Annotated in this window: 49 protein-coding genes and 1 pseudogene (1 of these 50 cut by a window edge); 30 read left to right on the top strand and 20 right to left on the bottom strand. The window is 69.4% G+C overall.

Annotation, left to right across the window (positions count from 1 at the left end; genetic code table 11):
- Positions 1–511: pseudogene (locus ACJQWL_RS11620) on the top strand (hypothetical protein); the annotation flags it as partial.
- A gap of 10 nt (positions 512–521) precedes the next feature.
- Here the strand turns inward: ACJQWL_RS11620 and ACJQWL_RS11625 are convergent.
- A complete protein-coding gene (locus tag ACJQWL_RS11625; RefSeq protein ID WP_330968708.1) occupies positions 522–2627 on the bottom strand; it encodes a glycosyltransferase in 2106 nt (701 codons plus the stop codon).
- Positions 2628–2755: 128 nt separating this feature from the next.
- Between ACJQWL_RS11625 and mrcB the strand changes: the two genes are divergently transcribed.
- Genes mrcB through tsaB form a run of 4 tightly spaced genes read left to right on the top strand, consistent with a single transcriptional unit; the run spans position 2756 to position 8603 of the window.
- The gene (gene mrcB / locus ACJQWL_RS11630; RefSeq protein WP_330968709.1) at positions 2756–5149 is read left to right on the top strand and encodes a penicillin-binding protein 1B; all 2394 of its coding nucleotides are present in this window, start codon (positions 2756–2758) and stop codon (positions 5147–5149) included.
- Between the two features lie 26 nt (positions 5150–5175).
- Entirely contained in the window at positions 5176–5685 is a 510-nt protein-coding gene (locus ACJQWL_RS11635) for a hypothetical protein (protein ID WP_330968710.1), read from the top strand.
- A 5-nt stretch (positions 5686–5690) separates the two neighbouring features.
- On the top strand, positions 5691–7859 hold the full coding sequence (locus ACJQWL_RS11640) for an ATP-dependent DNA helicase (RefSeq protein ID WP_330968711.1): 2169 nt from the start codon (positions 5691–5693) through the stop codon (positions 7857–7859).
- Positions 7860–7907: 48 nt separating this feature from the next.
- Positions 7908–8603 carry a tRNA (adenosine(37)-N6)-threonylcarbamoyltransferase complex dimerization subunit type 1 TsaB gene (gene tsaB, locus ACJQWL_RS11645; RefSeq protein WP_330968712.1) on the top strand — a complete coding sequence of 232 codons (696 nt, stop codon included), beginning with the start codon at positions 7908–7910 and terminating at the stop codon, positions 8601–8603.
- 160 nt (positions 8604–8763) lie between these two features.
- On the opposite strand, the gene ACJQWL_RS11650 is transcribed toward tsaB, so the two are convergent.
- Complete coding sequence (locus tag ACJQWL_RS11650; RefSeq protein WP_330968713.1) at positions 8764–9639, bottom strand: energy transducer TonB; 876 nt, start codon at positions 9637–9639, stop codon at positions 8764–8766.
- Positions 9636–10595: a glutathione synthase gene (gshB, locus tag ACJQWL_RS11655; RefSeq protein ID WP_330968714.1), complete on the bottom strand. Its 960-nt coding sequence runs from the start codon at positions 10593–10595 to the stop codon at positions 9636–9638. The genes ACJQWL_RS11650 and gshB overlap by 4 nt, the downstream gene beginning before the upstream one ends.
- A gap of 182 nt (positions 10596–10777) precedes the next feature.
- On the opposite strand from gshB, the gene pilG reads away from it, so the two are divergent.
- The 7 genes from pilG to ACJQWL_RS11690 all read left to right on the top strand — a co-directional run bounded on the left by pilG (position 10778) and on the right by ACJQWL_RS11690 (position 22670).
- The gene (gene pilG, locus ACJQWL_RS11660; RefSeq protein WP_330968715.1) at positions 10778–11176 is read left to right on the top strand and encodes a twitching motility response regulator PilG; all 399 of its coding nucleotides are present in this window, start codon (positions 10778–10780) and stop codon (positions 11174–11176) included.
- A 19-nt stretch (positions 11177–11195) separates the two neighbouring features.
- On the top strand, positions 11196–11561 hold the full coding sequence (locus ACJQWL_RS11665; protein WP_330968716.1) for a response regulator: 366 nt from the start codon (positions 11196–11198) through the stop codon (positions 11559–11561).
- Between the two features lies 1 nt (position 11562).
- A complete protein-coding gene (locus tag ACJQWL_RS11670) occupies positions 11563–12114 on the top strand; it encodes a chemotaxis protein CheW (protein WP_330968717.1) in 552 nt (183 codons plus the stop codon).
- Positions 12115–12182: 68 nt separating this feature from the next.
- Positions 12183–14204, top strand: coding sequence for a methyl-accepting chemotaxis protein (locus ACJQWL_RS11675; protein ID WP_330968718.1), 2022 nt, complete (start codon positions 12183–12185; stop codon positions 14202–14204).
- Positions 14205–14380: 176 nt separating this feature from the next.
- The gene (locus tag ACJQWL_RS11680; protein WP_330968719.1) at positions 14381–20728 is read left to right on the top strand and encodes an Hpt domain-containing protein; all 6348 of its coding nucleotides are present in this window, start codon (positions 14381–14383) and stop codon (positions 20726–20728) included.
- Complete coding sequence (locus tag ACJQWL_RS11685) at positions 20718–22055, top strand: chemotaxis protein CheB (RefSeq protein ID WP_330968720.1); 1338 nt, start codon at positions 20718–20720, stop codon at positions 22053–22055. Before ACJQWL_RS11680 ends, ACJQWL_RS11685 begins: the two co-directional genes overlap by 11 nt.
- A 153-nt stretch (positions 22056–22208) precedes the next feature.
- Entirely contained in the window at positions 22209–22670 is a 462-nt protein-coding gene (locus ACJQWL_RS11690) for a chemotaxis protein CheW (RefSeq protein ID WP_330968776.1), read from the top strand.
- 174 nt (positions 22671–22844) lie between these two features.
- On the opposite strand, the gene ACJQWL_RS11695 is transcribed toward ACJQWL_RS11690, so the two are convergent.
- The gene (locus ACJQWL_RS11695; protein ID WP_330968721.1) at positions 22845–23585 is read right to left on the bottom strand and encodes a 16S rRNA (uracil(1498)-N(3))-methyltransferase; all 741 of its coding nucleotides are present in this window, start codon (positions 23583–23585) and stop codon (positions 22845–22847) included.
- Positions 23576–24961 carry an adenosylmethionine--8-amino-7-oxononanoate transaminase gene (gene bioA, locus ACJQWL_RS11700; protein ID WP_411300915.1) on the bottom strand — a complete coding sequence of 462 codons (1386 nt, stop codon included), beginning with the start codon at positions 24959–24961 and terminating at the stop codon, positions 23576–23578. Before bioA ends, ACJQWL_RS11695 begins: the two co-directional genes overlap by 10 nt.
- A gap of 80 nt (positions 24962–25041) precedes the next feature.
- Here bioA and nudE point away from each other — a divergent pair, with 80 nt between their 5' ends.
- From nudE to ACJQWL_RS11770, 14 genes are all read left to right on the top strand, one after another.
- Positions 25042–25590 carry an ADP compounds hydrolase NudE gene (gene nudE, locus ACJQWL_RS11705; RefSeq protein WP_330968723.1) on the top strand — a complete coding sequence of 183 codons (549 nt, stop codon included), beginning with the start codon at positions 25042–25044 and terminating at the stop codon, positions 25588–25590.
- The gene (gene cysQ, locus ACJQWL_RS11710; RefSeq protein ID WP_330968724.1) at positions 25587–26402 is read left to right on the top strand and encodes a 3'(2'),5'-bisphosphate nucleotidase CysQ; all 816 of its coding nucleotides are present in this window, start codon (positions 25587–25589) and stop codon (positions 26400–26402) included. The genes nudE and cysQ overlap by 4 nt, the downstream gene beginning before the upstream one ends.
- Before the next feature lie 143 nt (positions 26403–26545).
- Positions 26546–27352 (top strand): nucleoside triphosphate pyrophosphohydrolase, encoded by an 807-nt coding sequence (gene mazG / locus ACJQWL_RS11715; protein WP_411300916.1) that lies wholly within the window; start codon positions 26546–26548, stop codon positions 27350–27352.
- A gap of 298 nt (positions 27353–27650) precedes the next feature.
- Positions 27651–28361 (top strand): response regulator transcription factor, encoded by a 711-nt coding sequence (locus ACJQWL_RS11720; RefSeq protein ID WP_330968725.1) that lies wholly within the window; start codon positions 27651–27653, stop codon positions 28359–28361.
- 15 nt (positions 28362–28376) lie between these two features.
- A complete protein-coding gene (locus tag ACJQWL_RS11725) occupies positions 28377–29660 on the top strand; it encodes a sensor histidine kinase (protein WP_330968726.1) in 1284 nt (427 codons plus the stop codon).
- Positions 29661–29771: 111 nt separating this feature from the next.
- Positions 29772–30800, top strand: coding sequence for an isoaspartyl peptidase/L-asparaginase family protein (locus tag ACJQWL_RS11730; RefSeq protein WP_330968727.1), 1029 nt, complete (start codon positions 29772–29774; stop codon positions 30798–30800).
- A 196-nt stretch (positions 30801–30996) separates the two neighbouring features.
- Complete coding sequence (locus ACJQWL_RS11735; RefSeq protein ID WP_330968728.1) at positions 30997–31383, top strand: diacylglycerol kinase; 387 nt, start codon at positions 30997–30999, stop codon at positions 31381–31383.
- Positions 31384–31417: 34 nt separating this feature from the next.
- Complete coding sequence (locus tag ACJQWL_RS11740; protein ID WP_330968777.1) at positions 31418–32143, top strand: TerC family protein; 726 nt, start codon at positions 31418–31420, stop codon at positions 32141–32143.
- A gap of 89 nt (positions 32144–32232) precedes the next feature.
- Positions 32233–32853 (top strand): LemA family protein, encoded by a 621-nt coding sequence (locus ACJQWL_RS11745; RefSeq protein WP_330968729.1) that lies wholly within the window; start codon positions 32233–32235, stop codon positions 32851–32853.
- Positions 32854–32919: 66 nt separating this feature from the next.
- Complete coding sequence (locus ACJQWL_RS11750) at positions 32920–33777, top strand: TPM domain-containing protein (RefSeq protein ID WP_330968778.1); 858 nt, start codon at positions 32920–32922, stop codon at positions 33775–33777.
- Positions 33778–33790: 13 nt separating this feature from the next.
- Positions 33791–34276, top strand: a complete 486-nt coding sequence (locus ACJQWL_RS11755; RefSeq protein ID WP_330968779.1) for a TPM domain-containing protein — start codon at positions 33791–33793, stop codon at positions 34274–34276.
- Between the two features lie 109 nt (positions 34277–34385).
- The gene (gene lgt, locus ACJQWL_RS11760; protein ID WP_330968730.1) at positions 34386–35282 is read left to right on the top strand and encodes a prolipoprotein diacylglyceryl transferase; all 897 of its coding nucleotides are present in this window, start codon (positions 34386–34388) and stop codon (positions 35280–35282) included.
- A 1-nt stretch (position 35283) separates the two neighbouring features.
- Positions 35284–36078, top strand: a complete 795-nt coding sequence (locus ACJQWL_RS11765; protein WP_330968731.1) for a thymidylate synthase — start codon at positions 35284–35286, stop codon at positions 36076–36078.
- 2 nt (positions 36079–36080) lie between these two features.
- A complete protein-coding gene (locus tag ACJQWL_RS11770) occupies positions 36081–36605 on the top strand; it encodes a dihydrofolate reductase (protein WP_411300917.1) in 525 nt (174 codons plus the stop codon).
- Here the strand turns inward: ACJQWL_RS11770 and ACJQWL_RS11775 are convergent.
- The 9 genes from ACJQWL_RS11775 to ACJQWL_RS11815 form a co-directional block, all read right to left on the bottom strand.
- Positions 36575–37534 (bottom strand): symmetrical bis(5'-nucleosyl)-tetraphosphatase, encoded by a 960-nt coding sequence (locus ACJQWL_RS11775; RefSeq protein ID WP_330968732.1) that lies wholly within the window; start codon positions 37532–37534, stop codon positions 36575–36577. The two genes, ACJQWL_RS11770 and ACJQWL_RS11775, sit on opposite strands and share 31 nt — an antisense overlap.
- 10 nt (positions 37535–37544) lie before the next feature.
- Positions 37545–37928, bottom strand: coding sequence for a Co2+/Mg2+ efflux facilitator ApaG/CorD (apaG, locus tag ACJQWL_RS11780; protein ID WP_330968733.1), 384 nt, complete (start codon positions 37926–37928; stop codon positions 37545–37547).
- Positions 37929–38067: 139 nt separating this feature from the next.
- Entirely contained in the window at positions 38068–38892 is an 825-nt protein-coding gene (gene rsmA / locus ACJQWL_RS11785; RefSeq protein WP_330968734.1) for a 16S rRNA (adenine(1518)-N(6)/adenine(1519)-N(6))-dimethyltransferase RsmA, read from the bottom strand.
- Between the two features lie 50 nt (positions 38893–38942).
- On the bottom strand, positions 38943–39953 hold the full coding sequence (pdxA, locus tag ACJQWL_RS11790; protein WP_330968735.1) for a 4-hydroxythreonine-4-phosphate dehydrogenase PdxA: 1011 nt from the start codon (positions 39951–39953) through the stop codon (positions 38943–38945).
- Between the two features lies 1 nt (position 39954).
- The gene (locus tag ACJQWL_RS11795; protein WP_330968736.1) at positions 39955–41304 is read right to left on the bottom strand and encodes a peptidylprolyl isomerase; all 1350 of its coding nucleotides are present in this window, start codon (positions 41302–41304) and stop codon (positions 39955–39957) included.
- The gene (gene lptD / locus ACJQWL_RS11800) at positions 41301–43646 is read right to left on the bottom strand and encodes an LPS assembly protein LptD (protein ID WP_330968737.1); all 2346 of its coding nucleotides are present in this window, start codon (positions 43644–43646) and stop codon (positions 41301–41303) included. Before lptD ends, ACJQWL_RS11795 begins: the two co-directional genes overlap by 4 nt.
- A gap of 177 nt (positions 43647–43823) precedes the next feature.
- Positions 43824–44753, bottom strand: coding sequence for a histone deacetylase family protein (locus ACJQWL_RS11805; RefSeq protein WP_330968738.1), 930 nt, complete (start codon positions 44751–44753; stop codon positions 43824–43826).
- Entirely contained in the window at positions 44750–45304 is a 555-nt protein-coding gene (locus ACJQWL_RS11810) for a cob(I)yrinic acid a,c-diamide adenosyltransferase (RefSeq protein WP_330968739.1), read from the bottom strand. Before ACJQWL_RS11810 ends, ACJQWL_RS11805 begins: the two co-directional genes overlap by 4 nt.
- A gap of 25 nt (positions 45305–45329) precedes the next feature.
- Entirely contained in the window at positions 45330–45902 is a 573-nt protein-coding gene (locus ACJQWL_RS11815; RefSeq protein ID WP_330968740.1) for a DUF6580 family putative transport protein, read from the bottom strand.
- Between the two features lie 45 nt (positions 45903–45947).
- On the opposite strand from ACJQWL_RS11815, the gene ubiH reads away from it, so the two are divergent.
- Together ubiH and ACJQWL_RS11825 are read left to right on the top strand one after the other, a co-directional pair.
- Positions 45948–47258, top strand: a complete 1311-nt coding sequence (gene ubiH / locus ACJQWL_RS11820; protein WP_330968741.1) for a 2-octaprenyl-6-methoxyphenyl hydroxylase — start codon at positions 45948–45950, stop codon at positions 47256–47258.
- On the top strand, positions 47255–48481 hold the full coding sequence (locus tag ACJQWL_RS11825) for an FAD-dependent monooxygenase (protein ID WP_330968742.1): 1227 nt from the start codon (positions 47255–47257) through the stop codon (positions 48479–48481). The genes ubiH and ACJQWL_RS11825 overlap by 4 nt, the downstream gene beginning before the upstream one ends.
- Before the next feature lie 127 nt (positions 48482–48608).
- Here ACJQWL_RS11825 and ACJQWL_RS11830 read toward each other — a convergent pair whose 3' ends face one another.
- The 4 genes from ACJQWL_RS11830 to ACJQWL_RS11845 form a co-directional block, all read right to left on the bottom strand.
- A complete protein-coding gene (locus tag ACJQWL_RS11830) occupies positions 48609–49370 on the bottom strand; it encodes an EF-hand domain-containing protein (protein ID WP_330968743.1) in 762 nt (253 codons plus the stop codon).
- Positions 49371–49503: 133 nt separating this feature from the next.
- Positions 49504–50580, bottom strand: a complete 1077-nt coding sequence (gene rlmM / locus ACJQWL_RS11835; RefSeq protein WP_330968744.1) for a 23S rRNA (cytidine(2498)-2'-O)-methyltransferase RlmM — start codon at positions 50578–50580, stop codon at positions 49504–49506.
- A 50-nt stretch (positions 50581–50630) separates the two neighbouring features.
- Positions 50631–51206, bottom strand: a complete 576-nt coding sequence (locus ACJQWL_RS11840; RefSeq protein ID WP_330968745.1) for a nucleoside deaminase — start codon at positions 51204–51206, stop codon at positions 50631–50633.
- The gene (locus ACJQWL_RS11845) at positions 51206–52954 is read right to left on the bottom strand and encodes a glutamine--tRNA ligase/YqeY domain fusion protein (RefSeq protein WP_330968746.1); all 1749 of its coding nucleotides are present in this window, start codon (positions 52952–52954) and stop codon (positions 51206–51208) included. Before ACJQWL_RS11845 ends, ACJQWL_RS11840 begins: the two co-directional genes overlap by 1 nt.
- Positions 52955–53058: 104 nt before the next feature.
- On the opposite strand from ACJQWL_RS11845, the gene ACJQWL_RS11850 reads away from it, so the two are divergent.
- Complete coding sequence (locus ACJQWL_RS11850) at positions 53059–53328, top strand: putative signal transducing protein (RefSeq protein ID WP_330968747.1); 270 nt, start codon at positions 53059–53061, stop codon at positions 53326–53328.
- An 81-nt stretch (positions 53329–53409) separates the two neighbouring features.
- On the top strand, positions 53410–54066 hold the full coding sequence (gene msrA / locus ACJQWL_RS11855) for a peptide-methionine (S)-S-oxide reductase MsrA (RefSeq protein ID WP_330968748.1): 657 nt from the start codon (positions 53410–53412) through the stop codon (positions 54064–54066).
- Between the two features lie 8 nt (positions 54067–54074).
- On the opposite strand, the gene oxyR is transcribed toward msrA, so the two are convergent.
- Positions 54075–54998 (bottom strand): DNA-binding transcriptional regulator OxyR, encoded by a 924-nt coding sequence (gene oxyR / locus ACJQWL_RS11860; RefSeq protein WP_330968749.1) that lies wholly within the window; start codon positions 54996–54998, stop codon positions 54075–54077.
- Between the two features lie 157 nt (positions 54999–55155).
- Positions 55156–56629, bottom strand: the 3' portion of a protein-coding gene (ahpF, locus tag ACJQWL_RS11865) for an alkyl hydroperoxide reductase subunit F (protein WP_330968750.1). It continues 155 nt past the right edge of the window; only the last 1474 of its 1629 coding nucleotides appear in the window; its start codon lies off the right edge, out of view; the stop codon is at positions 55156–55158.

The raw sequence follows: 56629 nt of genomic DNA on the forward strand, positions 1-56629 counted from the left end.
GGCGGGCGCACGTGCCAGCCAGGCGCGCCTGGGCGATGACGGTGCCACCGCGACGGCCGCTGGCCGCGGGCGGGTGAGTTCGCTGCTCGAGCAGGCCGCGCAGGCGCGCGAGCGCGGCGACCTGCTGACACCCCCGGGCGAAAGTGCATTCGACAAGATTGCCGCCGCCCGCGCACTCGCGCCGCGCGATGCCGGGGTCCGGCGAGCGGCGGAAGAGCTGCTGCCCGCGGCGCGGCGGTGTTTCGAGAATGCGCTCCGCGAGAACCGCCTCATCGCCGCCGGTGCCTGCCTGGAGGCGCGTGAAGCGCTCGGCGAGGAGCGCGACACCGCCCTGGCCGCGCGCCGACGGTTGGCCCAGCGCTGGCTGGCCGTGGGCGAGGAGCGACTGGGCGCCAGCGAGATATCGGCCGCGCAGCGAGCGCTGGACCAGGCCCGCGCACTGGACCCGGATACGGATGGTCTGGCGGCGTTCTCGCAGAGGGTGGAAGCCGCATCCGCGGCGCTCGACTGAGCGGGCCCGCTCAGTCCCCGGGAGCGAGCAGCACCCGTCGCACCACCTCGCGCGCGGCATCGAAGGAGAAATGGCGCTGGACGTTGCCGCGCCCGTTGGCTGACAGCCGGTTCCACAGGCCGGCATCGCCATGCAGCCGCAGCACGGCGTCGGCGAAGGCTTCCGGCCCGTCGGCCACCAGCACATCCTCGCCGTCATTCAGGTACATGGCCTCCACCGCGCAGGGCGTGGCGACCACGGGCTGGCCGTGCGCCATGCTGAGGTTCACTTTTCCCTTGACCCCCGCGCCGTAGCGCAGCGGCGCCACCGCCACCCGGACCGCGTCCATGAATGGAGCGAGGTCGGGCACGTGGCCGTGGATGCGGATCCCGGCCTGCCCGTCGAGTGCCCTCACCGGCTCGGGCGCGTCATCGCCGACCACGTGGAACACCAGCTGCGGGCAGGCGGCGTGGACCAGCGGCCAGACCGCACCGGCGAACCACATCACCGCATCGACGTTCGGCGGATGCCGGAAGCCCCCCACGAAGACCACGTCCTGGCGCGCGTCGAAACCCGGGCCGGGCGGTGGCAGGCGGTGCACGTTGGACAGCACGTCCACGCTGGCACCGGGCGCCAGCTGCGCCAGCAACGCGCGCTCGACCTCGCTGACCACCAGCGTCGCATCGCTGCGCCGGACCATGTCCAGCTCCAGTTCCCGCGTACGCTTCGCGGTACGAAGCAGCCCGGCATCCCCGGACAGCTCGGCCGCACGCTGCTCGCGCAGGAAGTGCAGGTCGACGCTGTCGAAGACGACCCGCGCCTGGGGGGCATGGCGTCGCAGCAGGGGAAGGAACTCGCGAAGCACGTAGTGCCGGCTGACGATCACCGTGTCGAAGCGGGGGCCATGGGCCCTCATCCACGCCGGTATCGAATCGACGTGCGGCGTATGCCAGGCCTCCACCCCCATGCACTGCAACGCAGCTGTGGCGTCGCCTGCATGCTTTCGGTCCGCGGGCAGGAACACGACGTGAGCCTCTTCTTCCTGCAGCAGGCCGATCAGGTTCACCAGTCGGAGTGATCCGGAGTCGCGGTCCGGTCGCGGGGTCAATGCGTCGATCACCAGCACCACCCGGCTGTACAGGTGGTCGGTTGCAGCCAGTGGCGCGGCATCGTGGCCGGGCTGCCGGGCCAGGCGCTCGGTCCAGCGTGCGCGAAAGACGTCCCGGTTGTGGACCTGATGGACCTTGACGCCCCGGCGCGTGTCGGTGCCTGCCGTCGCGCCTTCGACATGCACGACCTTCGCCGCGGGCTGGACCAGTACCTGCAGCTGGCGCTCCCGTAGCCGGAAGCACAGGTCGGTGTCCTCATAGAACGCCGGCGAATAGCGCCGATCGAATCCGCCCATATCCAGGAACAGTGAGCGCGACAGGGCCACCGCCGCGCCGGAACAGTAGTCCACCCGCCGTACGAACGAGGTCGGGGGTTCCAGATTGGAGCGGTGGCGACCGATCTTCTCGGCCGACCCGTCGCATCGGACGACGCCACCCGCTTCCTGCAGCCGCCCGTCCGGGTACAGCAGTTGCGCCCCCACCAGCCCGGTGCCGGGGTGGGTCTGGAACGTGCCCAGGAGCGCATCGAGCCATCCGGGCTGCGGGACGGTGTCGTTGTTGAGGAAGACCAGGTAATCGCCCCGGGCCAGCGCGGCGCCGTCGTTGCAGGCGGCGATGAAGCCACCGTTGGCTGCCCGGCGGTGGTAGCGCAGCCCGGCCAACTGGGGGAGCGCTGTCGGGGTCTCGTCGGTGGAGCCGTCGTCGACCACGATGATCTCCACCGCAGCGACCGGCGGGTGTGCGGCCAGTGCGCGCAGACAGCCGAGGGTGTGGGCGAATTGCCCGTACACCGGGATGACGATGCTGGCCACCGGCGCGTCGCTGGAGGGCACCTTGAACGGGGTGAACGGGCCGCCATCGGGCTGGAAGAGCACCGGCCGCCGCGCCACGGGCACGCGGTGGAGCTGGCGCAGCACCCGCTGCCAGGTCGCGCGCAGGCCGCGCTGGCGGAGGCTGGCCATGCCGCGCCGGGCCAGCCCCGTCGCCCGGTCGGCCAGGAAACGCAGGTCGGTCCAGCTCATTCCCATCCGGCCTTCGGCATTGCTGAAGAAACTCCCAATCGTGGAGGTCGGCGTGCGCCGCCGGGGGCCGGGCGATCGCGTGGGCTGCGCTAGACTCGCCGCACGAGGGCGCAGCCCCGCCATTGTCCCATGCCGTGGCCCGAACCGATTACGACGACGACTTCGATTCCGACGACTCCCCGCAGGGCGATCCGCCCCAATGGCGCCGCCGGCTGGTCACCTGGACCCTGGCGGCGATAGGCCTGGGCCTGGGTTTCCTGATTCCGTACACGCTGTACCTCAACCACGAGGTCAGCGAACGCTTCGACCAGCTCCGCTGGCAGCTGCCGACCCGCGTGTATGCCCGCCCGTTGGTGGTGGCACCGGGCCTGGCCATGGGGCCGGACACGCTGAGGACCGAACTGGATGCGGCGGGCTACCGGGAAGGCGACGGTATCCGTCCGGGCAGCTACGCCCGCGATGGTGGGCGCTGGCGCATCTCCAGCCGCGGGTTCGACGACATCGACGGTGCGGTGCCGGCCCGCCGGCTGGAGGTCGTGGTCTCAGGCGGGCGCGTGTCCAGCGTCCGCGAGGCGGGGGGCAAGCGCGAGCTTAAGTCCGCGCGACTGGACCCGGCGCGCATCGCCACCCTCTACGGACAGAAGCAGGAAGAACGGCGCCTGGTGAACATCCAGGAGGTCCCCGACCTGCTGGTCACCGGCCTGCAGGCGGTGGAGGACCGCGACTTCGCCCACCACCATGGCATCGACCTGTCGGGCATGGTCCGCGCCGCGTGGGTCAACTTCCGCGCCGGCGAAGCCCGCCAGGGTGCCAGCACCCTGACCCAGCAGCTGGCGCGCAGTGGTTTGCTGGGGATCGGGCGTGAGCAGACCTGGTCGCGCAAGTTCAACGAAATCCTCTACGCGATGGTGATCGAGGCGCGCTACGACAAGGACGTTATCCTCGAGGCCTACCTCAACCAGGTGTACCTGGGCCAGCGCGGGGCGCAGGCGATCCATGGCGTGGCTGCAGGCGCGGAATTCTGGTTCGGCCGCGACCTGGCCGATCTCACCCCCGAACAGATCGCGCTGCTGGTGGGCATCGTGCGCGGGCCGTCCTACTACGACCCGCGCCGCCACCCGGAGCGCGCACGCGCGCGGCGTGACTTCGCGCTGGGTGAGATGCACGAAACAGGCCTGCTGGACGACGAACAGTACCGGGGCGCGCTGGCCGCGCCGCTGGGCGTGACCGAGAAAGCCGGCAGCGTCGCCGCCAACCGCTTCCCGGCCTATGTCGACCTGATCCGCCGCCAGCTGGCCCGCGAGTACCCGGCCGACGCACTGGCCGGCGCTGGCCTGCGGGTGATGAGCGCGATGGTGCCCTCGGCGCAGGCGCAGGCGGAGGGTGCGGTGATCCGTACGCTGGCAAGCCTGGACAGCGACAAGCGTCCGGCGCTGGAGGCGGGCGTGGTGGTGACCGACGTGCACAACGGCGACGTGGTCGCGGTGGTGGGCAGCCGCAAAGTGGCCGAGCACGGGTTCAACCGTGCGGTCGAGGCCCAGCGCCCGGTCGGTTCGCTGCTCAAGCCGTTCGTGAGCCTGCTGGCACTGGCCCAGCCCGAGCGCTTCTCGCTGGCGAGCTGGGTGGACGACTCGCCCGTTACGGTGACCCTGGGTCGCGGCCGGACCTGGAGCCCGAAGAACTCCGACAACCGCAGCCACGGCAGCGTGCGCCTGATCGACGTGCTGGCGCAGTCCTACAACCAGGCCACCGTGCGCCTGGGCATGCAGGTCGAGCCCGAGCGCATCGCCGGCCTGGTCCGCACCCTGGCCGGGATCGATGCCGAGCCCAACCCGGCACTGATCCTGGGCTCGCTGGACCAGAGCCCCTATGCGATGGCGCAGCTGTACCAGTTCCTGGCGTCGGGCGGCGAGATCCAGCCGCTGCATGCGGTGCGCGGGGTGGTCGACGCCGACGGCCGAACCCTCAACCGTTACGACAAGGCGCCGGCGCCGGCGCAGGAGGGCGACGCCATTGCAGCGCGCCTGATCACCATCGCGCTGCAGCACGCGGTCACCAACGGCACCGCCCGGCGGCTGGTCGCCGACGGCCTGGGCCGGCTTTCGCCCGCCGGCAAGACCGGTACCAGCAACGACGGGCGCGACAGCTGGTTTGCCGGCTGGACGGGCGACCACCTGGCAGTGGTGTGGGTGGGCAACGACCAGAACGAATCCACCGGCCTGTACGGTGCCAGCGGCGCCATGCGGGTGTGGTCGGCGATGTTCGCCCGGCTGCCCAGCGCAGCGCTCGAGGTGGGCGACGAGGGCATCGAGTGGCACTGGGTGGTGGGCGCGCACGCGCGCGATGCACAGTGTCCGGGTGCACGTCGCTTCGCATTCGTGGCCGGCTTTGCGCCCCCCTACGCGCCATGCCCGGCCCCGGCCCCGCCGCCGGTGCCGCAATCGGAGTCCGGCGGCTGGCGCGACTGGTTCGGCCTTGGCGAGCGTGATGCGGAGCCGCCATCGCAGTCGCGGGAGGATGAACGCTGATGCGGCGGGGTCACAGGTACCCGGTCGTGGCCATCGTGGGCTCCCTGCTGGCTGCCTGCGCTACCGTCGCCCCGGAACCGGTTGCGCCCGCATTCGACACCGCGGCCGCGGTCCGCGCGGTACGGGCGGCGGGCACCGTCCTCGACGCCGAGCTTTCGGTGCAACCGCTGCGCGACCCCCAGGTCGAGGACCTGCGCCAGGATGCGGACGCACTCGAGACCCGGGGCATGTTCCAGGGGGCCGCCGACGCGCTCGACCGCGCGCTGGCGATCACCCCCGATGATCCGGCCCTGCTCCAGGACCGCGCAGAAGTCGCCCTGCTGCTTGGTGACACGTCCGCCGCCGCGCGCCTGGCCACGCGCGCGTATCAGCTGGGTTCGCAGGTCGGGCCGCTCTGCCGGCGCCACTGGGAGACCCTCGCGCAGGTCCGCCTGGCGACGCCTTCCGCAGCCGACGGAATGCCCGCGTCGGCCTCGGTGGAGCAGGCACGCGAGCGCCGCGAAGCCTGCACCGTCGCCCCGCCGCCGCGGTTTTGACCGGCGTGGATGGCGGGCGGCTCGCGGCGGCGTCGCGTGCCGCCCTGGAGGAGGGCGGTGACCTGGCGCGTACGATCGCCGGGTTTGCACCGCGTCCAGCGCAACAGGACCTCGCGGTTGCGATCGCCGAAGCGTTCGAGGCACGCCAGGCGCTGCTGGCCGAGGCCGGAACCGGCACCGGCAAGACCTTCGCCTACCTGGTGCCGGCGATCCTGTCGGGCCTGCGCACCATCGTGTCCACCGGCACGCGCGCGCTGCAGGACCAGCTCTACCACCGCGACCTGCCGCGGGTGCGCGACGCGCTTGGCGTCGGCCTGAAGACCGCGCTGCTGAAGGGCCGCTCCAACTACCTCTGCCACTACCGCCTCGGGCAGGCGAAGGGCGAGCCGAGGTTTGGCAGCCGCGAGATGGCCGCGCAGTTCCAGCGCATCGTCGCCTGGGCCGGGCGCACGCGGATGGGTGACCTGGCCGAGCTGGAGGCGCTCCCGGACGATTCGCCGCTGCTGCCGATGGTCACCTCGACCGCCGACAACTGCCTGGGCAGCGAGTGCCCGTTCTTCTCGGACTGCTTCGTGGTGCAGGCGCGCCAGCGCGCCCAGGCCGCCGACGTGGTGGTGGTCAACCACCACCTGCTGCTGGCCGATCTGGCGCTCAAGCAGGAGGGCTTCGGCGAAATCCTCCCGGGCGCGCAGGTGTTCGTGGTGGACGAAGCCCACCAGTTGCCAGAGCTGGCCTCGCAGTTCTTCGGCGAGGCGATCAGTGCGCGGCCGTTGGTCGAGCTGGCACGCGACACGCTGGCCGAATGCAAGCTCGCGCCCTCGGCGCTGGCGGTGCTGCAGGAGCCGGCGCGCACGCTCGAGCACGCCGTGCGCGCGCTGCGGGCGGCCATGGACGAACTGCCCGTGCGCGGTACGCGCCAACGCGCGTCCGAAGACCTCGAGGTGGAGGCGGCCCTTGGCGCGCTCACGCTTGCACTGCGCACCCTCCACGCTGCGCTGCTGCCCCTGCGCGAGATGTCGCCCGGTTTCGACAGTTGCGTGGCACGGGCGAAAGAGTTTGAGAACCGGCTGCTGCGGTGGCGGGTCGGGACGGAGCGATCGGAGACGCCGGCGGCGTTGCCCGCTCAGGGCGATCCAGCGGGTGCAGGCAGTCCCATGGAAGACCGAGGGGCGCCGGGCGATGCCCCGGCGGCAGAAGGGGTGGCAACGCGCGACGGGCACGGCGCCCCGGACGTCCCATCGGGGGAAGACTCGACGACGACCGGCACCGCAGACGAAAGCGGCGACAGCGTGCTCTGGTATGAGCTCACCGCCCGCGGGTTCCGGCTGAGCCGCACGCCGCTGGACGTCTCCGGCCCCCTTGCCCAGCATCGCGTGCGTTCCCAGGCCGCCTGGGTGTTCACTTCGGCGACGCTGGCGATTGGCGGGCGCTTCGAGCACTACGCGAGCAAGCTCGGCCTGCGATTGGACGGCGAGGGACAGGCACGCACCCTGCTCGCGCCAAGTCCCTTCGACTGGTCCCGGCAAGCCTTGTGCTACCAGCCGCCGCGCCTGCCCGAGCCCGCGTCCCGGGACTACACCGCAGCGGTGATCGATGCGGTCCTGCCGGTGCTTGAGGCCTCCAGCGGGCGCGCCTTCGTGCTGTTCGCCTCGCACCGTGCGCTGCGCGAGGCCGCCGCCGAGTTGCGCGAGCGCGGGTCCTGGCCGTTGTTCGTGCAGGGCGAGGCGCCGCGCTCGATCCTGCTGGAACGGTTCCGCGCTTCGGGCAACGGGGTGCTGCTGGGCACCGCCAGCTTCCGTGAAGGCGTGGACGTGGCCGGCGACGCGCTCAGCGTGGTGGTGATCGACAAGCTGCCCTTTGCCGCGCCCGACGACCCGGTGTTCGAAGCGCGACTGGACGCGATCCGCCGGGGCGGTGGCAACCCCTTCCGCGACGAGCAGCTGCCGCAGGCGGTGATCGCACTCAAGCAGGGCGCCGGCCGGTTGATCCGCACCGAAACCGATCGTGGCGTGCTGGTGCTGTGCGACCCGCGCCTGGGCAGCAAGAGCTATGGGCGCGTGTTCATGGACTCGCTGCCGCCCCTGCCGCGGACCCGCCGGATCGAAGACGTCGCGGAGTTCTTTGCGCCAGAATCGCGGTCCTACATGGAATTGGAAGGCACCCATGGCCGGTGAAGTCGCGCGCTGCAAGGTGACCTGTCGCTGCATGCAGGAGCACGGCGGATGAAGCTGCTGGCGTTCGAGCTGGCGACCGAGGCGTGCTCGGTTGCCCTGTGGTCGGATGGCGAGGTGGCCGAGCGCTTCGAGATCGCGCCGCGCCGGCACGCCGAACTGGCGCTGCCCTGGGCCGACGAATTGCTCGCCGATGCGGGGATCGCGCGGTCCCAGCTGGATGCGGTCGCGGTCGGTCGCGGCCCGGGCGCCTTCACCGGCGTGCGGCTGGCGATTGCCATCGGACAGGGCATCGCCCTGGCGCTGGACCGGCCGCTGGTCCCGGTGTCCACGCTGGCGGTGCTGGCGATGCGGTCCACCGGGCCACGCGTGCTCGCCTCGATTGATGCGCGGATGGGCGAGGTTTACCTGGGTGCGTTCGAGCGCGATGCCGGGGGATCGCATGCCCTCGCGGACGAGGTGCTGGCCCCTCCCGGCACCATGGCGCTTCCCGAAGGGGACTGGCACGGCGTGGGCACCGGTTTTTCCGCCGTCGAGGGGGCGCTGGCGCACCGGCTGCAAGGAGGTGGCGCGGCCCGCCTGCTTTCGGTGGATGCCACCCAGTTGCCCCATGCGGCGGACCTTGCGCGCCTGGCGGCGGTCGCGTTCGACCGCGGTGGTGCGGTCGCCCCCGACGCGGTGGAGCCGGCCTACCTGCGCAACAACGTCGCGCTGACCCTGGCCGAGCAACGGGCGCGCAAGAAGTAGCGCGGGGGGCCCGGGCGTGGCAGCGCCGGCAGCGTGCTTCGGCAGCGGCAACGACGCGATCCGCGAACCGGCTCGGCTGGCAGGCGTCGTCGTGTCACGCGGCGCACCGGCAGGTCGATCCTGCGTGGCGGGGATCCATGGCGGGGCGCCCGCGCCGGGTTCAGTCGTCGACGAGCTCGCCCCCCGCCAGGAAGTTCCAGGTGCGGGTGACGTGCAGGATGTCCGGGTCTTCCTCGGTGCGGGGCAGCGGCGGGTACGGCTCGGCCAGCCGTGCGATGCGCATGGCGGACTCATCCAGCAGCGCGATGCCGCTTGAGCGGACGATGTCGGCGCGGTCGACGCTTCCATCGCGCCTGATCGCGACGCTGATGACCACCTGGCCCGCCAGCCGGCGTCGGCGTGCCTCGTCGGGGTAGTTGAGGTTGCCGATGCGTTCGACGCGATCCACCCACGCCCGCAGGTAGGTCGCCCAGGCGTATTCCTGCGTGCTGGCGGAGACGAACTTGCGCGACGGCCTCTTGGCGTATCGCTCCGAGCGCATGTGGATTTCCGCGGCCAGCCGTGCCATGGCCATGTCGCGCTCGACCTTCTCGCGGCCGCGGGGGAGCGGCGTGTCGTCGGCCTCGGGCGTCGACCGCGGCGTCGCCACCGGCGACTCGCCGCGGGCGCTGCTGACCACGCGGGCTTCCGGCGGGGGTTGGGGCGAAGGCGACTGCGCGCGCACCGGGCGCGGCGCGACGCCGGGCTGCACCTGCGGCGCGGCCCCGGACACCACCTCGCTGGGGCGCGTCGAGCGGTCGTGGTCGCCTCCCCCCTGGTTGCTGGCTTGGGCCAGAAAATCGGCCTGGGCCTGGGTCAGGGGGCTGCGGGTCTGGGTCAGGATCACATCCAGGGTCGGCATCACCGGTGCGGCGCTCTCGACCGCGAAACCGACGCCCAATAGCAACATCCCGTGCAACAGCAGCGACAGCACCAGGGTCGCGCCCAGTCGCTGGTTCTCCATTGCAGCCGATCCGGGCGCTGCCACCGCGTTCATCGCGGCGTGGTCACCCGTTCGATCGCATCGAACAGCTCGCCGGCGATGTTCAGACCGAACTGCGCATCCAGTTCGCGGATGCAGGTGGGGCTGGTGACGTTGACCTCGGTGAGGTAGTCGCCAATGACATCAAGCCCCACGAACAGCATGCCCCGGCGCTTCATCTCCGGCCCGACCTGGGCGGCGATCCAGCGGTCGCGTTCGCCCAGCGGCCGGCCCTCGCCACGGCCGCCCACGGCCAGGTTGCCGCGGAATTCGTCGCCCTGCGGGATGCGCGCCAGGCAATAGTCGACCGGCTCGCCGTCCACCAGCAGGATGCGCTTGTCGCCCTGGGCGATTTCCGGCAGGTAGCGCTGGCCCATCGCCAGCGAACGGCCGCCGTCGGTCAACGTCTCCAGGATCACGTTGAGGTTGGGCTCCCCGGCGCGCGCGCGGAAGATCGAGCGCCCCCCCATGCCGTCCAGTGGCTTGAGCACCGCTTCGCCGTGCTCGTTCACGAAGGCCTTGAGCGACGCGGCGTCCCGGCTGACCAGGCTGGGGGCGCAGCACTGCGGGAACAGCAGCGCGGCCAGCTTCTCGTTGTAATCGCGCAGGCCCTGCGGATCGTTGACGACCATCGCGCCGGCGGACTGGGCGATGCCGAGGATCTGGGTGTCGTGGATGTACTCGGCGTCGACCGGGGGATCGGTGCGCATCAGCACCACGTGGCCGGGTCCCAGCGGCTGTTCCCGCACCTCGCCCAATTCGAACCAGGCGCGAGGGTCCTCTCGTACCGACAGCGGCGACATCCGGGCCACCGCGCGTCCGTCGTGCAGCGCCAGTCCGCCGGGAGCGACGTACCAGAGCCGATGGCCGCGGCGCTGTGCCTCCAGCAGCATGGCGAAGGTCGAATCCTTGGCGATCCGGATCGACCCGATCGGGTCCATCACGACAACGACATCCAGCGGCTTGGGCACGGGCGAAGGCAAGGGTGTAGGTGGGGTCGATGGTAGCAGGGGCGCCGACGCGGCCGGGTCCGAAGTGCCGCGTTCAGACTGGATGTGACGGGAACTGCGGCTTGACAGTCTGCCCCGGGCTTGGAATAAAGGTAGCCTCGCGACATACCGGACACACGGCGTGCGCACACGGGGACTACTGAATGGGTGACGAGGGCCGCAACGGCAACCTCGATGGATTGCGGGTCATGGTGATCGATGACTCCAAGACCATCCGTCGAACTGCCGAGACACTGCTCAAGCGCGAAGGCTGCGACGTGGTCACGGCCACGGACGGGTTCGAAGCCTTGGCCAAGATCGCCGACCAGCAGCCACAGATCATCTTCGTGGACATCATGATGCCGCGCCTGGATGGCTATCAGACCTGTGCGCTGATCAAGAACAACCAGGCATTCAAGGGCACGCCGGTGATCATGCTGTCGTCGAAGGACGGGCTCTTCGACAAGGCGCGCGGGCGCATCGTCGGGTCCGAGCAGTACCTCACCAAGCCATTCACGCGCGAGGAACTCCTCGACGCGATCCGCACGCACGTCAACGCCTGACCGGGGGGTAGGGCATTCAATGGCACGCATTCTCTTGATCGAGGACTCGCCGACCGATACGGCGGTGCTCACCCAGCTGCTGGAGCGCAACGGCCACCAGGTACTGTCCTCGGGCAGCGCCGAGGATGGCATCGAGGTCTGCCGGCGTGAAAAGCCCGACCTGGTGCTGATGGACGTTGTCCTGCCCGGCATGAACGGTTTCCAGGCCACCCGGGCGCTTTCCCGCGATGCGGTGACCAAGGAGATCCCGGTTCTGATCGTCAGCACCAAGGGCATGGACACCGACAAGGCCTGGGGCCTGCGCCAGGGTGCCAAGGACTACATCGTCAAGCCGCCGCGCGAAGACGAATTGATCGCGCGTATCAACGGCCTGTTGGACGCCTGAGGTGGCGGGACTCTCGCCGTTCGATGCGCTGGCCGATTACGAGCGGCGCAGCCTCGCCCACGTTGCCGGCCTTCCGGAGCAGCTCGAAGCGCCGGGCCTGTGGCGCGGGGTCGGTTATCGCATTGGCGAGCGCCGGATGGCCTCGCCGTTCGACGAGGTGCGCGAGATCCTCACCCTGCCCCAGGTGACGCCGGTCCCGGGGGCGCAGCCGTGGATGCTCGGTCTGGCCAACGTCCGCGGCAACCTTCTGCCCATCGTCGACCTCAAGCAGTTCCTGGAAGGCGAGCGCACGGTGCTCCACGAGAGCCAGCGGATCCTTCTGGTGCGCCAGCCCGGCGGCGATGTCGCCGTGCTGATCGATGAGCTTTACGGACAACGCAGCTTCCACGACCAGCAGCAGATCCCGGACGACCGGCTCGCCGACGAACAGATCGCCGTCGGCCGCTACACCCACTTCATCGACCGGGCATACCGCCTGGACGAACAGCCGTGGGGCATCTTCAGCCTCGAGCGGCTGACCCGCACGCCCGAATTCCGCCAGGCCGCCGGCTAGGCCCTGCGCACACCGCCGCACACTTCCCCAATTGCCGCAGCACGCACCACACCAGAGGTCGTCGAACCATGAGCACTGACATCAACTCCGTCGCCGGCAAGGCCCGCAACCTTGGCGTTAAGACCTGGCTGCTGCTGCTGGGCATCGCGGTGACTGTGTTCGTCCTCAATGCCGGTTACGCGACCTACAAGGCGGCACGGCTGGGCGGCGCCAGTTCCTCGGCGTCCGACCTGCAGGTGTTGAGCCAGCAGCTTGCCAACCAGGGCCGCGAGGCGGTGGGCGGCGACGCGCAGGCGTTCGACGCATTCAAGGAGACGAAGGGGGCGATCGACGAGGACATCGCCACGCTCAACAACAACTTCGGCAACGAGGTGGGCGTGGCCGGTCCGATCGCGACCGTGACCGAAACCTGGGCGCCTTTGGGTGCCAGCGCTGAACAGATGATCGCCAGCGAGCCCGCGGTGCTCGGCCTTGCCGGCAACGCCAACAGCTTCGCCGAGCAGGTCCCGCAGTTGCAGGCCAACCTCGACGAGCTGGTGCGGGCAATGTCCTCCAGCGGCTCGTCTTCATCGCAGGTGTACCTGGCGCTTCGCCAGGTCGTGCTGTCGGGCACCATGGCCCGTCGCATCACCGTCATCCAGGCCGGTGGCCCGGGCGCGGCGGCGGCAGGCGATGCCCTGGCGCGCGACGCGGCAGTGTTCGACAACGTGATGACCGGCCTGCGCGAGGGGGACGAGACGCTGGGCGTGAGCCCGCTCAGCAATGCCGGCGCCCTGGCTGCGCTGGGCCAGGCCGAAGCGCTGTGGACGGACATGAAGGGCGACCTCGACGCGATCCTCTCGACCTCGCAGAACCTGTTCCGCGCGCAGGCGGCGGCCGACTCGATCACCGCAGGTTCCGACCAGCTGCTTGATGACAGCCGCCGGCTGTTCGATGCGTTCACCGCATTCGGCTCGCTGCGCGACACCAGCCTCCTGGGCAACCTGTGGATCTCGATCATCTCGGGTGCACTGGCCCTGGTCGCGCTGTTGGGCGTGCTGTACTCGGTCAACCGCCAGCAGAAGAAGCGCTACGACACCACCAAGGAACTCAACGACCGCAACCAGGAGGCGATCATGCGCCTGCTGGACGAAATGGGTTCGCTCGCCGAAGGCGACCTGACGGTAAAGGCGACGGTCACCGAGGACATGACCGGCGCGATCGCCGACTCGATCAACTTCGCCGTCGAGCAGCTGCGCAGCCTGGTGCAGACGATTACCGACACCTCGGTGCAGGTGGCGTCCAGCGCGCAGGAGACCCAGGCCACCGCCATGCACCTGGCCGAAGCCGCCGAACACCAGGCGCAGGAGATCTCCTCCGCGTCGGGGCGAATCAGCGAAATCGCGGCCAGCATCGACCAGGTCTCCAAGAACTCCGCCGAGTCGGCCGAGGTGGCGCAGCGCTCGGTGCAGATCGCGACCAAGGGTGCCGGCGTGGTGCGCCAGACCATCCAGGGCATGGACAGCATCCGCGACCAGATCCAGGAAACCTCCAAGCGCATCAAGCGGCTGGGCGAGTCGTCGCAGGAGATCGGCTCGATCGTCGAGCTGATCAACGACATCTCCGAGCAGACCAACATCCTGGCGCTGAATGCGGCCATCCAGGCGGCCTCCGCCGGCGAGGCGGGCCGCGGGTTCGCGGTCGTGGCCGACGAAGTGCAGCGACTGGCAGAGCGCGCGTCCAACGCGACCAAGCGAATCGAAACGCTGGTGCAGACCATCCAGTCCGATACCAACGAAGCCGTCAGCTCGATGGAGCAGACGACCTCCGAGGTGGTTGCCGGTGCGCGCCTGGCCGAGGACGCCGGTACCGCACTGGGCGAGATCGAGAAGGTGTCGTCCGACCTGTCGGGCCTCATCCAGGGCATTTCCACCGCAGCGCAGCAGCAGTCCGGCGCGGCGGCCAACATCACCCAGACGATGAACACGATCCAGCAGATCACCTCGCAGACCACGCAGGGCGCCAACCAGACGGCCGAATCGATCGGCAACCTGGCCCAGCTCGCCGCGGACCTGCGTCGTTCGGTGGCCGACTTCAAGCTGCCGGCGTAAGCGCGCCTGCGCCGGGTGTGCCCGGTGCTGCGCGGTGCGGTTTCGATGTGGGTCAGTTCAGTCGGTCAGTCAGTGGATACCAGCTCTGTGAATGTTCCTAGTCACGCTTCCCGGGCGGTCAAGCCGCCGACTGGTTCCCCGTCCAACGGGTGGCTGACCGTGTCCGGAGTGTGGGGATGACCGTGACGCGCGACGCCATCGATACCACCACGCTGGGCTGGATCAAGCCCGAACTCGACCAGACCCTGCGCTACGCGCGAGAGGAAATCGAGGCCTACGCCGAGAACCCCGCCGACGCCGAGCGCATGAAGGCCTGCGCGGGCCACCTGCACCAGGTGTGCGGGACGCTGCGCATGGTCGAACTGTCGGCTCCGGCCATGGTCGCCGAGGAAATGGAGCGCCTGGCGCTGTCCTTGCACCACGGCGATTCCGACGAGCGCCGGGACGATGCCTGCGCCGCGTTGATGCGTGGCGTGGTTCAGCTGCCGGACTACCTTGAACGCCTGCAGGGCGGCCATCGCGACATACCGATCGTGCTGTTGCCGTTGCTCAACGAACTTCGCTCGGCGCGGGGCGAGCCCGGGCTCAACGAAAGCGTGCTGTTCTCCCCCAATCTCGACCGGCCGCTGCCGCAGGACCTGCCTTCACCGGTGCTCGCCGCGTTCGCGGCAGCGCCCACTTCGCACCTGGCCGACTTCCGCGACGCCCTGGCCCAATGGCCGGCGGATGACTCGCCGGCGGATGCAACGGGGTTGGCCGCCGCCATCGATGGCCTGCTCGCCGACGTCGCACTGGAGCCCTTGCGTCGCATGCTGTGGGTGGCGGCGTCCGTTGCTGCCGCACTGCGTGATGGCGCGATCGAACCGTCGCAGTCACTGCGGCAGGCGTTCGGCGGCGTGGAGCGCGAGAGCCGGCAGATGCTGGAAGGGGATGATTTCAGCGGCCCGCGCAGCGAGCCCGCGTCCGAACCCACGCGCCAGCTGCTGTTCCATGCCGCCAACAGCAGCAACCCTCATCCCGCTTTGGCCGGCTTGCGCGACGCCTTCGAGCTGGATGCAGAGCGCCCCAGCGAGTCGGAACTCGAACACGCGCGCGGCAGCCTGAGCGGGCGCAACCGGGCGCTGCTGGACACCGTCTCGGCAGCGATCAAGGAAGACCTGCTGCGTGTAAAGGATGCGCTGGACCTCTACCTGCGAACCGGCCAGACCGACATCGGCGAGCTGCGACCCCAGGTCGATGCCCTGGGCCGGGTCGGTGACACCCTCGGCATGATGGGACTGAGCGTGGCGCGCGGCGTGGTGCTGCAGCAGCGCGACGCCATGCACGAGATCGTCACCGGGCAAAGGGCGGCGGACGAGACCGCGTTGCTGGACGTTGCCGGCGCGCTGCTTTATGTCGATGCCTCGCTGGACGAACAGGTCGCGCGCCTGGGCTTGCCCGAAGACGCGGCCGACGAGGACTTGCTGGCAAGCGAATCGCGCAAGGTGCTGGAAATCGTCGTCCGCGAGGCGATCGCCAACTTCGGCGACGCACGCCAGTGCTTCGTGGCGTTCGTGGAAACCAATTGGGACCACGCCGAATTGGCCGACGTCCCGCGCCTGTTGGATGAAGTCGCCGGCGCGCTCCGGATCCTCGAGCTGCCGCGGCCTGCCGAGTACCTGGTCGGCGTCCGGCGTTACGCGGAAGTGGAGCTGATCGGGCGCAAGCGCGTTCCAAACGGACAGCAGCTCGACACCATGGCCGATGCTTTGGCCAGCGTGGAGTATTACCTTGAGGCCCTGCGCGAGCAGCGGCCCAACCGCGAGCGGATCCTCGAAATTGCCCGGCAGAGCCTGGAAGCGCTGGGCTATTGGCCGCTGCCCGGCGACACGGGCCACATCCCCGCGGGCACGCTGGCGACAGGGACCGCCGCATCCGGTTCCCTGCAGGACCTGCCTGCCTGGGACGCCCCGACGGCTGCGCGCCCGGACGCAACGTCCGACGTTCCCGCGCCCACGGTTGCTCCCCCGACGCCCGCGCAACCGACGGAGCCCGTCGAGCACCCCGCCACCCCGACAGGCAGCGTTGATGCGGGCGCTGCCCCGTCGGCGGGGCTGTCCGTGCAGGACGGCGGCTTCGCGCCCAGTGCCGATATCGATGACGAGATCCGCGAGGTGTTCCTCGAAGAGCTCGAGGAAGAGATCAACCACCTGGGCGAATTGCTCCCGCCGTGGCGGGCCGCACCGGACAACGCCGAACTGCTGCGCCCGATCCGCCGCGTTTTCCACACCCTCAAGGGCAGCGGCCGACTCGTAGGTGCCAAGGCGCTGGGCGAATTCAGCTGGAAGGTGGAGAACATGCTCAACAGGGTGCTGGACGGCACCCGGTCGGCCACCCCGGCGGTCGTGGGGCTGGTCGAGCACGCCTTCGACAGGCTGCCCGAGTTGCACGGTGCGCTGCAGGGCAAGGTCGCGCTGACGGCCGACCTTGCGGGTATAGAGGCAGTCGCCGACCGCGTGGCGGCAGGCGAAGAAACCCTCTACCAGCCCGCAGCCGCACCCGTGCAGGCTGCTGATGCGCCCAAGGGCGACGATCTTGCCCAGGAGGACACGCATCCGCCGAGCGAAGGGGACGCGTCCGCACCCGTCGACGAACTGCCTGGCATCCCGGCGTCGGTGGATCCGGTGTTGCTGGAAATCCTCGACACCGAAGTCACCGGACACCTCAGCACGATCCAGTCGTGGCTGGCCGCGGCCGAAGCGGCGCCGCATCGTGCCAACGACCAGCTGCAGCGTGCGATCCACACGCTCAACGGCGCGTTCGCAATGACCGAGGTGCCTGTGATCACCGAGATCACCGCACCCACGGAGGCGTACATCAAGCGCCTGCTCGCTGTCGGCGAGGCGGCAACTGCCGAAGGCGTGGCGGGCCTGGGCGCGGTGACTTCCGCGATCCGCGACACGCTGGCGGCGCTGCAGTCCGAACACCCGCGCGTGCCGGTATTCCACGGCCTGGCCGAACGAATGGCCGCACTGCGCGACACGCTGCCCGCGCCGCGTCCGGCCGGCCATGGCCAGGACCTCTCGCTGGACGACGAACCGGTCGAATCCATCGGGGCCACCGAACCTGCCCGCGGTGAGCTGACATCCATCGACCTGAGCGAGTACATCGCCGGCGGTGGGGAAGCGCCGGGCGAGGCGATCGACGAGTCCGCCGACACCGGGTCCGTGGACGAATCGGCCGAGACAGGCGATGCCGAGGACGAGCTCCTGGCATCAACGCTCGAGCTGGAAGAACAGGTTCTCGAATCTGAACGGATCGAAGCCGAACGGATCGAAGCCGAACGGATCGAAGCCGAACGGCTCGAAGCCGAACGGATCGAAGCCGAACGTGCCGAGTCGGAACGCCTCGAGCAAGAACAGGCCGAAGGCGAGCGGGCAGAGCAAGAGCGGGTAGAAGCCGATCGTCGTGAAGCCGAACGCCTGGACGCGGAACGTATCGCGGCCGAGCGAGCGGAAGCTGATCGAATCGAGACCGAGCGAGCGGAAGCGCAGCGCCTCGAGGCTGAGAGGGTGGGAGCGGAGCGCCTTGAAGCAGAGCGCATCGAGGCGGCCCGTATTGAGTCCGAGCGGGCGGAAGCCGAACGGGCCGAGTCCGAGCGGATCGCGGCCGAACGACTCGAACAAGAGCGCGCCGAGCTGGAGCGTGCCGAAGCCGAGCGGCTCGCCGAGGAAGAACGCCTCGAGTACGAACGCCTCGAGGCCGAATACGCCGAGGCGGATCGCCTGGCCAAAGAGCGGGCGGAAACAGAGCAGGCCTCCGCTGACCCGGCCGACGACGAGCAGGCGCAAGACGAGCAGGCCGGTGAGCAGCGGGTGGTTGCCGAAGTGGAGGGCGACGCGCATGCGGGGCCGGCTGTCGAGCTTCTTGGCGAGGCTGGCGATATTTCCGACGCGGACGCCGCTGACCAAACGCCCGCGGAACAGGCCGACGAAACTTCGGTTCCGCCCCAATCCGTGATGGAGCCCGAGCCGGAGCAGGAAGCCGAGCCGGAGCAGGAAGCCGAGCCCGAGCAGGAAGCCGAGCCCGAGCAGGAAGCCGAGCCCGAGCAGGAAGCCGAGCCCGAGCAAGTGGCCGAGCCGGAGCAGGTGGCGGCATTCGTGGCCGTCTCGATACCGGTCGAGCCCGATCCCGAGGTCGCGCTGGACCTGTCGGAACTGGATCCCGAGCTGGTCGACATCTTCGTGGAAGAAGGTGGCGACCTGTTAGATCATTCCGACGGCCTGCTTGCGCAGTTGCGTCAGAACCCGACCGAACGCGAGCCGCTGGTGGGCCTGCAGCGCGACCTGCATACCCTGAAAGGCGGTGCCCGCATGGCCGGGATCATGGCCGTGGGTGAGTTGGGCCATGTCATGGAGTCGCTGCTGGAGGCGGTGGTCGACCAGCGCCGCGAACTGGGCGATGACGGGATTCCGCTGCTGGAGCTCGGTTTCGACCGCCTGCACGCGATGGTTACCCGGGTCGGCGATCACCGGGCCATCGCGATGCCGATTGCCCTGATCGCCGAGTTCGAGGCGCGTTCACGCGGCCGCACGACGATCGGCGCTGCCGCCCCATTGGCGGGCGAACCGGCAGCGCGCGCCGAGCCCGTGCGCGAGCTCAAGCCGCTCTCGGCACCGATGAGCGAGGCCGGGGCCGAGGACGAGGACGACATCTCGATCCGGGCGCCGCAGGAACAGGTGCGCATCCGCGCCGACCTGCTGGACCGGCTGGTCAACTATGCCGGCGAAGTGGCGATCTACCGTGCACGCCTTGAGCAGCAGCTGGGTGCCTTCCGTGGCGCAATCGCGGAAATGGCGGCCACCAACCTGCGAATGCGTGACCAGCTCCGCCGGCTCGAGATCGAGACCGAGGCGCAGATCGTCGCGCGCTACCAGCGCGAGGGCGACAGCGGCGAGCAGGCGTTCGATCCGCTCGAGCTCGATCGCTTCTCCAACCTGCAGCAGCTCTCGCGTGCGCTGTCGGAATCGGCAGCCGACCAGAACAGCCTGCAGCTGACGCTGGACGACCTCACCCGGCAGTACGAAACGCTGCTGTTGCAGCAGTCCCGGGTCAGTTCCGACCTGCAGGAAGGCCTCATGCGCACGCGCATGGTGCCGTTCGACTCGCTGCTGCCGCGTCTGCGCCGCGTCATCCGACAGGCATCGGGCGAGCTGGGCAAGCAGGTCCAGCTCAAGCTGGAAGGCGCGCAGGGCGAGCTCGACCGCAACGTGCTGGAGCGAATGACCGCGCCGCTGGAGCACATGCTCCGCAACTCGGTGGCACACGGCCTGGAAACCCCCGATCAACGCCAGGAGGCGGGCAAGGCGGAAGAGGGCTCGATCCGCATCGCGGTGCGACGCGAAGGGTCGGAAGTGGTGCTCGAGGTGGGCGACGACGGCCGCGGGCTGGATCGCGATGCCATCCGTCGTCGCGGTGAAGAACGCGGTCTTATCCGCCAAGACGCGATCCTCGGCAACCACGACCTCGACGCCCTGATCCTCGAGCCGGGTTTCTCCACCGCCAACGAGGTCAGTCGCCTGGCCGGCCGCGGCGTGGGCATGGACGTGGTGGCGAGCGAAGTGCGCCAGCTCGGCGGCACCCTGGACATCCAGTCGCGCCCCGGCAAGGGCGTGACCTTCACCCTTCGCCTGCCGCAGACCCTCGCGGTCACCCAGGCGGTGTTCGTCAAGATCGGCGAGACCACCTTCGCCGTGCCGATTGCCTCGGTACGCGGCGTTGGCCGCATGGCCCGCGAGGAACTGGTCGGTGACAACCCGAGCTACCGCTACGGTGGCGAGGACTACGCGGTCCACGACCTCGGCCAGCTGGTCGGGCATGGGGAGGCAAAGGCCGAAGGCAGCCTGCAGATGCCGCTCTTGCTCATCCGTTCGGGCGACCTGCGCGCGGCGGTCAGCGTCGACCAGGTGGTCGGCAACCGCGAAATCGTGGTCAAGCCGGTGGGCCCGCAGGTGGCATCGGTGCCGGGCATCTTCGGCGCGACCATCATGGGCGATGGCCGCGTGGTGGTAATCCTCGACATCGCGCCCCTGGTTCGTCGCCAGGCCGCCCTGCCGCGCGAACAGCGGGCCGTCCAGGGGCCGGTGGTGGAGCATCGCAAGGTGCCGCTGGTGATGGTGGTCGACGACTCGGTCACCATGCGCAAGGTCACCGGCCGCGTGCTGGAGCGCCACAATTTCGAGGTGGCGACGGCGAAGGACGGCCTCGACGCCCTGGAGCGAATGGCCGACGTGGTTCCCGACCTGATGCTGCTGGACATCGAAATGCCGCGAATGGACGGCTACGAGCTGGCCACCCACATGAAGGGCGATGCGCGCCTGCGCGACGTGCCCATCGTCATGATCACCTCGCGTACCGGGGAAAAGCATCGCCAGCGCGCGTTCGAGATCGGGGTTGAGCGTTACCTCGGCAAGCCGTACCAGGAGCCGGAGCTGATGCGGAACGTCTACGAGCTGCTGGGCATCGAGCGTCGCCATGACGGATAACGCCCGGCGCGTCGCCCTGCTGGCCCGGCCCGGCGTGGCCGCGGACCGCCTTCGCGAAATGATCGACGAGTCGGGCCTCGAGCGCGTGCTGAGCGCCGACCCGACCCAGCTGGAGGCCCCGGAGCTGATCGCCGCCGAGGCCCAGGTGGTGGTGATCGCGCTGGATCCGACTACCGAGGACATTCTGGAGCGCTTCGACGCGGTCCTGGGTGATCCCATGATCGACGTGATCTACGAAGAGGCCGAACTCGCCGTTGCACGCGAGGGTTGGGACGCTGCACGGTGGAAGCGCCACCTGGTGGCAAAGCTGCTGGGCCACCGGGATGTCCTGCCGCCGGGTACCGAGTCCGTTGCGCAGGACCAGGCGCAGGTTGTTGCTGCGCAGCCGATCCAATCCAGCTTCGACCCGGTCGAGGCCGAGTCTGGCGGATACGATGCCTACGACTCCTACGACGGGGGCGCAGAGGCGGGCGAATCCATCGATTTCGACCTCACCTTCGCCACCGACCTGGAGGGCAGCAACGGGCAGGCCCCGGCCGGAGCGGATAGTGACTCCTTGGCGGCAGCGAGCTTCAACGCCGATGTGACGCCCCGGTTCGAACCAGCCGAAGCGGCCAGCGATACTGACATTGACACCGATAGCGGGCTTGGCCTGGGCAGTGCGGGCCTGAGTCTGGTCGATGTAGATGACGACGCCGCGCAGGCACAGTCCGGCCAGGCCGAGCGTTTCCAGCACGACATGGCCGACCTTGAGCGCCGCATCTCGACCCTCGAGCTGGTTGACGACAGTCTGGCCAACAGCCCCGACAAGGCGAACGGGGCGGTGCTGGTGATGGCGGGCATCGGCGGTCCCGATGCCGTCAGACAGTTCCTGGGCGCTCTGCCGGAAGGGTTCCCACGGCCGGTCCTGGTCCAGCAACGGTTGGACGGCGGTCGCCATGACCGCCTGGTGGCACAGATGCAGCGCGCCACGCCGCTGCCGGTGCGCCTGGCTGAAGCCGGCCACCCGGCCCTTGCGGGCCATGTCTACGTGTTGCCCTCCGAGCTCGGCCTGGCGTTGGCCGGCGACGGCCTCGAGTTCGCCGAAGGCGCCGGGCTGCTCGAGGTGCTTCCCTCGGCGGACAGCGCGGTGCTGATGCTCAGTGGCAGTGATGCCACGCTGGTCGATATGGTGGTCAAGCATGGATGGGCGGGTGCACTGATTGCCGGGCAGGCCCCGGAAGGCTGCTACGACGCGGCCGCCCCCACCGACCTGGCCGCACGCGGTGGCCAGACCGGCCAGCCGATCGAACTCGCATCGCGACTGGCCGAACGCTGGCCGGGCTGAGGACGTCCAATGTCAAAGAACAAGCACAAGCAACAGGGCCAGCACGCGCCTTCCTCCGGGCAGCCAAATGGGCAGGGGCCTGGCCAGGAACCGGCAGGCCAGGCCGCGACCGCGCCTCCGGCGAGGGTCTCCGCGCCCGCCGACGAAGCGCCGATCGGCGATATCCGAGGCGTGCTGATCCAGGTCGTGGGCGCGCGGCTGCTGTTGCCCAACGCCACCATTGCCGAGGTGCTGTCGTATGCAGAACCCGAGCCGTTGGCGGCCGTTCCGGACTGGCTTCTCGGCCTGACGCGCTGGCGCGGTTGGCAGGTCCCGTTGGTGGCGTTCTCGCGCCTGGCGGGCCTGGGCCAGGAGCAGGTCGGGCTGGGCAGCAAGGTCGTGGTGCTCAAGGCCCTGGCGGGCAATGCCAAGACTCCGTACTTCGCCGTCGTGACCCAGGGCTTCCCACGCCTGGTGACGGTGTCGCGTGAGAGCGTCAGCGAGGACGCCGATGGGGGCGGCGCGCTACCGGCCGGGATACAGGCACGCGTGCGCTTGAACGACGACGAGGCCCTGATCCCCGACCTGGAGGCCGTGGAAGGCCTGGTGGCCGACGCGCTGGCCCAGGCGGCCTGACACAGGTGCGGGGACCTGCCTACGCGTTTTCCGATTGTTGACGGTCTTGCGTCCGCCGCAGTCGCGCAGCGGCCAGGATTAAATCGATCGGAACGCCACTGCGATCAACGCCAAGTGGCGGTTGCCTCGTCCACGCAACCTGCCGGGTGGGGGGCGTGTAGGGTGTCCGGCTCGCTAGCCGGACAGGTCCCCGAAGCGCGCCTGGAGGGCTGAAACAGCCGCAAGGGCAGCAGTTTCGGTGCGCAGGATGCGGGGTCCCAGGCGGACACCGCAAAAACCCGCAGCGGCCAGCTGCGCCCGGTCGCGGGGGGACCAGCCGCCTTCCGGGCCGACGGCCAGCACGAATGCACGGTCGTCCGGGGCTTCCATGCCTCCGAACGACAGCGGACCGTCCGGGTCCAGCAGCAGCCGCATCCCTCCCGGCTCAAGGTTGGCCAGGCCTGCGGCGAGGTCGCTTGGCGCGCTCACCGCCGGTACACGGCCCCGTCCACTCTGCTCGCAGGCCGACCCGACGACGCTGCGCCAATGCGCCAGCCGCTTGGCCGTGCGTGCGTCGTCCAGCTTGACCTCGCTGCGCTCGGAGAACACCGGGACGATTCCGCTGACGCCCAGTTCGGTCGCCTTCTGCAGCACCAGGTCCATCTTCTCGCCGCGGGCAACGCCCTGGACCACCGTGATCGAGAGCGGGGACTCGCGGTCAACGGCCACCGGCCGCCCCAGCCGCACCCGCACCTCCCGCTTGCCAACGGAGGTGATGCGGGCCGGCCAGTCGCGACCGTCGCCATTGAACAGGACGCATGCGTCCCCCTCGCGCAGGCGCAGCACCCGCGCCAGGTGCGCCCGCGCGGCTTCGGGCAGTGTCACCTCGTCGCCATCAATGAGTGCCAGGTCGACGTGGACGCGGGTCACGCGCATGCGGTGGCCTCCGCGATGGCTTCGGCAGTGACCTGCGCGAGCTGGTCCAGTGTCGCCTCGTCGACGCAGTACGGCGGCATCCAGTAGAGGGTGTCGCCCAGCGGCCGCAGCAGCACGCCCCGCGCGAGCGCCGCGCGGTATGCGCCCAAGCCGATACGCAGGTCGGATTCGAAAGGCGCGTCCCGGTCGCCGTCGCGGGCCAGGTCGAATGCCACGATCATGCCGGCTTGCCGCAGCTGGGCCACATGCCGGTGGCCAGCGACACCCAGGGCCAACTCGCCCATGTGCGCTGCCAGGGCCTGGTTGCGCTCCAGCACCCCGTCGGAATCGAAGATATCGAGGGTGGCTATCGCCGCGGCGCAGGCCAGCGGGTTGCCGGTGTAGCTGTGGGAATGCAGGAATGCGCGCTCTCGCGAGTCGTCGAGGAACCCGTCGTAGAGCGCTTGCGTGGCAAGCACCGCCGCCAGCGGAAGCGAGCCGCCGGTCAGACCCTTGGACAGGCACATCAGGTCCGGGGTGATCCCGGCCTGCTCGCAGGCGAACATCGTGCCGGTGCGGCCGAAGCCGACAGCGATCTCGTCGGCAATCAGGAACACGCCGTGCGCATCGCACAACGCACGGGCGCGCGCGAGGTACGCCGGGTGGTGCATCCGCATACCGCCGGCGCACTGCACGCGGGGCTCCAGGATCATCGCGCATACCTCGCCGGCATGCTGCTCCAGCACGGCGGCCAGCGCATCGGCGGCCCGCAACGCGCAGGCCTCGTCGGACTCGCCCTCTCGCGCGTTCCACGCGTCGGGCGAGGGCACGAAAACCGCCTCGGCCAGCAGCGGTGCGTAGACCCGCCGGTACAGCGGGATGTCGCCGACGGCGAGCGCCCCCAGCGTCTCGCCGTGGTAACCGCCCTCAAGCGCGATGAAGCGGGTGCGCCCGGTGTCGCCGCGGTTGCGGAACCAATGGAACGCCATCTTGAGTGCCACCTCGACGCCGGCCGAGCCGTTGTCGGCGTAGAACACCTTGGCCAAGGGCGGGCGACCGGGCTGCCGGGGCGCCAACTGGAGAAGGCGTTCGGCCAACTCGACCGCCGGCATGTGCGAGCAGCCGGCCAGGATCACGTGTTCCAGGGTGCGCGCCTGGCGCGAGATCGCCTCGGCGATGCGTGGCTCGGCGTGGCCGAACAGATTGGTCCACCAACTGGAGATCGCGTCCAGGTAGCGGCGGCCATCGTGGCCTACAAGGAAGGCCCCCTCGCCGCGGGCCACCGGCAGCAGCGGCATGGTGTCGGGGTGCTCGCGCATCTGGGTGCACGGGTGCCACAGCACGGCCAGGTCGCGGTCGCGCCAGTGCGACGCCGCGTCGCCGGGCTCTGCTAGCATCCCGGCATCGTCTGTCTTGGTTCGCATCCGGTGATTATCGCCCCTCTGCGCCCATCCTGCCTCCTGCATGGAGGCACGCGGTGAGTCGTCCGCTGCCCACCATCCATGGCATCACCGAGCACGACGCCGGGCCGTATCGACTGGAGAACCTGGACCTTGAGTTCAGCAACGGCGAGCGCCGGCAGTTCCAGCGGCTGCACGGGCGCGGGCATGGCGCGGTGGTGGTGGTGCCGATGATCGATGCCGCCACCGTGCTGTTGGTGCGCGAGTATGCCGCGGGCGTCCACCGCTACGAACTGGGCCTGGTGAAGGGCCGCATCGACGCCGGTGAAACCGCGCTGGAAGCGGCCGATCGCGAGCTCAAGGAAGAAGCTGGCTATGGCGCGCGCCGGCTCGACCACCTGCGCGCATTGACCTTGGCCCCCACCTACATGAGCCATGAGGCACAGCTGGTGGTGGCCCGTGACCTCTATCCCGAGCAGCTGGTGGGCGACGAACCCGAGCCCCTCGAGCCGGTGCCCTGGAAGCTCGCCGACCTCCACCAGTTGATCCTGCGCGAGGATTTTTCCGAAGGCCGCAGCATCGCCGCCCTTTTCATTGCCCGTGAGTGGCTCCGCGAGAACACATGACCGACAACGATTCGATCCTGACCCCTGACATCCGCGATGGCGCCATCGAGATCGCCCAAGCCGCCGCCGCCGCGATCCTGGAGGTCTATGGAAGCGACTTCGACGTGGTCCGCAAGGACGACACATCGCCGCTCACTGCCGCCGACCTGGCTTCGCACCGCTGCATCGTGAGCGGCCTTGGGGCGTTGACCCCCGAGGTGCCGGTCCTGTCGGAAGAGTCGACCGGAATCACCTCATCCCAGCGGCGGGGGTGGCGCAGGCTGTGGATCGTTGATCCGCTCGACGGTACCCGCGAATTCGTCAAGCGCAACGGGGAGTTCACGGTCAACATCGCTCTGGTCGAAGACGGCGTCAGCACGTTCGGCGTGGTGCTCGCCCCGGTGACCGGCGTCCTCTGGCATGGCGGCGCCCGCTGGGGGGCTTCCCGCCGGGAAAGAGACGGCACCGAGCGCGCGATCCGCACCCGCGCACCCGCCAGCTCTCCGCTACGCGTGGCTGCCAGCCGCTCTCACCGGGACGAGCGGACGGAACGGTTCATTTCGCGCATGGGTGAGGTCGAGCCGGTCGGGCTGGGCTCGTCGTTGAAGTTCTGCGCGGTGGCCGATGGAGGGATCGATGTGTACCCACGTTTCGGCCCGACCAGCGAATGGGATACCGCCGCCGCACAGGCGGTGCTGGAAGGTGCGGGAGGCGCGGTCCTGGACCTCCACGGTCGGCCGTTCCGCTACAACCAGCGCGAATCGATCCTCAACAACGAGTTCGTGGCACTGGGCGACACCACGCTGCCGTGGCGGGACTGGGCAGGCGCCTGAGCCACCATCCACGCGCCTTGCAGCGCGGCACGCACGGGTCCCGCGTTGCGAACGACCTGGGTCCACCCACGCGCGGGATCTCCAGTACTCGACGCCGTGCCACGTCCGTGCGCGCGAGACACGATCCAACCTCGAGCCCCTCCATGCCCCGCACCGACATCCAGCGCCTCACCGAGATCATGGCCCGCCTGCGAGACCCTGTGAGCGGGTGTCCCTGGGACGTGCAGCAGGATTTCGCCTCCATCGCGCCGTACACCATCGAAGAGGCGTACGAGGTGGCCGATGCGATCGATCGCAACGACATGGACGACCTTCGTGACGAACTCGGCGACCTGTTGTTGCAGGTCGTGTTCCACGCGCGGATGGCCGAGGAAGCGGGGGCGTTCGCGTTTGGTGACGTGGTTGCGGCGATAAGCGGCAAGATGGTGCGCCGGCATCCGCATGTCTTCGCCGGGGAGGCGGTCGCGGACGCGACGGAGCAATCTGCCGCGTGGGACGAGCACAAGCGTCGGGAGCGGGTGGACGCCGGGCAGGATGATGCGTCCGCGCTTGCCGGCATCCCGCGCGGCCTCCCGGAGTGGCAACGCGCGGCAAAGCTGCAGGCGCGCGCAGCGCGTAGCGGATTCCAATGGCCGGACGCCGGTCCCGTGCTGGAAAAGCTGGGTGAGGAACTTGCGGAGGTGCGGGTCGAACTGGACGCCGTCGCCGATGGTGACCTGTCCGCACACGATCGGCTGGTCGACGAGATCGGCGACGTATTGTTCGTGGCGGGCAACCTGGCGCGCCACGCCGGCGTTGAGGTCGGCACCGCGTTGCGTCGTGCCAACGCGAAGTTCGAACGTCGCTTCCGGGAAATGGAGCGTCTGGCACTCGCCGACGGCACGCCACTGGCCGCGCTCCCTCTCGGTGAGCAGCAGCGATACTGGAAACGGGTCAAGACGGACGAATAGCGCTCGCGAATGCCGTTGGCGCGCAAGGCACTTCATGAAGCGTGCAGAGCTGCCGGGGACGCCGGTATGAAGCTTGTCTGGACTGAGCGCGCTTCCCCCAACAAGAAGCCGTCCACCAGTTCACGCCAACCCTTGTCCCGGTTGGCCGCCCGCCCTTCTGCAGCCGCCCAACATCCGCTTGAAACGCCAACGTGGGCTGAATCGCCTGTCGGCATGAGCCCCTATTCCGTCCCTCTTCACGGCGCCTCGACCGGCAAGACGGCAGCCTTCACAAAACTGAAGGAAGGGAGACTCGTGTATGCAAGGTTCGCGGGACGGGGGCTTGGTCCTCATCGTTGAGGACAACCGCAATATTTCAGAGATGGTGGGCGAATACCTCGAGAGCCGCGGCTTCGAGGTGGACTACGCCGCCGACGGCCTGGACGGGTATCGCCTTGCGGCGGAGAACAGCTACGACGTGATCGTGCTTGACCTCATGCTGCCCAGGCTGGACGGCATCGAAGTCTGCAAGCGCCTGCGCGAGGAGGCACGCAAATCCACGCCGGTGCTGATGCTGACCGCGCGCGACACGTTGGACGAGAAGCTGACGGGCCTGTCGGTCGGCGCGGACGACTACCTGGTCAAGCCGTTTGCGATCCAGGAACTGGAAGCGCGGCTGCGTGCACTGATCCGGCGCGAGCGTCGGCAGGTGGGTGGCGAGGTGCTGAAGGTGGCCGACCTGGTCCTTGATCCGGCCAGCCTCCGCGTGACCCGCGGAGGGAGCGAATTGCAGCTCTCACCGATCGGCCTGCGGCTTTTGACCATCCTGATGCGCGAATCACCGCGCGTGGTCAGCCGGCAGGAGATCGAACGCGAAATCTGGGGCAACGGCCTGCCCGATTCGGACACGTTGCGCAGTCACCTGTACAACCTGCGCAAGACAATCGACAAGCCGTTCGACAAGCAATTGCTGCACACCGTGCAGAGCGCCGGGTACCGGGTCGCCGATATCTCGCAGCCGCCGGATTGATGTAGCGGTTCGACCATGTCAAACGGGCTTCCCCGGAAGATCAAGCTTGCGTTCATCACGCAGGCGGCGATCGGCAGCATCCTGATCTCGCTGGGAATCCTGCTGGCAGGTTTCGTCGTGCGCGAAGCGGTGTTGACCGAGCGCATGCAGCGCGAAGTCGACCAGTACTGGGCGGGGGTGGGCAGCGATCCCGACTACCCCCTTCCGTTGACGTCGTCGCTGGCCGGTTACGTCGACCGGCCCGGAGCCCCGAGTCCCGACCTCCCGCCCGTCCTGCGGTCGCTGGGGCCGGGGCTGCATCCGTTCCCCGACCAGGAACGCATGGTTTACGTTGACGATAGGGCCGAGGGCCGCTTCTACCTGACGTTCGCGTCTGCGCTGGTAGACCGCGCCATCGTCTTTACCGGCCTGGTGTCGCTGCTGCTCTCGCTGCTCGCAACCTACCTGATCTCCTGGCGCACCTATCGAATTTCCAAGCGACTGGTCGCACCCGTCAGCTGGTTGGCAGGGGTCGTGCGCGACTGGGACCCCCGCTCGACGGACGCGCATGTCATCGCGCCCGCCAACCTTCCGCCCGACTCGGGGCTTGAGGTCATGCAGCTGTCCAGGGCGCTGTCCGGGCTGGCTGACCGGGTCGGGGACTTCGTCACGCGCGAACGCGACTTCACCCGCGATGCCAGCCACGAACTGCGCACGCCACTGACGGTAATTCGCGTTGCCACCGACCTGTTGCTGTCGGACCCGGAGACCTCGTCCCGTGCGCAGCGCAGCCTGTTGCGGGTCCAGCGCGCCGGCCGCGACATGGAGGCGGTGATCGACGCCTTCCTGATCCTCGCCCGCGAGGCCGACGTGGCGCTGCAGAGCGAGGCGTTCGACGTGGCCGAAATCGTCCATGACGAGGTCGAGCGCATTCGCCCGATGCTGGTTGGCAAGCCGGTCGAACTGGAGGTGGTGGACGAAGGTGCGCCACGCCTGGTGGCACCGCCCCGGGTCCTCAACGTGATGGTCGGCAACCTGCTGAGCAATGCCACCCGTTTCACCGACCGGGGACGGATCCAGGTGCGCATGTCGTCCGACGGCATCGAGATCGGCGACACCGGGATCGGAATGGGCGAGGAGGCGCTGCGGAATGCCTTCAAGCCGTTCTACCGCCACGACTTTTCCCGCGAGGAAGGCAAGGGCATGGGGCTGTCCATCGTGCACCGGCTGGGTGAGCGGTTCGGGTGGCCGGTTACGCTCGAAAGTGCGGTGGGGACAGGCACGGTTGCCCGCATCCATTTTCCTGCCGGCGGCCCATAGCCGCGGCAAACCTCCGGTCGCCGTGGTACGCATCCCGCGCACCCAGGCTGCCCTCCAACGGCCTGGCCACGACGGCGCTATGCTCGCCCGGACTCCGATCCGGTGCCCGCCATGCGTCCCTTGCCGTTGCTGCTCGCCCTCGTTGCCATGACCACCCCTGCCCATGCCCATGCCGCGGCGCCGGGATCCGACTCCGACGCGCAGGCCCCGCGAACGACGCGCACGGCGCTGGTAATACACGGCGGGGCCGGTTTCGTGCCCAAGGACGCACTGAGTGATGCCGACGTCCGGGACGTGCACGCCACGCTTAACCGGGCGCTGGACGCCGGCCACGCGATCCTGGCCGACGGCGGCACCGCCCTGGACGCTGTGGAGGCGGCGGTGGTCGTGCTGGAGGAGTCACCGCGCTTCAACGCGGGCAAGGGCGCGGTGTTCAACGCCGAGGGTGGTCATGATCTGGATGCCGCGGTCATGTCGGGACATACCCGGCGTGCGGGCGCCGTGGCGGGGTTGACCACGGTCCGCAACCCGGTCCGCCTGGCCCGGGCCGTGATGGAACACACCCCGCATGTGTTCCTGGCCGGACAGGGTGCGGAGGGCTTCGCCGATACCCGCCCCGACATCGCCCGCGTGCCCAACAGCTGGTTCGACACGGACGGTCGCCTCCGGGCGCTTGAACAGGCGCAGCGAAAGGCGGTGCTTGGCGAGGCATCGGATGCGTACTTCGGCACGGTGGGGGCCGTCGCCCTGGATGTCCACGGCCACATCGCCGCGGCCACCAGCACGGGCGGCATGACCAACAAGAAGTGGGGCCGGGTCGGCGACGTGCCGGTGATCGGTGCCGGGACCTGGGCGGATGCCCGCTGTGGGGTATCCGGGACCGGCTGGGGCGAGTTCTATATACGCAACGCGGTGGCCCATGACATTTGCGCGCGCGTGGCCTACCGTGGCGACAGCCTCGCCCAGGCCGCCGACGCGGTTGTCAACCGGATCGTGCCCGAAGCGGGCGGCGATGGGGGGGCCATCGCCCTGGACGTGGACGGCAACATCGCCATGCCCTTCAACAGCGGCAGCATGTTCCGTGGCTGGATCCATCCGGACGGGCGCCGCGGCACGGCAATCCACGAAGACGCCGAGTAAACCGTCCCTGCGTCAACCTGCCCGGGTTCATGGCACCGGGCCAGGCCCGGGTGGATGTGGCAAAATCGCGCCCTTGCGCCTGGCCGGGACGGCCTCGCCTCCGCCTGCAGGCATCCCATGTCGAGAATGAATGTGCACCCCAGCTGGCCCTGTACCAAAGCCAGCCGCACCGCCGCGGCCAATGGCCGCGCCTGAGATGGCCGACGAACGCGGGCACCTCCCGCGCCGGCCAGGGCGCATCCTCAAGGCCGCCACCTGGTCGATGCAGGGCCTGGGCGCAGCGTGGCTCCACGAATCGTCGTTCCGGCTGGAGGTCTACCTGTTCGTGGTCCTCGCGCCCCTTGGATGGTGGCTGGGCGAAACACCGGTGGAGCGGGTGCTGCTGATCGGTTCGATGCTGCTGGTGATGAGCATCGAGTTGCTGAACTCGTCGATCGAGGCCGTGATCGAGCGCTACGGCGCGGAATTCCACGAGTTGGCCGGGCGCGCCAAGGACATGGGGTCGGCAGCGGTCTTCGTGCTGATGCTCAACGTGGCGCTGACCTGGGGCGTGATCCTCGTCCCGCGTTGGTTGTCACCGTAAAACACGTAACCAGGGAACCCAATCCGTGCTTGAAATGCTTGCCGATCCGCAGGTCTGGATCACCCTCCTCACGCTGAGCGCGATCGAGATCGTGCTGGGCATCGACAACCTGGTCTTCATCTCGATCGCGGTCAGCAAGCTGCCGGTGCACCAGCGCGAGGTGGCGCGGAAGTTCGGCATCGCGGTGGCGTGCATCTCCCGCATCGCGCTGCTGCTGACGCTGGCGTGGCTGGCCGGGTTGACGGATGACCTGTTCACCGTGTTCGGGCTGGGCATCTCCGTGCGTGACCTTGTGCTGGTGCTGGGTGGCGCGTTCCTGGTGGTGAAGGGCGTGATGGAGATCCGCGACGCGATCGTCGGCGAGCACGAGTCCGAGGACGTCCACACCAAGCCGCTGGCCTCGTTCTGGATGGTGATCGCGCAGATTGCGGTGATCGACATCGTGTTCTCGCTGGATTCGGTCATCGCCGCGGTCGGCCTGGCCAACCAGACCTGGATCATGGTCGTGGCGATCCTGCTGGCGGTCGCGGTGATGCTGCTTGCCGCCACCCCGCTGGGCAAGTTCATCGATCGCAACCCGACGATCAAGATGCTGGCATTGGCCTTCATCGTGCTGATCGGCGTGTACCTGGTGGCCGACGGGCTGGACCTGCATATCCCACGGGGCTACATCTACGGCGCGATGGGTTTCTCGGCGCTGGTCGAGATCCTCAACCTGTGGTCGCGTCGCAACAGCCGCCGCCGCGTGCTGGAGAGCTGACGCTCGCGCTGGCATCGTCACGCCGCGACCATTGCGCGTGGCCGGCGGGCGATGATGGAATGCGCCATCGCCCGCACTGGAGCCACCCCATGTTCCCGACCGTCCTGCGTCGCACCGCACTCCGTGCGGGCATCCTGGCCCTGGCAGCGCTGCTTCTTTCGGGCTGCGGCTACAACACGATCCAGCAGAAGGACGAGGCGGTGAACGCGGCCTGGTCCCAGGTACTGAACGTCTACAAGCGCCGCGCCGACCTGGTACCCAACCTGGTCGCCAGCGTCCGCGGCTACGCCAGCCATGAGCGCGAGGTGTTCATTGCGGTCACCGAGGCGCGCTCGCGCGTGGGCGGCGTCAACGTCAATACCGACGACCCCGCCTCGCTGGAGCAGTTCCAGCAGGCGCAGGGCGAGCTGCAAAGCGCGATCGGCCGGTTGCTGCTGGTGGCCGAAAACTATCCGCAACTCAAGGCAAACCAGAACTTCCTGCAGCTGCAGGCACAGCTGGAAGGCACCGAGAACCGGATCACCGTCGAGCGCCAGCGCTACATCCAGGCGGTGCAGGATTACAACACCTACATCCGTTCGTTCCCGCAGAACCTGACGGCCAAGATCTTCGGCTATTCGACCAAGCCCAATTTCTCCGTCGAGAACGAGGCTCAGCTTGCCGAGCCGCCAACGGTCGATTTCGAGTCGCCCGCCCCCGCGGCTGGCTGACCGCCGGTGGCGGCCTGGCCCATTCGGCAGCGCAACCGGTTGGCCGGGCTTGCCGCCTGCGCGCTGATGCTGATGGTGACGGCGCTGCCGGCCCAGGAGCTGGCAGCGATCCCGGCGCTGGATTCGCCGGTGGTGGACACCACGGCCACCCTGGATGCGGCGGCCCGGGCGCGGCTCGAGGCGCAGGCAGTGGACCTGCATCGCAGGAAGGGCAGCCAGCTGCAGGTGCTGGTGGTACCCACCACGCAGCCGGAGGACATCGCCCAGTACGCGGTGCGCGTGTTCGACCAGTGGCGGCTGGGCCGCGAAGGCGTGGACGATGGGGTGCTGCTGCTGGTTGCCAAGGACGACCGCCGCGTGCGCATCGAAGTCGGCTACGGGCTGGAGGGCCCCATCCCGGATGCGACGGCTTCGCGCGTGGTGCAGGAATACCTGGTGCCGCGATTCCGCGAAGGGGACTATGCCGGGGGCATCGAGCAGGCGACCGGGGTGCTGGTCGGGCTGGTCGACGGGGAGCCGCTGCCGCCCCGGATGGCTGGCACTGCCCGCGATCGCGGCGCAGGTGGTGGGGGCAACTGGATCTTCGCGCTGTTCGCCGCGGTCATGGTCGGGCAGTTCGTGCGGGCGATCCTGGGGCGCGCGCCCCGTCCTTTCCGGGCGCTGGCAGGCGGTTTGGCGGCCGGCGGAGCGGCCTGGATGCTGGCCTCGGCGGCGATCGGTGTCATCGGTGGCTTCATTGGCCTGGTACTGGGGTTGTCCGCCAGTTCGGGCGGGCGGTTCGCACGGGGTGGCCATGGCCATGCCGGCACCTGGGGGGGGTTCGGCGGCGGCCACTGGGGCGGCGGCGGGGGTGGATTCGGCGGCGGCGGCTGGTCGGGCGGTGGCGGCATGAGCGGGGGCGGCGGTGCGTCGGGGAGTTGGTGACATGGGCGGGTTGATGCGCTGGCTGCGCCACGTTTTCGCGCCTTCGGTCGAGGGTTGGCTGGATGCGGCCGCGATGGGGCGCATCACGCGCGCGATCGAGGATTCCGAGCGACTCCACGATGCCGAGCTCTGCTTCGCCGTCGAAGCGGGCCTGCCGGCCAGCGCACTGTGGGACGGCCAGTCGGTACGCGAACGTGCGCGCGAAGTATTCGCCCGGCTGGGCGTGTGGGACACGGCGGGCAACAACGGCGTGCTGCTCTACCTGCTCGTCGCCGACCACCGCATCGAGATCGTCGCCGATCGCGGCTTCGACGGGCGCGTGGACGCCGCACAATGGCGCGTGGCCTGTGAACGCATCGAGCACGGCCTGCGCGACGGGGGCCCGGGGGATGCGATCGTCGCGGGGATCGATGCGATGGCCGCGTTGATTGCACCGCATTTCCCGCCCGGCGAGACCGGGCGCGGAGACGAGTTGTGCAACCGGCCCCGGGTGCTGTGAGCCCGGAGGCATTCCGCGGGACGCCAACAACGTGCGCGCCGAATGGATCGGCCGTCCAGCCCGTCGGGCTCGGGCACAATAGCGGGCATCCCCCACAGCCCGAGGCCGCATGACCATCCTCCACCAGATCGACCCCATTGCCCTGGACCTGGGCCCGCTCCAGGTCCACTGGTATGGCGTCATGTACCTGCTCGGCTTCGGCCTGGCGTGGTGGCTGGGTCGCCGTCGCGTGCGTGAGGGCCGCTTGCCCGGCGTGGACGAACAGGCCTACGGCGACCTCCTGTTCTACGCCATGCTCGGCGTCGTCCTCGGGGGGCGGCTGGGCTACGTGTTCTTCTATGCATTCGATGCCCTGCGCGACGACCCGCTGATGCTGCTGCGGATCTGGGAAGGCGGCATGAGCTTCCACGGCGGGCTTGTCGGGGTCATGGCCGCAGCGCTGTGGTGGGCGCGGAAACACCGCCTGCACTTCTTCGACGTGATGGACTTCGTCGCGCCGCTGGTGCCTCCAGGTCTCGGCTTCGGTCGCCTGGGCAACTATGTCGGTGGCGAGTTGTGGGGCAAGACGACGGATGCGGGTTGGGGGGTCATCTTCCCGGGCGCGCCGATGGATGAGTACGCCGGCGCATCGATGGACCGCCTGAGGGAACTGCACGCGTCGGGCGCCCTCGATGCCTACGCCCGACATCCCTCGCAGCTCTACCAGGCTCTTCTGGAGGGGTTGGTGATGTTCGTCGTGCTCTGGTGGTACTCCCGCAAGCCGCGGCCACGCTATGCGGTTTCCGGTCTGTTCGCCCTTCTCTACGGCTGCTTCCGTTTGCTGGTGGAGTTCGTGCGCGTGCCGGATGCCCAGCTCGGATACCTCGCGTTCGGCTGGCTGACCATGGGCCAGGTGCTGAGCCTGCCGCTGATCGCGATCGGCCTGTTCCTGCTTTGGCTTTCCAGGCGTTCGCCGACCCTGCTGCCGGCGCCAGCCGGCTCGTCCGCGCCACTGGCCCGGACCTGACATGCACGCCTACCTCGACCTGCTGCGCCACGTCCTTGAGCAAGGGTGCGACAAGGCTGACCGCACCGGCACCGGCACCCGCTCGGTGTTCGGCTGGCAGATGCGATTCAACCTGGAAGACGGCTTCCCGCTGGTTACCACCAAGAAGCTGCACCTGCGTTCGATCATCCACGAGCTGCTGTGGTTCCTGCAGGGCGGCACCAACGTCGCCTACCTGCGCGAGAACAAGGTCTCGATCTGGGACGAGTGGGCAGACGCCGATGGCGAGCTGGGTCCGGTCTATGGCAAGCAGTGGCGCCGCTGGGCTGGTTCCGATGGCGTCGAGATCGACCAGGTCCGTTGGGTGGTGGAGGAAATCAAGCGCAACCCGGACTCGCGCCGGCTGATCGTTTCCGCGTGGAATGTCGCCGACCTGCCGCACATGGCGCTGATGCCCTGCCACACGCTGTTCCAGTTCTACGTGGCGGACGGGAAGCTGAGTTGCCAGTTGTACCAACGCAGCGGTGACATCTTCCTGGGGGTGCCGTTCAACATCGCCAGTTACGCCCTGTTGACCCACATGGTCGCGCAGGCCTGCGGGCTGGGGGTGGGTGACTTCGTGCACACGCTGGGCGATGCGCACCTGTACTCCAACCACCTCGATCAGGCACGCGAGCAGCTGTCGCGGTCACCGCGTCCATTGCCGAGGCTGCGATTGAACCCGGGCGTCAGCGACCTGTTCGCGTTCGGTTTCGATGACATCGCCATCGAGGGCTACGACCCGCATCCGGCGATCAAGGCGCCGGTCGCGGTGTGAGCGTGTCCGCGCCGCTGCCGGCGCTGGTGCTGGTCGCGGCACTTGATCGAAACGGCGCGATCGGCCGCGACAACGAGCTGCCGTGGCGCCTGCCCGACGACCTGAAGCGGTTCAAGGCGCTCACGCTGGGCAAGCCCGTGCTGATGGGGCGGCGTACCGCCGAATCGCTGGGACGGGCCTTGCCCGGCCGCAGCAACCTGGTGCTGACGCGCTCGGGCGTGGTGCCGTTCCCGGGCATGCAGCCGGTGGCGTCACTGGAGGAAGCGCGGGAGCTCGCGCGTGGGCTGCGCGCGCCGGAACTGTGCGTCATCGGGGGCGGCGAGGTGTACGCGCTGACGCTGCCAGCTGCGCACCGCCTGCGCCTCACCTACGTCGATACGCAGGTTGAAGGCGCGGACGCATTTTTCCCGCCGTTTGATGCGACCCGCTGGCGCGTCACCCACCGCGAAGCACATGCGGCGGACGCACGGCATGAATTCGCGTTCGAGTTCGTCGACTACGCGTCGCTGGCTGGCGGCGGAGACTGAGGCCGTGCGTCCGGGCGCCCGGGCTTGCCGCCGCGGCGTCCCGACCGCTGGCCATTGCGTTGGTTGCCAGCGGCCTTGTTGCCGGCACGCGGTCGGGGCGGGGTGGCCGGCACGTCGCGCCCGGCCACCTGCACCACGCGCAACTCATCCGTGTCGAGCTGCAGCGCCGTCAGGCGCCCTCCCCACACGGCGCCCGTGTCGATCGCATGGACGCCATGGCCGATGAACAGGCCCAGCGTCGACCAGTGACCGCACACGATTTTGAGGTCGCGCGCCACGCGCCCGGGTGTTTCGTACCAGGGGTACAGGCCGGCGGACTGGGTCCCGGGTTCGCCCTTTTCCTCGAACGCGATACGCCCGCGCGGCGAGCAGTACCGGAGCCGGGTGAACGCATTGATGATCGCCCGGTGGCGGTCCATGCCTCCAAGGCGGGGATGCCACGCCGGCTGGTCGCCGTACATGTGCTTGAGCAGGCGCGAGGGCTGGTCACCGTGCAGTTTCTCCTCCACCTCGCGCGCCAGTTTTTCGGCCTGCTGCGTTGTCCAGGACGGCAACATGCCCGCATGCAGCATCATCCAGCCGAGTTCGCGGTCGACATGCACCAGCTTCTGCCGGCGAAGCCATCCCAGCAGTTCGTCCCGGTCCCCGGCCATGACCACCCGCTGCAGGTCGGGGTTGACCTTGCGCTGCTCTTCTTCGCGGCGCTCGCCGATGGCAAGCAGCGACAGGTCGTGGTTGCCGAGTACCACCACGGCGTTCTCCCGCAGTGAATGCACCAGTCGCAGCGTTTCCAGCGACTGCCCGCCGCGGTTGACGAGGTCACCGCAGAACCACAGCGTGTCACGCGCCGGATCGAATGCGATGGCGTCCAGCAACCTGCGGGTGACGTCGTAGCAGCCCTGCAGGTCGCCGATGGCCCAGACGCTCATGGCCGCGCCATCAGTGCAGGGTCCGAGGCACGCTCAGCGTGAACGCCGGGATCGGAACCTCGAAGCGGGTGCCGTCGTCGGCGACCATCGCATAACTGCCCTCCATGGTGCCCAGGTCGGTCTCCAGTACCGCACCGGAGGTGTATTCGAAACCCTCCCCAGGATCCAGGTGCGGTTGCTCGCCGACCACGCCTTCGCCACGCACCTCCTGCACCTTCCCGTTGGCGTCGGTGATGCGCCAGTGCCGCCGCAGCAGTTGCGCGGGGACGCAGCCACGGTTGTGGATGTGGATCGTATAGGCGAATACGTAGCGGTCCTGGTCGGGCGCGGACTGCTCGTCCAGGAACCGGGTTTCGACTTCGACGTCGACAGCGTAAGTGGGGCGGGGCTCCATAGGACGCGAAGTTTACGTGGCCCGGCGGTGCATTGGGCATGAAACCGCCGTGTGCATCGGTGATCGATGGTCGGAATGTCCGCGCATCAAGTGCATGCGTGGAGCGGAAAGCATCAGCGCCGGATCCAACCGCCCCGGGTCAGCGAATGTCCGCGCCCCCGGCGAGTGAATTGGCGAGCCGCACGAAGTCGGCCACCGGCACCTGCTCGGCGCGAAGCGTGGGACTGATGCCGGCGGCACTGATCGCATCGGCGTCGCACACCCGGGAAAGTGCATTGCGCATCGTCTTGCGGCGCTGGCCGAATGCATCGCGCACCACGCGCGCGAACGTGTCCGGATGGCCAATGCCTATCTCGGTGGTGTCGAGCGGAACCAGCCTCACCACGGCGGAGTCCACCTTCGGCGGTGGGCGGAACGCACCCGGCGGCACGGTGAACAGCGCTTCGACCCGGCAGTAGGCCTGCAGCATCACGCTCAATCGCCCATACACCTTGCTGCCGGGCGGCGCGGCCATCCGGTCGACCACCTCCTTCTGCAGCATGAAGACCATGTCACGCACGACCGGCGCATGTTCCAGTACGTGGAACAGGATCGGCGAGGACAGGTTGTAGGGCAGGTTTCCGACCAGGCGCAGGCGCTGGCGAACGCCTTCGGCCAGCGCGGTGAAGTCGACCTTCAGCACGTCGCGGTGGATGACCGTCAGTTCCCCGTGGGCGCGGGCCGCCTCGGTCAGCGGCGAGATCAGGTCGCGGTCGAACTCGATGACCGTCAGCGCGCCATGGCGATCGAGCAGCGGGAAGGTGATGGCGCCCTGGCCCGGCCCGATCTCGACCAAGCGCTCACCGGAGGCGACGTCGACCGGTGGGCCCACCGCCTGGACGATGCGGTCCACGTAGGTGCGCTCGTGCAGGAAGTGCTGGCCGAGGTGTTTCTTGGCCGGTTCGGTGAAGTGGCTGGCGGGCATCGGATGTGGGGCCTGGGCGGAGTCGGGTGGGGCGCGGCCGCGTGTGCGCGTCAGCCGGCGGCGGCGCGGTCGAAGGCGGCCCGGGCATGGACGATACGCGCGCAGGTGTCGGCGGCGGCGTACAGGCTGGACGGGTCGGCGGTGCCGCGACCGGCCAGGTCGAGCGCGGTGCCATGGTCCACCGCCACGCGCGGGTAGGGCAGCCCGAGGGTGACGTTGACCGCTTCCTCGAACCCGCTGAACTTCAGCACCGGCAGGCCCTGGTCGTGGTACATGGCCAGGACGGCCGCGAAGCCACGCAGCTTGGCAGGAAGGAACGCGGTGTCGGCCGGCAGCGGCCCGACCAGCGCCATGCCGGTCGCCCGCAGGCGGTCCAGCACCGGCTCGATCACGTCTGCCTCTTCGCTGCCCAGGTGACCGGCTTCGCCCGCATGGGGGTTCAGTCCCAGCACCGCGATGGTCGGGGCAGGCAAGCCGAAGTCACGCTGCAGGGCGCGGTGGAGGATCCGCAGTGTCCGCTCGAGCGGCGCATCGGCAATGGCGTCGGCGACCTCGCGCAGGGGCAGGTGGGTCGTGGCCAGCGCGACCCGCGCGGTGGCATTGGCCAGCATCATCACCACGTCGCAGGCGGAATGATCGGCCAGCAGCTCGGTGGTGCCGGTGTAGGCGATGCCACCGAGGTTGATGGTGGCCTTGTGCACCGGGCCGGTGACCATGCCGTCCATTTCGCCCCGTTGGCAGGCATCGGCGGCGGCGTGGAGTGCAAGAACCACGCTGGCCGCGTTGGCCGGATCGGGCACGCCGGGCTGGGCAGGGTGCGCGTGCGGGGTGTCGATGAAGGCCAGCGTGCCGGGGCGGCTGCCGGCGCCGGCGGAGCGGGGGGCCACCAGTTCCAGCGGAAGCCCGAGTCGTGCGGCCGCCTCACGCAATGCATTGGCGTCGGCAAAAGCGGTCAGGGTGTAATCGCGTACTCGCTGCGCGAGCCGCACGCAGAGCTCGGGACCGACGCCGGCAGGCTCGCCGGGGACCAGCGCGAGCCGGGGCAGCGGGCCGGATACCACGTCAGCCGCCCGTGGCGGGCGCCTGGCTCTCCTGCGTTTCGGCTGCCGGGCCGACGCGAACGTCGACGAAGGCTTCGCCACGCATCTCCCGGAGGAAGCGGTTCCACTCGTCTTCCAGCTTGCGGCGGCCGATGGTCTCGCTCACCTGGACGCGAAGGTCGCTGTTGCCGACGTCGGCCTGGCGGCTCTCGTCGCGACGGATGATGTGCCAGCCGGCCTCGGTGCGCAGCGGCTGGGAAACCTCGCCGTCGGCCAGTGCCGCCACGGCGCTGCCGAACTCGGGCCCGAACTGGTCTGCGGTGAACCAGCCCAGGTCACCCCCGCGCGCTTGGGAGCTGGCGTCCTGGGAGCTTTCGCGGGCCACCTCGGCGAAGTCCGCGCCGCCGGCGATCCGGGCACGCAATGTGTCGGCGGCGGCCTTGGCTTCCGCCTCGTCCACGCCGTTGCCCACGCGGACCAGGATGTGGCCGGCGCGGTACTGGGTCACCAGGTTCGGACCGGCCTGGCTGGCGTCACGGACCTCGACCAGTTGCAGCAACTGGTACCCGCTTGGGCCGCGCAGGGGGGCGCTTACACCCCCGGGCTGCAAGCCGCGCACCAGTTGCGCGAACGCGGTGGGGATCTCGTCCAGGTTGCGCCAGCCCAGGTCACCGCCCTCCAGGGCGTTGGGGCTGTCGGAATAACGGACAGCCGCCGCGGCGAAGTCCATCTCACCCCGGTCAAGAAGGCTCTTCACGCCTTCGATCTTCTGCTGCGCGATCTGCAGCTGTTCGGGCGTGGCCGCTTCAGGCACCGCGACCAGGATGTGTGCCAGGCGGTACTGCTCGCCCGCACCCTGCTGGGCCTGCATTGCAGCGTCGATCTCCGCCTCGCTCACCGAAACGCGGCTCTGGGCGAACCGCTGTCGCAGGCGCTGGATCGTCAATTCATCCCGGATAGAGCTGCGGAACTCCGCGAAGGAGCTGCCGTCGCGCGCTACCTGCTGTGCCAGTTGCTCGACCGTCATGCCGTTCTGCGCCGCCAGAGCGGACACTGCCTGGTCGACTTCCTGGTCGTTTATGCGCACGCCGGTGGCGTTGGCCCGCGCCACCTGCAGCTTCACCAGGACCAGCCGCTCGATCACCTGCCGCTCGAGTATCTCGCGCGGCGGCAGCTGGTCTTCGCGCCCGGCGTACTGCGACAGGACGTTGGCCATGGCGCGATCGAGTTCGCTGCGCAGTACGACGTCCTCGTCGACCACCGCGGCGATGCCTTCGATCGGCTGCACGGACTGGGCCCGGGCAATGGAGGGAAGCAGGACGGGCGACGCGGTGAGCGTCGCGGCGAGGACGCACGCGAGGAGTGTCTTCATAGGATCGGGTCGGGGGTGTGTTCGACGTTGCCGGTCGGCAGGGAGGACGGCGGTACGAGGTAGAGGTCGTCGCGGTCGTAGCCGAGAATAGCACGCCGCAGAACGCCCTCCGTCTTCTGGCCGGCCGAGCCCAGGCCCTTGAGTTCGATCTCCAGGCGGAGGGAATCGTCAAGGTCGCCGTCACGGTCGCGGATGTAGCGGCGGGCCACCAGCCGGGCCGCCAGGCAGCAGCTTTCCCACTGGATGCCGGCAATGGACTCCAGCAGCTTGTTTTCTTCCAGCGAGTAGTAGTAGCGGCCCACCAGGCTCCAGTTCCGGTTGATCGGATACAGGAACGAGAAGTCGACCTGCTCCACCAGGTCGCGGCGGTAGCGGTAGCCCAGGTTGACCACGCCGTAGTCGCCGACCAGGTAGCGCGCGCGGATGCTGGCCAGGTCCTCCCGGCGGAACTTGGGGTCCCACTGGTAGGCGGCGTTGATGGTCCAGCGATCGGTGGGGGAAAAGCCCACGTCCGCCACCCATGCCGACCGGCCCCGCTCGACGGGGCTTTCGCCGGGCACCACCACGCGGCTGTCGTTGAAGTACTGGATCTGGCCAAGGCTGGCCGACAGGCGTTCGCGCCCGTCGGCTTCGCTGATGAAGCGGGTGGTCACCGCGGTGGTCAGCTGGTTGGCATCGATCTGCCGGTCCGGGCCGGTGTAGCGGTTGTCCCGGAACAGCTGGCCCCAGCTGAAGGTCATCGGGCGCGTGTCGAAAAGCGGCAGCCCGGTCTGGTCGCGGTACGGCGCGTTCAGGTAGAACATGCGCGGTTCAAGGGTCTGCAGGTAGCGCTTGCCCAGGACGGTCGTTTCGCGGTCGAAGAACAGCCCGGCATCCACCGAGGTGATGGGCAGGCTACGGGTCGGCGCATCGTTGCCCAGGCGGGCGGCCAGGTCATCGTCCAGCTGGTAGGCCGTATAGCGCCAGGCCACCTTGGGCGTCAGGAACCAGCTCGCGCCCTCCAAAGGCATTGCCAGATAGGGCTTGATGTCCAGCCGGCTGCCCTCGTCGCGTACCGAATGCTGGAAGCGCACCGCTTCGGCATTGAGCCCCGCCTGGAACCAGCGGCCGAACGGCTGCGACCAGTTGACGTAGGCACGGGGCAGGCGGTCGTAGCGCAACTGGCGCTCGGTCAGCGTGTAGTCGGCCAGTTGCTGGTGGTCCGCCATGAGGCCGGCGTCCCAGTAGCGGCCACGCCCGAACAGCCCCGCCGTGCTCGTGATCGTGTAGCGCGACACCGCATAGAGGCTGTTGCTGAAGTCCTCGAGATAGTGCGGGTCGCTGACCCAGCCCAGGTTGGCGCGCGCGTACCAGGCCCGGTTGAGGTCGTGGTTGGCGGTCATGCGGAACAGCCCGCGTTCGTCGGGCAACTCACCCATCGAGCGGAGATAGCGGTCCGGTTCGCGTTCGGGCAGGCGATCGTCAGGCATCCACTCGCCCGACAGGGTGCCGCCGCCTTCGGGATACAGCCAACGGAACTCCCCGCCCAGCTGCACCCCGCGGTCGGACATCAGGCGGGGGGTGAGGGTGGCGTCGTAGTTGGGCGCCAGGTTGAGGTAGATGGGCTGCTTGTAGTCGAAGCCGTTCCGGCCCGACAGCGAGATGGAGGGATACAACAGGCCGGTCCGGCGCCGGTCGTCGACGGGGAACATGAACCAGGGCACGTACAGCACCGGCACCTTGCCGATCCTCAAGGTGGCATTGCGGGCCACGCCCATGCCTTCCTCGGTGTCGATATCGATCCGGCCGGCTCGCAACTGCCAGCCGGGTTCGGACGGGTCGCACGTGGTGTAGGTCGAGCCCACCAGCGAGCCGTAACGGCCGCGCAATTCAATCCGGTCGGCCCCGCCGTGACCTCGACGATCGGTCAGCTGGTACTGCAGGTTCTCGATCCGGTGGGTGTCCGCGTTCTGGTCGCCTTCGGCGCGTTCGGCCACGATCCGCATCCCCGCGTCCTGGTAGCGGATGCTGCCCTCGGCGGTATAGCGGCCAGTGTCGGCGTTGTACAGGAGCGAGTCGGTGCCCAGGAACTGGTCGCCGCGGCTCAACCGGACGTTGTCCTGGACGACGATGTTCTCATCGTCCGAGGCCCGGGCCAGGCTGCCACCCTCGATGTCGGTGGGCGCCTGTGCACGCGCTTCGGGCGTACCGGCGCCTGCGGCGGCCGTGGGGGCATCGTCGAACGCCGGCACGACATCGGTGACGCGGCACAGGCCCCAGTCCTCGCTTTCGTCCTGGGCGTGGGCCGGCAACGCCAGCGCGATGCAGAACGAGAGCGGCAACAGGCGGAGGGGTTTGCGCACGCGTCGGTCCGGTCGGCAAAAATGGCCGCTAAGCTTGCCCCATCGTCCGCAGGCCGGCAACGCGGGGTGCCGGGGGGGCTGCCGGGCGTTCATGTTGTCGAGCACTGCGGGTGCGTGGCAGCTTGCGCTCCCGCCCTTCGCGGCCTCGCAATCGCGAAGGAGGCACGGCCGCCCGGGTCAGTCCAGGGCAGCCGTCAGCGCGCCGAAATGGGCCACGCTGCACTCGGCCAGGGCTTGCAGGTCGTACCCGCCCTCCAGCATCGACACGATGCGCCCCTGGCAATGGCGAAGGGCGATCGCCACCAGCTCTCCGGTCAGCCAGGCGTAGTCGGCGGCCTCCAGCTGCAACTGCGCCAGCGGGTCCAGACTGTGGCCATCGAATCCCGCCGAGACCAGCACCAGCTGCGGACGGAAGCCATCCAGCGCCGGGAGAAGTGTTTCGCTCCACGCGCGCCGGAACTCGGTACTGCCGGCGCCCGGGTGCAACGGAGCATTGAGCACATTGCCCACGCCCCGCTCGCTGGCGTAGCCGGAGTCCGGGTACAGCGGCGCCTGGTGGGAACTCAGGAACAGGACCCGGGGGTCGGTATCGAAGATGTCCTGCGTGCCGTTGCCGTGGTGGACATCGAAGTCGACCACGGCGACGCGCTCCAGCCCGTGGTGCTCGCACGCGTGCGCGGCGGCGACCGCGATGCTGTTGAACAGGCAGAAGCCCATGGCCACCGACCCGGTGGCATGGTGGCCGGGCGGGCGCACCGCGCAGAACGCGCGTCGGGCCTGGCCGGCCATGACCGCATCCACTGCCGCCACGCCGGCACCCGCTGCGCGCAAGGCCGCATCGGCAGATCCCGGGCCCAGGAACGTGTCCGGATCCAGAGCGATGCGATCAGCGGACGGGGTGTCCAGCACCAGCGCGATCAACGCCTCGTCATGCACGCGAGACAGCTGGCCGCGGGTCGCTGCGGGCGCGTGATGCCACTCCAGCATCGGCCATGCGGCAGCCACGGCATCGGTGACCGCAGCCAGTCGTGCCGGGCGTTCGGCGTGGCCGGGACCGGGATCGTGGGTGGCGCAGGCCGGATGGGTATAGGCCCGCGGCAGGCTCATGCCTGGCGGCGCTCGTGGTTCCAGACCACTTCGCCGTGGCCGCTGGCGCGTGCCAGCACCCGGGCCAGGACGAACAGCAGGTCCGACAGCCGGTTGAGGTAGCGCACCGCCTCCGGCCGCACGTCCTCTACCCGCGACAGGCTGACTGCACGGCGTTCGGCGCGGCGCACCAGCGTGCGCGCGAGGTGGCAGCGGGCTGCCGCCTCGCCGCCCCCCGGCAGGATGAATTCCTTGAGCGCCGGCAGGGCCGCGTTGAATTCGTCCAGGCGTTGCTCGAGTTGCTCGATATCGGCACCGAAGATCGCCGCATGCCCCGGGATGCACAGCTCACCGCCCAGGTCGAACAACTGGTGCTGGATCGCGGTCAGCAGCACCCGGACGTCGTCGGGCACCGGGGACGCCAGCACCAGTCCGATGGCGCAGTTCGCTTCATCGATCGTGCCGTAGGCCTCGACCCGCGCCGAATCCTTGTCCACCCGTTGGCCGTCGCCCAGCCCGGTGGTGCCGTCGTCGCCGGTCCGGGTGTAGATCTTGGAAAGGCGGTTACCCATGTGGGCGAGTCCCGGCGCGCCGGCGTCAGGCGGTCTGCGCGCGAAGTGCCGGCAGCCGCCGGCGCAGCAACTCGAACCCGCCGAACAGCAACGCCGAATAGAACAGCGTGCCCGCCACGGTCCATTGGAAGAACGGGACGCCGGCCACGTAAGCCGCGCCCAGGCCGCCGACGGTCTTGGGATACATCGGACTGCCCAGCCATGCGCCGAAATTGGTCACCAGGAAGAACAGCACCGAGCCGGCCAGCGAATAGCCCAGTACCCGCCCGCCACTGACGCGGCCTTGCAGGCCAAGGCCCATCGCCGTGGTCAGCGCGATGCAGCCGTAAACCAGCCAGATGCCAGAGCCGCTGAACCAGTTGGCGTACAGGCCGCCGTGCATCGAGGCCAGGACCAGGTCTGAAAGGGCCAGCGCAGCCAATGGCACGATGAACGCCCACGCGCGCGAGGCGAAGTACGCGCCTGCAAACAGCGCCACGGCCGCGACCGGAGAGAAATTCGGCGGATGCGGGAGCACCCGGCTCAGTGCAGCCAGGGCGATCAGGCCGGCGAGCGCCAGCGGACCGGGGGACAGCAACGAGGCGGCGGAACGATTCATCGGCATGTAGAAGGAGCGAGCGGACGGACCCGGTAGCATAGCGCAATGGCCAGCCCCGCCCCGGCACCGATGCCGCCGTCCAGCCCCGTCACGGCGACCCGCGACGCTCCCCGCGCGGAGCAGGCGCCCGTGCATGACGTGCTGGTTGTCGGCGGGGGGCTGGTGGGTAGCAGCCTGGCCATTGCCCTGGCCCGCCTCGGCGTGGACGTGGGGCTGGTCGAGGCGACTGCCCCCGGCGGACTGCCCCCGGTATTCGACCAGCGCAACCTGAGTTTCGCCGAGGCCTCGGTGCATGCGCTGACCGCGCTGGGGGTGATGCAACAGCTGCAGGCGCCCGGCGGGCCGATCCGCCGTATCCATGTATCCCGGCAGGGCGACTTCGGCCGCGTGCTGCTGGACTCGGCGCAATACGGACGCGACGCATTTGGACAGGTCGTGGTCGCCCGTGATTTCGGCCACGCGCTGGAGGCCCGGCTGGCGCAGGCGGAATCGGTGGTGCGCTACCGCCCCGCGTGTTTCGAAACGACGGCGCGGGCAGCACCGGAAGGTGGCGAGGTACTGCGCGACGTGGTGGTTTCCGATGAGCACGGGCGGCGCATGCTGCGCGCCCGGCTGCTGGTGGGTGCCGACGGCGCCGACAGCGCGGTGCGGCATGCCCTGGGCATCGGGCATGCCCGGCACGACTACCAGCAGGCGCTGGTGGTATGCCGGCTGCAGGCCGACAGGCCGCCCGACGGCACCGCCTACGAACGCCTGGGTCCCGGCGGCCCGACCGCGCTGCTGCCGCGCGGGGACCGGCACTACGGGCTGGTGCTGGGTGTGCCCACGCAGGAGGCGGGCGCGGTGGCGTCCATGGACGACACGGCCTTCCTCGCACGCGCGCAGGCCACGTTCGGTTGGCGCGCGGGGCGCTTCCTGGCATGCGGGCCACGCAGCGTGTATCCGGCCACGCGCACCGTCGCCGACGCGGTGGTCGGCGAGCGGGCGGTGCTGGTCGGAAACGCGGCCCAGGCCATCCACCCGCTGGGTGCGCAGGGGTTCAACCTGGGCCTGCGCGACGCCATGACCCTGGTCGACCTGATCGCCGACGCCCGCGCAGGCACGGGCGAGGCCGATCCCGGACACCCCGAGCTGCTGCACGCCTACCAGGCACGACGGCTGGAGGACCGCGCGGCGACCCTCGGGTTCTCGGATGGCCTGGCCCGCGTGAGCGCCAATCCCTCGCCGCTGCTGCGCCCGCTGCGGAGCCTGGGCCTGTTTTCGGCCGACCGCTTGCCGTCGCTCCAGGCCGGCCTGGTGGGCGGTGCCCTCGGCTACCGCGGGCACGTGCCGTCGTTGTGCCGGAGGCCCGGATGAGCCGCCGCGACCCCTTCGACGTGGTGGTGGTGGGCGGCGGCGTGGTGGGCGCTGCCGCGGCCCTGGCGTTCGCAGGCGAGGGTGCCCGCGTTGCGCTGGTCGAAGCCCACGTACCCGCGCCCTGGAAGGGCGTTGCCGCCTCCGGCCCGGGCGGGGCGGATACCTGCCAGCCGGACCTGCGGGTCTATGCCTTCGCGCCCGACAATGCTGCCGCGCTCGATCGCCTGGGGGTGTGGGCAGCGGTACGCGATACCCGCGCCCAGCCGTACCGGGCGATGCAGGTCTGGGACGCGGCGGGCGGGGGCGTACTCCGCTTCGATTGCGATGCGCTGGCCCGGCCCGAGTTGGGCTGGATCGTCGAGCACGGCCTGCTGGTCGACCGTCTCTGGTCCGCCCTGCCCGCGGCAGGGGTCCAGATCCGGGCACCCGTTCGCGTGGAGGCGTTCGGGCAGGACGATGCGCTCGCCTGGATCGACCTGTCAGGGGGCGAACGGCTGCACACGCGGCTGGTGCTGGCCGCAGACGGCGCCGAGTCGCATCTGCGAACGCTCGCCGGCATCCAATCCGATACCCGCCAGTACCGCCAGCGCGGCGTGGTGGCGTTCGTCGACAGCGAGCATCCCCACCAGGCGACCTGCTGGCAGCGTTTCCTGCCGACCGGTCCGCTGGCCTTCCTGCCCTTCGTCGATGGCCATCCGCACTCTCGCCGCAGCTCGATCGTCTGGACCCTTCCGGATGCCGAAGCCGAGCGGGTGCTGGGCCTGGATGACGCGGCGTTCCTGGATGCAGTGGACCGCGCGTTCGATGGTCCCCTTGGCCGATTGCGTGCGGTGTCCAAGCGGGCGGCGTTCCCGCTGCGCCGCCGGCTGGCGCGACGCTACGCGTCGGGCCGGCTGGTGCTGGCCGGAGACGCGGCGCACGTGGTCCATCCGCTGGCCGGGCAGGGTGTCAACCTCGGGTTGCGCGACGTATTCGCGCTTCGTGACATGTACGCGGGCGTCCGCTCGAGGGGCGGCGGGTGGGAGTCGGTCCGCTGGATCGAGCGCTGGGCGCGCATGCGCCGCAGCGAGAACGCAGTGGCCGCCCACGCCTTCGAGGGCCTGAACGGGCTGTTCTCGAACGATGCCGTGGTGCCGACCCTGGTGCGCGGCACCTTACTCGGCTGGGCGGGGCAGCTGGCACCGGTGACCCACGCACTGTGGAAGCGCGCCGCCGGACTCTGAAGCGGGCCGGGGCTGGCTTCCCCCGCCTCCACGAGAAAGCGCCCCGCACAAGGCGGGGCGCTATCCGGATCAACGATCCGGCGTCAACACGGGCCGAGCCAGGGTTGCCTGCGCCCGGCTCCCTGGGTCAGCGTCGGGCCTGCATTTCAGCCGGGCTGAGCTGCCCATCGCGGTCGGTGTCGACCATGTCGAACTCACCCGAAAGCGTGGCGTAGCCCGAGACCTCGTCGCGGCCCAGGTAGCCATTGCCGTCCAGGTCCAGCGACGAGAAATCCACGATCAGGGTTCCGTTGGCTTGGACGATGGCACCGGTGTAGACGGGTGCACCGACCGCGGGGGCGACCGGCACGACCGGCACGACCGGCACCACCGCAACGGCGGGCGCCGGTTCCATCGTGGCGTGGGCAGTGGCTTCCGCGGCCATCTGCGCGCGTGCCGCAGCAGCAGCAGTGGCGTTGCTTGCCGCCTCTGCCTTAATCGCGGCCTGGCGGACTTCGACAGCGGAACCGACCTTCTGGTCGCCATCGTCTGCTCCGGTCTCGGCGCCGAGCGCGTCGTTGGCGGCATTGACCGCCTCGTTGGCGGCCAGCTGCGCATCGACCGACGACTCATGTGCCGTGTGCGCGGTTGCCTCGGCCGTGGCCGCGCCATGGGCCGACATCGAACCCGAGTCGCGAATGGCGGCGGCAGCCTCCGCGGCTTCCTGGGCGGCCTCGGCGGCCTCGCGTGCGGCATTGGCGTCCATCACCGCCAGTTCGGCATTGGCTTCGGCTTCGGCTTCGGCGGCGGCCTCGGAGTCCTGCGCCACGGCGGCGCCCGACATGCCCAAGGCGGCCATGAGGGCGAGGGTGATATGGGTCTTGCGAACGTTCGAACTCGTGGTCTTCATGGTTCCGGTCCCTCTCGGGTATGGGGTCCGGCGACCCTAGGCGCCACGCGGTCAATCCAGCGTGTAGGGTCGAAACCGCGGCTGAATAGGGAGGGGCTGGAACAACCGCTTCCCTCTCCGGTCTCGCGCGCGTCTAGCGCGCCGCCGGCCGGGCGAAGACGGTGATCTCCTCGCGGTCGTGGTACAGCTGCCGCGCGCGGATCTCCAGCGGCCGATGGGCCTGCTGCTCCAGGCCCTCCAGGCAGATCCGGGTCTCTTCCCAGCGCTTCTTCATGGGCAACTTGAGGTTGAAGACCGTATTGCGGCACCACCCCTCCCGCAGCCACGTGGCCATGCGTTCTGCCACCCGCCTGGGCTGCTCGACCATGTCGCACACCATCCAGTCGAGCGTTCGCGCAGGCTGCCAGGTGAAGCCGTCGGCACGCAGGTGGTCCACGCGGCCGCTGTCGAGCAGGGCCTGACGCAGCGGACCGTTGTCGACCGCGGTGACCTTCATGCCGTGGCGCATCAGCACCCAGGTCCAGCCGCCCGGTGCCGCGCCGAGGTCGGCGGCCTGCATGTTGTCGCGGAGCATTCTCTCGCGCTCGTCCTCGTCCAGCAGGGTGAGCAACGCTTCCTCCAGCTTGAGTGCGGAGCGGCTGGGGGCGTCGGCATGCATGCGCAGGCGAGGGATGCCCATCGGCCACGGCGCGCTGTCGGCAGGATCGGACGTGGCCAGTACCAGGTGCGTGCCTCCGAGCAGCACCACGTGCAGGCGTGGCCGCCCCGGGTCGGGCTGGGGGGTCAGCCAGCGGGCCTGGCGCAGCAGCGGTCGCAGCGCATTTCCGAACCCGCGCGCAAGGCCGGCCAGCGGCTTGCCGGTGTCGGAGTCGGGGTGTTCGGTCCACAGCTCGCCGAACACCGGGACGTCGGGTTGCCCGCCGTATACCGATTCCAGCGCCGCCAGCAGCGGCGTCGCACGATCGCTCGGGTCCAGCCCCGGCAGATCCGCCAGCCGCCGCAACTTCTGCCGGGCGAAGATCAGGCGGTGCAGCGGCAGGACGCGGTCCAGCGCGTCGGGGCGGTCGCAGAAGAATGAAACGTGGCCGTCGCCGCGCTGGGTGCGTGCGTAGCCCGGGTGGCCGGCGTCGGCCGCACGGTCGACAAGTTCGGCGGCCAGTTCCGGCTCGAAGCCGGAACGGCAGTACAGCAGTAATCCATCGGCCTTCATCCCGCGTCCCTCCTTTGGTGCCGCCGGCCGGACAGGGCCGTTCGCCGGCTTCAGTAGTACGTGCCGCCCAGCTGGCCGTACTGCTCGAGCACCGCGCGCGCCGCGTCACGGTGCAGGTCGCGCACGACCTCGATTCCCCGGCGTTGCAGTTCCCCTGCCCAGTCGGCGGGCAGCGGTCCTTCGTCGAACTCGGTCAGTGACTCCACGTCCTCGCTCCGGGCGCCGATCAACAGCCGGTCGATGCCGGCCCAGAAGGTGGCGCCGTAGCACTGGCAGCACGGTTGGGCCGAGGTCGCCAGCGTAAAGGGTCCCAGCCGAGTGCCGTCCTCGAGCTCGTTCAGGCGCGAGCGCTGGGCGCGTTGTTGCGCGAGCATGTAGGCCATCGTCTCGGCGTGCGCCAGCGAGCACTGCTGCGGCAGGACCCGGTTGACACCGACCGCGACGATACGGTCGTCGGGCCCGAACACCGCGGCGCCGAACGGGCCGCCACTGCGCGCCTCGATGTTCAGGCGCGACAGCTCGATGGCGAGCGCGACCTTGGCTTCGTCGCCGGGCCAGGTACGGTTGCCGTCGACGTGCTCGTGCACCCAGGCCGGAAGCGTGAGGTGGACCTGCGCGTACAGCATCAGGCCCGGGCTGCCCACGTATCGCGCAGGGTCACGGCTCGGTTGAAGACCGGTGCATCGCTGCGATGGTCGTGGCGGTCGGCAACGAAGTAGCCCAGGCGTTCGAACTGGAACGCCGTCTCCGGCGCGGCCTGCGCGACCGATGGCTCGACGTAGCCGGCCACCGTGCGGCGCGAGTCGGGATTGAGCCGGTCCTGGTACGTGCCGCCGGCCTCGTCGTCGTCGGGATCGGGCACGGTGAACAGCCGGTCGTACAGGCGGATGTGCGCCTGGACCGCATGGCGCGCGCTGACCCAGTGGATGGTGCCCTTGACCTTGCGGTTGGCGCCCTCCATGCCGGGGCGCGAAGCGGGGTCGAGCGTGCCCCGCAGCTCCACGATCTCACCGGCGCCGTTCCTGACCACCTCGTCGCAGCGCACGATCCCGGCGCCCCGCAGCCGCACCTCGCCGCCGGGCACCAGCCGCTTCCAGCCCTTGGGCGGCACTTCGGCGAAGTCGTCGCGTTCGATCCACAGCTCGTTCGAGAACGGCACCTCGCGGCAGCCAAACCCCTCGTCCTTGGGGTGGTTGGAGAAGGTCAGCGTTTCGGCGTGGTCGTCGGACAGGTTGGTCAACGTGAACTTCAACGGCTCGACCACCGCCATGCGGCGCGGCGCACGCGCATCCAGGTCCTCCCGCAGGCACCCTTCCAGCACCGCGTAGTCGATCAGCGAGTTCTGCTTGCTCACGCCCAGGCGGTCGGCGAACAGGCGCAGCGATGCCGGCGTATAGCCACGGCGGCGGATGCCCTGCAGGGTGGGCATGCGGGGGTCGTCCCAACCGTCCACGAGGCCGGCCTGCACCAGCGCCATCAGCTTGCGCTTGCTCATCACCGTGTAGGTGAGGTTGGCGCGTGAGAACTCGATCTGGCGGGGTTTGGCCGCTTCGCGCGGCAGGCCCCTGGACGCCAGCGGCTCGAGCAGTTCCGGCGAGCCGGCCAGGTCGACCCTGTCCACGCACCAGTCGTACAGCGGGCGATGGTCTTCGAATTCCAGCGTGCACAGCGAATGGGTGATGCCCTCGATCGCGTCACTCAGGGAGTGCGCGAAGTCGTACATCGGGTAGATCGGCCACGCATCGCCGGTGTTCTGGTGGGCGACCTTCTTGATGCGGTACAGCGCCGGGTCGCGCAGGTTGATGTTGCCGCTGGCCATGTCGATCTTCGCGCGCAGCGTGTGGCTGCCATCGGCGAATTCGCCCGCGCGCATGCGCCGGAACAGTTCGAGGTTCTCTCCCACGCCGCGGTCGCGGAACGGCGACGGCCGGCCCGGCTCGGTCAACGTGCCGCGGTACTCGCGCACCTGCTCGGCGGTGAGGTCGCAGACGAAGGCATCGCCCTGCCGGATCAGCTTTTCCGCGGCAAGGTGGAACACCTCGAAGTAATCCGAGGCGTGGCGCAGGTCGTGCCACTGGAAACCGAGCCAGCGAACGTCCTCCTGGATGGCGCGCACGTATTCGGGGTCTTCCTTGGCCGGGTTCGTGTCGTCCAGCCTCAGGTTGCACACGCCGCCGAATTCCGCGGCGAGGCCGAAGTCCAGGCAGATCGCCTTGGCGTGGCCGATGTGCAGGTAGCCGTTGGGTTCGGGCGGGAAGCGGGTCTTGACCGTGGCGTGCTTCCCGCTGGCAAGGTCGTCGCGGACGATCTGGCGGATGAAGTCGCTCTTCTCGGGCGTGGCGCTGGCATCGGGTGTGTCTGGCGTTGCGGACATGCGTAGGGGTCGGCGCGGGAAAGTGGCCAGTCTAGCGGCTGGACCCTTGCGACGCCGGCTTCGCGGGCCTGCGACTATGCTTCGGCGACGCACTGGAGGTCCCCATGAAGCCTGTTTACGACGCCGCCAACCTGATCGATGCCCACCTGGTGCGACACGCGCTGGAGGCGGCGGACATCCCGGTGTTCCTGAAGGGCGAGGCTCTGGTTGGCGGCATGGGCGAGTTGCCGCTGTTCGGCGTGGTGCAGGTGTGCGTACCCGCGGCGGCCTGGCCGCAGGCCCGGGCGATCGTCGATGCGCTGGGCCTGGGCGAAGGTGACGCGGACCCGGCCCGGCTGGAGGGTCTTGGAGAGGGCCTTCCCGGCACTGCGTGATCCCCGCGGACGCGCGGTGAACCTTGATCCCCCAGGCGCACTCCCCGATATCCAAGGAACCCAGCCAACAGGAGCGTCGCCATGCCCGGCATCGGTGCCTACAAACAACGCATGCCCGGTCGCGGAGACGCCCTCCCCGGGCGTGAAACGCCGCCGCCGCTGCACAACAGCCACCACGTGCACGGCCGGCCGCTGAAGGGCTCGTTCACCGGGCTGGAACGGATCCATTTCGCCATGGGCTGCTTCTGGGGCGCGGAGCGGTTGTTCTGGAACAAGGAGGGGGTGGTCACGACGGCGGTGGGTTACGCCGGTGGCTACACACCCAACCCGACCTACCGCGAGGTGTGCAGCGGCCAGACCGGCCACACCGAAGCTGTGCTGGTGGTCTTCGATCCAGCGGCCACGTCGCTGGAGACGCTGTTGCAGGCGTTCTGGGAGGGCCACGACCCCACCCAGGGCATGCGCCAGGGCAATGACGCCGGCACCCAGTACCGTTCGGCCATCCACTGCACCAGCCAGGCCCAGTACCTCGCGGCGTTGGCGTCGCACGACGCGTTCCAGGCGCGGCTGACCGAGGCCGGCTTTGGCCCGATCACCACGGAGATCGTCCATCCGGCGCCGACGTTCTACTACGCCGAGGACGAGCACCAGCAGTACCTGTCCAAGAACCCCGGCGGCTATTGCGGGCTGGGTGGAACCGGCGTGGCCTGCGCCAGCGGCGTCGACGGGGCCTTCTAGGGCAGGCGTCAGCCCTTGCGGGCGGCTTTCGGCGGCTGCAGGAGCGCGGCGGGCAACCGCTTGAACTCGGCCGCCAGCTGCCCGAGGAAGCCGTCCATGGCCGAACTCCGACGCCACACCATGGCGATCTGGCGGTGCGGTGCCTCGCCCTTGAACCGCAGCAGTCGAACGTCGGGGGAGGGCGGCACCGGCGGCTGCACGGCCAGCATCGGCAACAACGTGATGCCCACGCCCGCCGCCACCATCTGCCGCAGCGTTTCCAGGCTGGTGGCGCGGAAACCGTCACGCTCGCTTGCGCCCGACAACCGGCACACGTCCAGTGCCTGATCACGCAGGCAGTGGCCTTCCTCCAGCAGCAACAGGTGCTGGTCGTCCAGTTGGCCGATGTCCAGCGAAGGCTGCTTCGCCAGGGCGTGCTCCTGGGGGACCGCCAGCAGGAAGGGTTCGTCGAACAGCGGCTCGACATGCAGCTGGTCGTCGTGGATCGGCAGGGCGAGGATGCCCGCGTCCAGGCGGCCGTCGCGCAGGCGCGCCAGCACCTGGTCGGTCTTTTCCTCGACCAGCAGCAGTTCCAGTCGCGGGAAGCGCTTGCGCAGGCCGGGCACCACGTGCGGCAACAGGTAGGGGCCGAGCGTGGGGAACAGCCCCAGCCGCACGGTCCCCGCCTCCGGGTCCTGGCTGCGGCGGGCAATCTCGGACATCTGCTCGACGTCGCTGATCACCTTGCGCGCGCGCTCGGCGATGTCGCGGCCCACGGGGGTCAGCATCACCCGCCGCGGAGCGCGCTCAACCAGCGACACGCCCAGCTCGTCCTCGAGCTTCCGGATCTGCGTGGACAGCGTCGGCTGGCTGACGAAGCAGGCCCCCGCGGCACGCCCGAAGTGCTTGTGGTCGGCAAGTGCAACGAGGTACTTCAGGTCGCGCAGGTTCATGTGGGCGCACCGTGGCCATGGCGTGGGGAGTATCGCCGTGGGCCCCGGCCTGCGCACGCCGGCCGCGACCCCCCACCGGCGCGGGGGCTCCGGGTGTTGCGCAAGGCCCTGACCGATGGCGTGTTACGGGCTCGGGCAATCAAGCAACCAACCTCCCTCAGGCCGGTTCCGATTCCGCCTCGGTCACCGGCGTGGCGGTCGCCGCGGCGGCGTCGGTGGGCATCCGGATCAGGTGGTCGAAGGCACTCAGGGCGGCGGTGCTGCCGGCGCCCATGGCGACCACGATCTGCTTGTACGGAACCGTGGTGGCATCGCCCGCGGCGAACACGCCCGGTACGTTGGTCGCGCCACGCTCGTCGATCACGATCTCGCCGCGCGCCGACAGCTCGACGGCGCCCTTGAGCCACTCGGTGTTGGGCAGCAGTCCGATCTGCACGAACACGCCCTCCAGCCCGATCGTGCGCGACGCGCCAGTTTCGCGGTCCTTGACCACCAGCCCGGTGACCCGGTTGCCGTCACCCAGCACCTCGGTGCTCTGGCCGCTGAGAACGATCTCCACGTTCGGCAGGCTGCGCAGCTTGCGCTGCAGGACTTCATCGGCGCGCAGGCTGGCGTCGAACTCCACCAGGGTGACGTGGGCGACGATGCCGGCCAGGTCGATTGCGGCTTCGACGCCGGAGTTGCCGCCGCCGATCACGGCCACGCGCTTGCCCTTGAACAGTGGGCCATCGCAGTGCGGGCAATAGGCCACGCCCTTGTTCCTGTAGACCTCTTCGCCAGGCACGCCCATCTGCCTCCAGCGTGCGCCGGTGGAGAGGATCACTGTCCTGGCCTTGAGCGTCGCGCCGTTCTCCAGCTGCAGCTCGATCAGGCCGCCCGGCGCGCGCGCGGGCAGCAGCGCGCTGGCGCGCTGCAGGTTCATGACGTCGACCTCGTACTCGCGCACGTGCTGTTCCAGCGCGACCGCGAGTTTCGGGCCTTCGGTGTACTGCACCGAGACGAAGTTCTCGATCGCCATGGTGTCGAGCACCTGACCGCCGAAGCGCTCGGCAGCGACGCCGGTGCGGATGCCCTTGCGCGCGGCGTAGATCGCCGCCGCCGCGCCGGCCGGCCCGCCGCCCACGACCAGCACGTCGAACGGTGCCTTGGCCTTGATCTGCTCGGCCGAGCGCGCGACTGCGCCGGTGTCGAGTTTCGCCAGGATCTGCTGGACTTCCATGCGGCCGTTGCCGAACAGCTCACCGTTGAGGAACACGGTCGGCACCGCCATGACCTCGCGCGATTCCACTTCTTCCTGGAACAGCGCCCCGTCGATGGCGACGTGGGTGATGTTCGGGTTGATCGCGCTCATCGCGTTGAGCGCCTGGATGGTGTCCGGGCAGCTCTGGCAGGACAGCGACATGTAGGTCTCGAAGCGGAACCTGCCGTCCGCCGCAGGGGCTTGCAGTGCCCGCACCTGGTCCTGCACCGCGTCGTCGATCTTCACCGGGTGCCCGCCGACCTGCAGCAGCGCGAGTACCAGCGAGGTGAACTCGTGGCCCATCGGGATTCCGGCGAAACGCACTTCCACATCCGAGCCGGGGCGAACGATCGCGAAGGACGGCCGGCGGGCATCGTCGTCGCGGCGCTCG

The organism is Novilysobacter viscosus, assembly GCF_046600715.1.
In the GTDB taxonomy this organism is placed as follows: Bacteria; Pseudomonadota; Gammaproteobacteria; order Xanthomonadales; family Xanthomonadaceae; genus Lysobacter_C; species Lysobacter_C viscosus.

What these genes read in the sequence shown, in the direction of transcription:
- ACJQWL_RS11815 (WP_330968740.1), bottom strand. Translation starts at nt 45,902, where the DNA reads ATGAATCGTTCCGCCGCCTCGTTGCTGTCCCCCGGTCCGCTGGCGCTC.
- msrA (WP_330968748.1), top strand. Translation starts at nt 53,410, where the DNA reads ATGCCCGGCATCGGTGCCTACAAACAACGCATGCCCGGTCGCGGAGAC.
- bioA (WP_411300915.1), bottom strand. Translation starts at nt 24,961, where the DNA reads ATGCTAGCAGAGCCCGGCGACGCGGCGTCGCACTGGCGCGACCGCGAC.
- rsmA (WP_330968734.1), bottom strand. Translation starts at nt 38,892, where the DNA reads ATGCCCGCCAGCCACTTCACCGAACCGGCCAAGAAACACCTCGGCCAG.
- ubiH (WP_330968741.1), top strand. Translation starts at nt 45,948, where the DNA reads ATGGCCAGCCCCGCCCCGGCACCGATGCCGCCGTCCAGCCCCGTCACG.
- ACJQWL_RS11625 (WP_330968708.1), bottom strand. Translation starts at nt 2,627, where the DNA reads ATGGGAATGAGCTGGACCGACCTGCGTTTCCTGGCCGACCGGGCGACG.
- ACJQWL_RS11740 (WP_330968777.1), top strand. Translation starts at nt 31,418, where the DNA reads ATGCTTGCCGATCCGCAGGTCTGGATCACCCTCCTCACGCTGAGCGCG.
- ACJQWL_RS11825 (WP_330968742.1), top strand. Translation starts at nt 47,255, where the DNA reads ATGAGCCGCCGCGACCCCTTCGACGTGGTGGTGGTGGGCGGCGGCGTG.
- ACJQWL_RS11695 (WP_330968721.1), bottom strand. Translation starts at nt 23,585, where the DNA reads ATGCGCGTGACCCGCGTCCACGTCGACCTGGCACTCATTGATGGCGAC.
- ACJQWL_RS11720 (WP_330968725.1), top strand. Translation starts at nt 27,651, where the DNA reads ATGCAAGGTTCGCGGGACGGGGGCTTGGTCCTCATCGTTGAGGACAAC.
- ACJQWL_RS11730 (WP_330968727.1), top strand. Translation starts at nt 29,772, where the DNA reads ATGCGTCCCTTGCCGTTGCTGCTCGCCCTCGTTGCCATGACCACCCCT.
- ACJQWL_RS11845 (WP_330968746.1), bottom strand. Translation starts at nt 52,954, where the DNA reads ATGTCCGCAACGCCAGACACACCCGATGCCAGCGCCACGCCCGAGAAG.
- ACJQWL_RS11725 (WP_330968726.1), top strand. Translation starts at nt 28,377, where the DNA reads ATGTCAAACGGGCTTCCCCGGAAGATCAAGCTTGCGTTCATCACGCAG.
- ACJQWL_RS11750 (WP_330968778.1), top strand. Translation starts at nt 32,920, where the DNA reads ATGCTGATGGTGACGGCGCTGCCGGCCCAGGAGCTGGCAGCGATCCCG.
- pilG (WP_330968715.1), top strand. Translation starts at nt 10,778, where the DNA reads ATGGGTGACGAGGGCCGCAACGGCAACCTCGATGGATTGCGGGTCATG.
- mazG (WP_411300916.1), top strand. Translation starts at nt 26,546, where the DNA reads ATGCCCCGCACCGACATCCAGCGCCTCACCGAGATCATGGCCCGCCTG.
- lgt (WP_330968730.1), top strand. Translation starts at nt 34,386, where the DNA reads ATGACCATCCTCCACCAGATCGACCCCATTGCCCTGGACCTGGGCCCG.
- ACJQWL_RS11765 (WP_330968731.1), top strand. Translation starts at nt 35,284, where the DNA reads ATGCACGCCTACCTCGACCTGCTGCGCCACGTCCTTGAGCAAGGGTGC.
- ACJQWL_RS11830 (WP_330968743.1), bottom strand. Translation starts at nt 49,370, where the DNA reads ATGAAGACCACGAGTTCGAACGTTCGCAAGACCCATATCACCCTCGCC.
- ACJQWL_RS11795 (WP_330968736.1), bottom strand. Translation starts at nt 41,304, where the DNA reads ATGAAGACACTCCTCGCGTGCGTCCTCGCCGCGACGCTCACCGCGTCG.
- ACJQWL_RS11680 (WP_330968719.1), top strand. Translation starts at nt 14,381, where the DNA reads ATGACCGTGACGCGCGACGCCATCGATACCACCACGCTGGGCTGGATC.
- ACJQWL_RS11685 (WP_330968720.1), top strand. Translation starts at nt 20,718, where the DNA reads ATGACGGATAACGCCCGGCGCGTCGCCCTGCTGGCCCGGCCCGGCGTG.
- ACJQWL_RS11775 (WP_330968732.1), bottom strand. Translation starts at nt 37,534, where the DNA reads ATGAGCGTCTGGGCCATCGGCGACCTGCAGGGCTGCTACGACGTCACC.
- ACJQWL_RS11805 (WP_330968738.1), bottom strand. Translation starts at nt 44,753, where the DNA reads ATGAGCCTGCCGCGGGCCTATACCCATCCGGCCTGCGCCACCCACGAT.
- oxyR (WP_330968749.1), bottom strand. Translation starts at nt 54,998, where the DNA reads ATGAACCTGCGCGACCTGAAGTACCTCGTTGCACTTGCCGACCACAAG.
- cysQ (WP_330968724.1), top strand. Translation starts at nt 25,587, where the DNA reads ATGACCGACAACGATTCGATCCTGACCCCTGACATCCGCGATGGCGCC.
- ACJQWL_RS11850 (WP_330968747.1), top strand. Translation starts at nt 53,059, where the DNA reads ATGAAGCCTGTTTACGACGCCGCCAACCTGATCGATGCCCACCTGGTG.
- apaG (WP_330968733.1), bottom strand. Translation starts at nt 37,928, where the DNA reads ATGGAGCCCCGCCCCACTTACGCTGTCGACGTCGAAGTCGAAACCCGG.
- ACJQWL_RS11745 (WP_330968729.1), top strand. Translation starts at nt 32,233, where the DNA reads ATGTTCCCGACCGTCCTGCGTCGCACCGCACTCCGTGCGGGCATCCTG.
- ACJQWL_RS11675 (WP_330968718.1), top strand. Translation starts at nt 12,183, where the DNA reads ATGAGCACTGACATCAACTCCGTCGCCGGCAAGGCCCGCAACCTTGGC.
- tsaB (WP_330968712.1), top strand. Translation starts at nt 7,908, where the DNA reads ATGAAGCTGCTGGCGTTCGAGCTGGCGACCGAGGCGTGCTCGGTTGCC.
- ACJQWL_RS11810 (WP_330968739.1), bottom strand. Translation starts at nt 45,304, where the DNA reads ATGGGTAACCGCCTTTCCAAGATCTACACCCGGACCGGCGACGACGGC.
- ACJQWL_RS11840 (WP_330968745.1), bottom strand. Translation starts at nt 51,206, where the DNA reads ATGCTGTACGCGCAGGTCCACCTCACGCTTCCGGCCTGGGTGCACGAG.
- ACJQWL_RS11665 (WP_330968716.1), top strand. Translation starts at nt 11,196, where the DNA reads ATGGCACGCATTCTCTTGATCGAGGACTCGCCGACCGATACGGCGGTG.
- ACJQWL_RS11650 (WP_330968713.1), bottom strand. Translation starts at nt 9,639, where the DNA reads ATGAACGCGGTGGCAGCGCCCGGATCGGCTGCAATGGAGAACCAGCGA.
- rlmM (WP_330968744.1), bottom strand. Translation starts at nt 50,580, where the DNA reads ATGAAGGCCGATGGATTACTGCTGTACTGCCGTTCCGGCTTCGAGCCG.
- ACJQWL_RS11735 (WP_330968728.1), top strand. Translation starts at nt 30,997, where the DNA reads ATGGCCGACGAACGCGGGCACCTCCCGCGCCGGCCAGGGCGCATCCTC.
- ACJQWL_RS11755 (WP_330968779.1), top strand. Translation starts at nt 33,791, where the DNA reads ATGCGCTGGCTGCGCCACGTTTTCGCGCCTTCGGTCGAGGGTTGGCTG.